The organism is Arthrobacter sp. CC3 (assembly GCF_039907775.1).
Lineage (GTDB): Bacteria > Actinomycetota > Actinomycetes > Actinomycetales > Micrococcaceae > Arthrobacter.
Map to the genome: position 1 here is coordinate 1 of NZ_JARCCY010000025.1, position 57,671 is coordinate 57,671.

At 62.7% G+C, this 57,671-nt stretch carries 48 protein-coding genes and 3 pseudogenes (1 of these 51 running past the window's edge); 29 read left to right on the forward strand and 22 right to left on the reverse strand.

Annotation, left to right across the window (positions count from 1 at the left end; all coding sequences use genetic code 11):
* Positions 1–426 precede the first annotated feature (426 nt).
* Positions 427–3,132: an AMP-binding protein gene (locus tag PV761_RS15205; protein ID WP_347897947.1), complete on the forward strand. Its 2,706-nt coding sequence runs from the start codon at positions 427–429 to the stop codon at positions 3,130–3,132.
* Positions 3,133–3,461: 329 nt separating this feature from the next.
* Here the strand turns inward: PV761_RS15205 and PV761_RS15210 are convergent, their stop codons facing one another.
* Entirely contained in the window at positions 3,462–3,875 is a 414-nt protein-coding gene (locus tag PV761_RS15210; protein WP_347897949.1) for a four-helix bundle copper-binding protein, read from the reverse strand.
* A 575-nt stretch (positions 3,876–4,450) separates the two neighbouring features.
* Between PV761_RS15210 and PV761_RS15215 the strand changes: the two genes are divergently transcribed.
* From PV761_RS15215 to PV761_RS15225, 3 genes are all read left to right on the forward strand, one after another.
* Complete coding sequence (locus PV761_RS15215; RefSeq protein WP_347897951.1) at positions 4,451–4,852, forward strand: hypothetical protein; 402 nt, start codon at positions 4,451–4,453, stop codon at positions 4,850–4,852.
* Between the two features lie 2 nt (positions 4,853–4,854).
* Positions 4,855–5,208 (forward strand): transposase, encoded by a 354-nt coding sequence (locus PV761_RS15220; protein ID WP_347897953.1) that lies wholly within the window; start codon positions 4,855–4,857, stop codon positions 5,206–5,208.
* Positions 5,209–5,482: 274 nt separating this feature from the next.
* Positions 5,483–6,094, forward strand: a complete 612-nt coding sequence (locus PV761_RS15225) for an IS3 family transposase (protein WP_347897955.1) — start codon at positions 5,483–5,485, stop codon at positions 6,092–6,094.
* An 881-nt stretch (positions 6,095–6,975) separates the two neighbouring features.
* Here PV761_RS15225 and PV761_RS15230 read toward each other — a convergent pair.
* The 5 genes from PV761_RS15230 to PV761_RS15250 all read right to left on the reverse strand — a co-directional run bounded on the left by PV761_RS15230 (position 6,976) and on the right by PV761_RS15250 (position 12,345).
* Positions 6,976–7,281: a helix-turn-helix domain-containing protein gene (locus tag PV761_RS15230; RefSeq protein WP_320538102.1), complete on the reverse strand. Its 306-nt coding sequence runs from the start codon at positions 7,279–7,281 to the stop codon at positions 6,976–6,978.
* Positions 7,281–7,634 (reverse strand): type II toxin-antitoxin system RelE/ParE family toxin, encoded by a 354-nt coding sequence (locus tag PV761_RS15235; RefSeq protein WP_347897957.1) that lies wholly within the window; start codon positions 7,632–7,634, stop codon positions 7,281–7,283. The genes PV761_RS15230 and PV761_RS15235 overlap by 1 nt, the downstream gene beginning before the upstream one ends.
* A gap of 178 nt (positions 7,635–7,812) precedes the next feature.
* Complete coding sequence (locus PV761_RS15240) at positions 7,813–8,013, reverse strand: hypothetical protein (RefSeq protein ID WP_347898050.1); 201 nt, start codon at positions 8,011–8,013, stop codon at positions 7,813–7,815.
* Positions 8,014–8,156: 143 nt separating this feature from the next.
* Positions 8,157–10,577: a DEAD/DEAH box helicase family protein gene (locus PV761_RS15245; protein WP_347897959.1), complete on the reverse strand. Its 2,421-nt coding sequence runs from the start codon at positions 10,575–10,577 to the stop codon at positions 8,157–8,159.
* A 1,003-nt stretch (positions 10,578–11,580) separates the two neighbouring features.
* A complete protein-coding gene (locus PV761_RS15250) occupies positions 11,581–12,345 on the reverse strand; it encodes an IclR family transcriptional regulator (RefSeq protein ID WP_347897961.1) in 765 nt (254 codons plus the stop codon).
* A gap of 174 nt (positions 12,346–12,519) precedes the next feature.
* Between PV761_RS15250 and PV761_RS15255 the strand changes: the two genes are divergently transcribed.
* Together PV761_RS15255 and PV761_RS15260 are read left to right on the forward strand one after the other, a co-directional pair.
* Entirely contained in the window at positions 12,520–13,797 is a 1,278-nt protein-coding gene (locus tag PV761_RS15255; protein ID WP_347897963.1) for a lyase family protein, read from the forward strand.
* A 14-nt stretch (positions 13,798–13,811) separates the two neighbouring features.
* Positions 13,812–15,149 (forward strand): annotated as a pseudogene (locus PV761_RS15260) (MFS transporter).
* A 332-nt stretch (positions 15,150–15,481) separates the two neighbouring features.
* Here the strand turns inward: PV761_RS15260 and PV761_RS15265 are convergent.
* From PV761_RS15265 to PV761_RS15310, 10 genes and pseudogenes are all read right to left on the reverse strand, one after another.
* The gene (locus PV761_RS15265) at positions 15,482–15,742 is read right to left on the reverse strand and encodes a hypothetical protein (protein WP_347897965.1); all 261 of its coding nucleotides are present in this window, start codon (positions 15,740–15,742) and stop codon (positions 15,482–15,484) included.
* 232 nt (positions 15,743–15,974) lie between these two features.
* A complete protein-coding gene (locus tag PV761_RS15270; RefSeq protein ID WP_347897967.1) occupies positions 15,975–16,856 on the reverse strand; it encodes a bifunctional 5,10-methylenetetrahydrofolate dehydrogenase/5,10-methenyltetrahydrofolate cyclohydrolase in 882 nt (293 codons plus the stop codon).
* Positions 16,853–17,479, reverse strand: a complete 627-nt coding sequence (locus tag PV761_RS15275; RefSeq protein WP_347897969.1) for a cyclodeaminase/cyclohydrolase family protein — start codon at positions 17,477–17,479, stop codon at positions 16,853–16,855. The genes PV761_RS15270 and PV761_RS15275 overlap by 4 nt, the downstream gene beginning before the upstream one ends.
* Positions 17,480–17,608: 129 nt before the next feature.
* Positions 17,609–17,929, reverse strand: a pseudogene (locus tag PV761_RS15280) (glycine cleavage T C-terminal barrel domain-containing protein); the annotation flags it as partial.
* 313 nt (positions 17,930–18,242) lie between these two features.
* Positions 18,243–19,823: an amino acid permease gene (locus PV761_RS15285; protein WP_347897971.1), complete on the reverse strand. Its 1,581-nt coding sequence runs from the start codon at positions 19,821–19,823 to the stop codon at positions 18,243–18,245.
* A gap of 25 nt (positions 19,824–19,848) precedes the next feature.
* Positions 19,849–21,117 (reverse strand): D-arabinono-1,4-lactone oxidase, encoded by a 1,269-nt coding sequence (locus PV761_RS15290; RefSeq protein ID WP_347897972.1) that lies wholly within the window; start codon positions 21,115–21,117, stop codon positions 19,849–19,851.
* A gap of 70 nt (positions 21,118–21,187) precedes the next feature.
* A complete protein-coding gene (locus PV761_RS15295) occupies positions 21,188–22,690 on the reverse strand; it encodes an aminobutyraldehyde dehydrogenase (RefSeq protein WP_347897973.1) in 1,503 nt (500 codons plus the stop codon).
* A 311-nt stretch (positions 22,691–23,001) separates the two neighbouring features.
* The gene (locus PV761_RS15300) at positions 23,002–23,718 is read right to left on the reverse strand and encodes a cache domain-containing protein (RefSeq protein WP_347897974.1); all 717 of its coding nucleotides are present in this window, start codon (positions 23,716–23,718) and stop codon (positions 23,002–23,004) included.
* The gene (locus PV761_RS15305; protein WP_347897975.1) at positions 23,715–24,506 is read right to left on the reverse strand and encodes an FCD domain-containing protein; all 792 of its coding nucleotides are present in this window, start codon (positions 24,504–24,506) and stop codon (positions 23,715–23,717) included. Before PV761_RS15305 ends, PV761_RS15300 begins: the two co-directional genes overlap by 4 nt.
* Positions 24,507–26,944: 2,438 nt before the next feature.
* Complete coding sequence (locus PV761_RS15310; RefSeq protein ID WP_347897977.1) at positions 26,945–28,030, reverse strand: LacI family DNA-binding transcriptional regulator; 1,086 nt, start codon at positions 28,028–28,030, stop codon at positions 26,945–26,947.
* 210 nt (positions 28,031–28,240) lie between these two features.
* Here PV761_RS15310 and PV761_RS15315 point away from each other — a divergent pair, with 210 nt between their 5' ends.
* The 15 genes and pseudogenes from PV761_RS15315 (at position 28,241) to PV761_RS15385 (ending at position 44,024) form a co-directional block, all read left to right on the forward strand.
* The gene (locus tag PV761_RS15315; RefSeq protein WP_347897979.1) at positions 28,241–28,726 is read left to right on the forward strand and encodes a hypothetical protein; all 486 of its coding nucleotides are present in this window, start codon (positions 28,241–28,243) and stop codon (positions 28,724–28,726) included.
* A gap of 50 nt (positions 28,727–28,776) precedes the next feature.
* A complete protein-coding gene (locus PV761_RS15320) occupies positions 28,777–29,937 on the forward strand; it encodes a substrate-binding domain-containing protein (protein WP_347897981.1) in 1,161 nt (386 codons plus the stop codon).
* Positions 29,938–29,991: 54 nt separating this feature from the next.
* Positions 29,992–31,500, forward strand: coding sequence for a sugar ABC transporter ATP-binding protein (locus PV761_RS15325; RefSeq protein ID WP_347897983.1), 1,509 nt, complete (start codon positions 29,992–29,994; stop codon positions 31,498–31,500).
* 3 nt (positions 31,501–31,503) lie between these two features.
* Positions 31,504–32,490, forward strand: coding sequence for an ABC transporter permease (locus PV761_RS15330; protein ID WP_028272328.1), 987 nt, complete (start codon positions 31,504–31,506; stop codon positions 32,488–32,490).
* 78 nt (positions 32,491–32,568) lie between these two features.
* Entirely contained in the window at positions 32,569–33,387 is an 819-nt protein-coding gene (locus PV761_RS15335) for a sugar phosphate isomerase/epimerase (protein WP_347897985.1), read from the forward strand.
* Between the two features lie 40 nt (positions 33,388–33,427).
* The gene (locus tag PV761_RS15340) at positions 33,428–34,618 is read left to right on the forward strand and encodes a Gfo/Idh/MocA family oxidoreductase (RefSeq protein ID WP_347897987.1); all 1,191 of its coding nucleotides are present in this window, start codon (positions 33,428–33,430) and stop codon (positions 34,616–34,618) included.
* Positions 34,619–34,829: 211 nt separating this feature from the next.
* Positions 34,830–36,008 (forward strand): Gfo/Idh/MocA family oxidoreductase, encoded by a 1,179-nt coding sequence (locus PV761_RS15345; RefSeq protein WP_347897989.1) that lies wholly within the window; start codon positions 34,830–34,832, stop codon positions 36,006–36,008.
* Position 36,009: 1 nt separating this feature from the next.
* Positions 36,010–36,283 (forward strand): annotated as a pseudogene (locus PV761_RS15350) (sugar phosphate isomerase/epimerase); the annotation flags it as partial.
* Between the two features lie 249 nt (positions 36,284–36,532).
* On the forward strand, positions 36,533–37,885 hold the full coding sequence (locus tag PV761_RS15355; protein ID WP_347897991.1) for an extracellular solute-binding protein: 1,353 nt from the start codon (positions 36,533–36,535) through the stop codon (positions 37,883–37,885).
* Positions 37,886–37,924: 39 nt separating this feature from the next.
* Positions 37,925–38,905, forward strand: a complete 981-nt coding sequence (locus PV761_RS15360) for a sugar ABC transporter permease (protein WP_347897993.1) — start codon at positions 37,925–37,927, stop codon at positions 38,903–38,905.
* Complete coding sequence (locus PV761_RS15365; protein WP_347897995.1) at positions 38,905–39,765, forward strand: carbohydrate ABC transporter permease; 861 nt, start codon at positions 38,905–38,907, stop codon at positions 39,763–39,765. Before PV761_RS15360 ends, PV761_RS15365 begins: the two co-directional genes overlap by 1 nt.
* Entirely contained in the window at positions 39,766–40,815 is a 1,050-nt protein-coding gene (locus PV761_RS15370) for a zinc-binding dehydrogenase (protein ID WP_347897997.1), read from the forward strand.
* A gap of 31 nt (positions 40,816–40,846) precedes the next feature.
* On the forward strand, positions 40,847–41,707 hold the full coding sequence (locus PV761_RS15375; RefSeq protein WP_347897999.1) for a TIM barrel protein: 861 nt from the start codon (positions 40,847–40,849) through the stop codon (positions 41,705–41,707).
* Between the two features lie 214 nt (positions 41,708–41,921).
* On the forward strand, positions 41,922–42,917 hold the full coding sequence (locus PV761_RS15380) for a sugar phosphate isomerase/epimerase family protein (protein WP_347898001.1): 996 nt from the start codon (positions 41,922–41,924) through the stop codon (positions 42,915–42,917).
* Between the two features lie 72 nt (positions 42,918–42,989).
* Complete coding sequence (locus PV761_RS15385) at positions 42,990–44,024, forward strand: Gfo/Idh/MocA family oxidoreductase (protein ID WP_347898003.1); 1,035 nt, start codon at positions 42,990–42,992, stop codon at positions 44,022–44,024.
* A gap of 497 nt (positions 44,025–44,521) precedes the next feature.
* On the opposite strand, the gene PV761_RS15390 is transcribed toward PV761_RS15385, so the two are convergent.
* The 6 genes from PV761_RS15390 to PV761_RS15415 form a co-directional block, all read right to left on the reverse strand.
* Positions 44,522–45,400 (reverse strand): SMP-30/gluconolactonase/LRE family protein, encoded by an 879-nt coding sequence (locus tag PV761_RS15390; RefSeq protein ID WP_347898005.1) that lies wholly within the window; start codon positions 45,398–45,400, stop codon positions 44,522–44,524.
* Entirely contained in the window at positions 45,400–46,311 is a 912-nt protein-coding gene (locus tag PV761_RS15395; protein WP_347898007.1) for a sugar kinase, read from the reverse strand. Before PV761_RS15395 ends, PV761_RS15390 begins: the two co-directional genes overlap by 1 nt.
* Before the next feature lie 26 nt (positions 46,312–46,337).
* Positions 46,338–46,961, reverse strand: a complete 624-nt coding sequence (locus PV761_RS15400; protein ID WP_347898009.1) for a bifunctional 4-hydroxy-2-oxoglutarate aldolase/2-dehydro-3-deoxy-phosphogluconate aldolase — start codon at positions 46,959–46,961, stop codon at positions 46,338–46,340.
* Positions 46,962–47,062: 101 nt separating this feature from the next.
* Positions 47,063–48,187 (reverse strand): mandelate racemase/muconate lactonizing enzyme family protein, encoded by a 1,125-nt coding sequence (locus PV761_RS15405; protein WP_347898011.1) that lies wholly within the window; start codon positions 48,185–48,187, stop codon positions 47,063–47,065.
* A gap of 129 nt (positions 48,188–48,316) precedes the next feature.
* The gene (locus PV761_RS15410) at positions 48,317–48,847 is read right to left on the reverse strand and encodes a type 1 glutamine amidotransferase domain-containing protein (protein ID WP_056343424.1); all 531 of its coding nucleotides are present in this window, start codon (positions 48,845–48,847) and stop codon (positions 48,317–48,319) included.
* 40 nt (positions 48,848–48,887) lie between these two features.
* On the reverse strand, positions 48,888–49,592 hold the full coding sequence (locus PV761_RS15415; RefSeq protein WP_347898013.1) for an isochorismatase family cysteine hydrolase: 705 nt from the start codon (positions 49,590–49,592) through the stop codon (positions 48,888–48,890).
* 406 nt (positions 49,593–49,998) lie between these two features.
* Here PV761_RS15415 and PV761_RS15420 point away from each other — a divergent pair, with 406 nt between their 5' ends.
* From PV761_RS15420 to PV761_RS15455, 8 genes are all read left to right on the forward strand, one after another.
* Complete coding sequence (locus PV761_RS15420; RefSeq protein ID WP_347898015.1) at positions 49,999–50,703, forward strand: isochorismatase family cysteine hydrolase; 705 nt, start codon at positions 49,999–50,001, stop codon at positions 50,701–50,703.
* A gap of 34 nt (positions 50,704–50,737) precedes the next feature.
* Positions 50,738–51,262, forward strand: coding sequence for a type 1 glutamine amidotransferase domain-containing protein (locus tag PV761_RS15425; protein ID WP_056343416.1), 525 nt, complete (start codon positions 50,738–50,740; stop codon positions 51,260–51,262).
* A 122-nt stretch (positions 51,263–51,384) separates the two neighbouring features.
* The gene (locus PV761_RS15430) at positions 51,385–53,055 is read left to right on the forward strand and encodes a GMC family oxidoreductase (protein ID WP_347898018.1); all 1,671 of its coding nucleotides are present in this window, start codon (positions 51,385–51,387) and stop codon (positions 53,053–53,055) included.
* 30 nt (positions 53,056–53,085) lie between these two features.
* Complete coding sequence (locus PV761_RS15435; RefSeq protein ID WP_347898020.1) at positions 53,086–53,805, forward strand: gluconate 2-dehydrogenase subunit 3 family protein; 720 nt, start codon at positions 53,086–53,088, stop codon at positions 53,803–53,805.
* Between the two features lie 148 nt (positions 53,806–53,953).
* The gene (locus PV761_RS15440) at positions 53,954–54,676 is read left to right on the forward strand and encodes a FadR/GntR family transcriptional regulator (protein ID WP_347898022.1); all 723 of its coding nucleotides are present in this window, start codon (positions 53,954–53,956) and stop codon (positions 54,674–54,676) included.
* A gap of 232 nt (positions 54,677–54,908) precedes the next feature.
* On the forward strand, positions 54,909–56,537 hold the full coding sequence (locus PV761_RS15445) for a sugar ABC transporter ATP-binding protein (protein ID WP_347898024.1): 1,629 nt from the start codon (positions 54,909–54,911) through the stop codon (positions 56,535–56,537).
* Positions 56,534–57,646 carry an ABC transporter permease gene (locus tag PV761_RS15450; RefSeq protein WP_347898026.1) on the forward strand — a complete coding sequence of 371 codons (1,113 nt, stop codon included), beginning with the start codon at positions 56,534–56,536 and terminating at the stop codon, positions 57,644–57,646. Before PV761_RS15445 ends, PV761_RS15450 begins: the two co-directional genes overlap by 4 nt.
* Positions 57,646–57,671, forward strand: the 5' end (the start) of a protein-coding gene (locus PV761_RS15455) for an ABC transporter permease (RefSeq protein ID WP_347898028.1). 994 nt of this gene lie beyond the right edge of the window; only the first 26 of its 1,020 coding nucleotides appear in the window; the start codon lies at positions 57,646–57,648; the stop codon falls past the right edge of the window. Before PV761_RS15450 ends, PV761_RS15455 begins: the two co-directional genes overlap by 1 nt.

The window sequence follows — 57,671 nt, forward strand, 5'->3', positions numbered from 1 at the left end:
TACCCACGAAACGAAATTAACAGGTCAGGCCAGCGATTAAAAGACCCCTTCACCGAAACCTAACAAAGTACTACTAGGCGAAGGGGTCCTTTTGCAGCCGGGCTGCTTCATGCCATTGTGTTCCCAGCGAGGCTCCTCATAGCTGGCGACCGTTCCCTGGCAAAGCGGCGGACCCAACCCGTGGATTCTTGGCGTCACCGGGCTGGTGTCGTATCTCTCCAGCATCGACCGCGCAGCAGGTGGACCGCTCCGTGAGGCTCGCCCCGCCGTCCCGGCCAGGGGGATGTTCTTCGCTGCGATCGTTCACAGACCGAGGCGCCTCTAGCGAACCGGAAGTGCGGCCCTGATGACTGCATGATACGTCACACAAGCGTTTCCTAATTATTCCACTTGAAGTTAGGCAAGCCTTCCCTCTATGGTGGCGCAGTGACTCTCCCCCTTGAAATCACGGGGGTTACCTTTGCCGCGGGGCTTGCCCGCCATGGTGACCGACCCGCCATCCTCACAGGTTCCCGGGCCGTCAGCTACAGTGAACTGGCCGGACGGGTGCAGGATTTCGCGCACCGCCTGGGCACCTTCCGGCGGCTGGTCGTGCTCGCCGCCGACAACAGCATCGACACCCTGGTGGCCTACCTGGCCGCGCTCTCCGGCGGTCATCCGTTACTCCTGGCCCCGGCGGACAACCCGGCCGCCCTCGCCTCGCTCGTGGCCGCCTACGATCCCGATGTCATCATCCGCTCTGCGCCCGGCGCGAACGGGACCGGTGCGCTGCAGCTGGAGGCGATCCGGCCCGCGACCATCCACGAGCTGCACCCGGACCTCGCCTTGCTGATCAGCACGTCCGGCTCCACGGGATCACCCAAGCTGGTGCGGCTCTCGCACAGCAACCTTCAGTCCAACGCCGAGTCCATTGCCGAGTACCTGGGCATCACCCCCGATGACCGGGCCATGACCACCCTGCCCATGTACTACTGCTACGGGCTCTCGGTCATCAACAGCCATCTGCTCCGCGGTGCGGCGTTGGTGCTGACCGGCCTGTCCGTGGTGGATGAGTGCTTCTGGCAGCTGTTCCAGAACCGCGGCGCCACGTCCTTTGCGGCCGTGCCCTACACCTTCGAATTGCTCGACCGTGCGGGCTTCGCTAGCCGGGACCTGCCCACCCTGCGCTACATCACGCAAGCGGGCGGACGCCTGGCGCCGGAGGCCGTTACCCGCTACGCACGGCTGGGCCGCAGCAAGGGCTGGGACCTGTTCGTCATGTACGGGCAGACCGAGGCCACGGCCCGGATGGCCTACCTGCCACCGCACCTGGCCGAGGAGAACCCCGGAACCATCGGCATCCCGGTTCCCGGAGGAGAGTTTCGGATCGACCCTGTCCCCGGCCCGGATGAACCTGGAGGCCCGATTGACCCCGGACCAGGGCCCGGCGAGCTTGTCTACAGTGGGCCCAACGTGATGCTCGGCTACGCCCAGGAGCCCGCGGACCTGGCCCTGGGCCGGACCGTCCGGGAGCTCCGCACAGGTGACCTCGCCCGGCAGCACGCCAACGGATTGTTCGAGGTGGTGGGCAGGCGCAGCCGCTTCGTTAAAATCGTGGGCCTGCGGATCGACCTCGGCCAGGTGGAAAAGGTCCTCGCCAGCCAGGGCATCAGTGCAGCCTGCACCGGGACGGACTCCCAGCTCGTGGCTGCCGTCGAAGGAACCCACGACGGGCGGATGCTCGCCAAAATGCTCGCGCAGGAGCTGGGCCTGCCGCGCCCTGCTGTCACAGTTCACGCCGTCGCCGAACTGCCCCGCCTGGCGACCGGCAAGACCGACTATCCCGCCGTCCTTACCCTCGCCGCTGCGTCTCCCGGAAGCACGAAGTTGCTTGCAGCCCTCATTCCGGGGTCAAGCACCGGTGTGGGCGGCACCGGGGTAGCCGGCACCGCCGTCGCGGACGGGAGCGGAACTGCCGGCGACGGCAGGGACCCTGCCGCGGGCGGCCCGCCCGAGGACGTAAAGCGGATTTTCGCCGACGCCCTGGAGCGTGAGGACATCGGCGACGACGATACGTTCGTCTCGCTGGGCGGCGACTCACTGTCATACGTGGCGGCGTCGCTCCGTCTGGAGCGGGCCTTGGGCCATCTGCCGGCCAACTGGCACGTGACCCCCATCAAAGACCTTACGCCGCGCCGGCCAAGACAGCCCAAACGCAGGCTCAGGCGGATCATCGCGCCGCTCGAGACCAGCATCGTGCTGCGGGCGGTCGCGATCCTGACCATCATCAGCACCCACATCGACCTGATCCGCTGGCCCGGCACGGCCCACGTCCTGATGGTGGTGGCGGGATACAACTTCGCGCGCTTCCAACTGGGCGGCGAGCGTCTTCCCCGCCTCCGGCGCCAACTCCGCAGCCTGGCCAGGGTGGTGCTGCCCACGGTGGCGTTCATCGGCGCGGTGATGCTGCTGTCCGGCGACAAGTTCCACTACACCACCGCCAACCTTTTTCTGCTAAACACGATGATCGGGCCCGCGGGATGGACTGACGCCTGGCACTTCTGGTTCATCGAGGTGCTGGTGTACGTCCTGGTGGGCGTGATCGCGCTGTTGTCCATCCCGTGGGCGCACCGCGCGGAGAAACGCTTGCCGCTGGCGTTTCCCCTCGCACTCGTGGGCCTCGGGCTGCTGTTCCGCTACAACCTGGTGCCGTTGGACATCCTGAACACGCGCCCCGTGCTGTGGCTCTTCGCCCTGGGCTGGGCGATTGCCCGGACCCGGACGTGGTCACAGCGCCTGGCGCTTTCGATACTGGCGGCGCTGACCCTGCCAGGCTACTTCGAGGACCCCTGGCGCGAAGCAACCATCCTGGCGGGCATCCTTATCGTCACGTGGATTCCGGCCATCCCGTTGCCCCGTGTGCTTCACCGTGCCGTGGGAGTGGTCGCCAGCGCCTCGCTGTACATCTACGTGACCCACTGGGTGGTGTTCCCGGACTTCAAGGAGGGCCAACCGGAACTGGCCCTGGTGCTGTCCGTGGCCGCAGGCATCGCGTATTGGGCCATCGCGGTGCGGATCATGGGTGCCGCAGAGCGCGGCCAGTCACGGCTGTGGAGGCGCTGGAAGGCGCGACGGCAAGCACTTCCGGCGTAGAGGGCCCACCGTACCCGCACGCCGTGGAGTACAACGGCAGCACGCCGTCTTCCAGTGTTGCACCGACAGGGTTGCACCCACCTGCCCGATCCGCCATGGTCCGGGGGCACCATACACGCCGAGCCGGGTCTGACCCGACAAGCGGCACGGGAGGCGGCGTTGGAGCACCGCCAAACCCCACGGGCACCACGGAGTCCAGCAACTGCCCGGAGGACAATGCGAGGGCCAGGACACTGGGGAACCGCTAAGGCAGGGGGACGACCGGGCCTGACGCCGGATCCGGATGGCAAGGGCGCCTGTCCCTGCAGTCCGGACCCGTTCCGCATGCTTCAGCCGAGCGAGGCCAACAGTTCCGCGCACGCCTTCTCGCAACGGCGGCACGCTTCGGCGCATACCCGGCAATGCTCGTGCATGCCTGCGTGCCGTTCGCACTCGTCCGCGCAGGCCCTGCAAACGGTCTGACACGCTTCGAGGACGGCCTTGGTGATGTTCGCGTCGTAGCCGGTGTGGCGGGAGAGGATGTTCCCGGTCGTGATGCAGATGTCGGCGCAGTCAAGGTTGGTCCGGATGCACTTGGCCAGTTCCGCGACCATGTCTTCGCTGAGACAGGCGTCCGCGCAGGCCGTGCAGGTCTGGGCGCATTCGAAGCAGGTGTCGATGCATTCGGCCAGCTTGTGCTGATCGATGTTGCCGAGGTCCTTCGGGTAGGTATCGAGCATGGTGTGTACGCTTGCGTGGGTCACTTTTGCCGCCTTTCGATCAGTTCGACTTCGAGTTCTCCGCAGCCCCGGCCTTCGGGGTCAAGTGCTGCGTCGGTCCGCCACAAGGGCGACGTGCCGCAGGCCAAGGTACCCGGGTCCGCGGAACCGGCAACCAGCGGCGGGCGACGTGACACCGCCACCGCCCGGAGGCCGCCAGACGGAATCGGGGAACCCGCGCATAAGCGGATCCCCGGCTCTTCCGGGTCGGACACCTCCGGGCCAGCATAGCCAAGGCCTTCAGCGACCGCTAGGTGCTCCCGGAACGGAACATTAAGTGAATCCAGCAGAGGAAGGCAGGCGCGGTTCGACGTCCAGGTCGTCCAGGGCGCGAACCGTTCGTCCACGCCAGCGCCGGACTTCTCCTGCTCCTCCCGTGAGCCGGGCAGCCGTGGAGCGAGTAAAGTGGGGGGACGTTTTGTGTGGAAGGTGGACCTGAGCAGATGCCGAGTCATCAGGGGCCGTTGAGGAGCAGGTTCCGGGTGTGGACCCGATCATTGCGCCCGGCAGGAGGGCGTCCAGTCTCTCTGGCGGGAATCGTCGTCCTTTGCCTGCCTCCCTTGATCCTCGGCGCGCTGGTGGCCGGCATGATACTGGCCGGGCCTCGTCCGGCCTCCACCGGCCCCAATGCCGGAATCAGCGAACCTGCCACCGGCTCCCCAGTACCGTCTGCTGAGGTAGACCGGGTCCACAACGCCCTGCACGACCTCGCCTCGCAGTGTCAGGCCGGAATCGACGAAACGACCCGGCAAAAGCTGGACCAGGACGTCGGGATTATGGTCGAGTTCTCCCGCCGCCACCAGGACGCGCGTTTCCTCATCGACGACGAAACCGGAGGACCCGTGGGACTGCTGCTGGTCGCCAGGAACGCCCTGGAGCGCTGTGCGCCGGGGTCCGCAGCAAAGGCAGATTCCGCGCTTCCTCCCGAGTTCCGCCGAACTGCCGCCTCCCCTCCAGGCTAGGGATGACCGGAGCGGATTCCTGCGCCGAAGCTTACAAGGCCTTCCCCGAGCGCCAGCACGCTCGACGACGTTTCCAATACCCATATTCCGATGAGTTCAAGGCCGATGCCGTTGCCCTCGTGATTTCCTCCGGCCGTCCCGTGGCCACCGCCGCCGCGGACCTTGGTGTCTCGCTGACGGCCTTGAAACGGTGGGTGAGGCTTGCCCGCGAGGGCGGAGGGAACGGTGACGGGAAACCGGAGGAGCCTGTGGATCCGGCGAAATACGAGGCCATGGAAGCCCGGATGCGGGAACTCGAAAGGGACAATGATTTCCTGAAAAAAGTTTCGGCGTTCTTCGCCAAAGAACAACGGTAGAGGACTTCTACCGGGTTGTTCAGGAGAAGAACGCCGACTTTCCCGTGGCCTGGATGTGCCGGCAGCTGGGTGTGCCGCGGGCCTCGTACTACCGCTGGCTGGACGCACGGGAAACGCCCACCGCGCTCCGCCGCCGAGAGCTGACGGAACAGGTGAAGACCGTCTTCGATTCCTCCGACGGGATCTTCGGCCACCGCATGGTCCACACCAAACTGGCCGTCGCCGGCGTCAACGTGTCCGTCGGCACGGTCGCGGCCATCATGGCCGAGAACGGGTGGGCTGCGAAGGGGATGCGCGCCTTCAAGCGCACCACCATCCCTTCGGATCCGGACAAGGTCTTCGAGGACCTCATCGGGCGGGACTTCACGGCCGCACCCCCGGCATTCGCCTGGTCGGAGACATCACGTACCTGCGCACCAACGAGGACTGGCTGTACCTGGCCACCGTCATCGACCTGTGCACGCGCATGGTCATCGGCTGGGCCATGGCAGATCACATGCGGGCCTCGCTGGTTACCGGGGCGCTGGCGATGGCCAGGGACCGCGGGCATCTGGCCCCCGGCGCGATCTTCCATTCCGACCGAGGCACCCAGTACACCTCCAGGGAGATGAGTGCCTGGTGCGCCGGTAACGATGTCCGGCAGTCGATGGGCGCTACGGGTGTGTGCTGGGACAATGCCGTGGCCGAATCGCTGTTCTCGTCCCTGAAGAACGAGTTCTACCACCACCACAGCTTCGCTACCCGGCAGGACGCCAGACGGGCGACCATGCGCTACATCGAGGTGTTCTACAACCGGTGGCGGCCACACAGCAACAACGGCCTGCCGCCAGCGACAGCGATGGCCAACTTCAAGACCAAAACCCAGCGGCTTCCCGCTGCTGCCTGACCGAAAAGAAACCAACCACCTGTCTCACATCCTTGACACACCTCAACGATAGCCGCGCGTCCAACTTTGGACAGGTCGCACGGTTCAACCAAACCAGGACGCCCCGGAAGAAGAGTCCGTATCCCACACACCTGCACCCTGCCGACGGATCGTACGTCGGCCACAGGTACGGCATGAGAGGTGCCGTTGAACCCGGACTGGCCGCAAAGTCATGTCGCCTGCAACAGAAACGTGCATGAAATGGTGAAGGCAGAACCAGTAGGAAGGGACCAAAATGCAGGTCGAAAAGCCGCCCGTGCACAAAAGTGTGCACAATGTGCACACCCCCTTTGACCGGACAAACACGCGACGAGCGCACCCTGCCTGCCTCGCAGCAAACAGCCGTCCGATGAAGATCCTCGAAGAAAATTCGGCTTCGTCATGTCGTCACCACAACTTCTGACCATGAATAAGTGACGGCCAACAACTGGAAGCTGAACAGCCAGATAGGACGGCACATACCCCTAGATTCCAGCAGGCGGGAGACCCACCCGGCCAGGACCCTGACCCCGCCACCCACACAACCGAACAGGCGACCGCGGCGCCGGGCACAGACCGCGGACAGCGTCAGAGGGACCCGCGGAGGGTTAATGTCCACACATTAAAGCAAAAACCCTTCTGACGAGGGGTTATGCGTGCCCGAGGTGGGACTCGAACCGGACTCCGGCCCTTGCAAACACTGGGAACTCCCGTAAACATGCTGAATCCGGCCCGATCCGGCCAATATACGACCCAGTCCGACCCCCAGGGTGTGCACATTGTGCACACCCCTTTTTTCCCACCTTTTAGACCTCGCTGTCCGGGGAGACGGCTGCCGTCGCGGATCGCTCCGAGTCGCTTCGTCAGGCGATCTGGATTCGTTCGTCGCCGAGTTCAACCTCGACACGAAGCCGGCCGCCGAGCGCCTCGACGTATTTCCGCAAAGTATCGACCTGGGCACGATCAATGTCACCGTGCTCGATGCGGGAAACCCTGTTCTGGCTGACATGAAGGCGCCCAGCCAGCTCGACCTGCGTCAGTTCAGAGGCCTCGCGGAGCTCCCGAAGCCGGTAGGCCCGGACCTCATCGACCATGCGCTTCTTGTGGGCATTCACAGCTGCCCGGTCCACCGGACGCTTTGCCAGTAGTTCCTCCATGGACTTCGCCACTATGCCCCTCCTTTCAGAATCCTCAGATGATCATCGAACAGGTCATCAGCAACCGGAATGTTCGTCTTGTACCACTTGCTCCAGTTGCCCGCCTTGTTTCCCGCGACAAGCAGGATCGCCCGCCGCTCCGGATCAAAGGCAAACAGGATTCGCAGTTCCGACCGCCCGCTCGACCCCGGCCGCAGCTCCTTCATATTCTTATGCCGTGAACGAACCACCGTGTCGACCAATGGACGACCAAGTTGAGGTCCGCGCTCGGCGAGAAGCTCTAACGCAGCAATAATCTGCTCATACGAGTCTTGGTCAAGACCTAACAACCATGGCTCAACTAATCCCACGTCAACATTCCACATCGAGTCCATAATACAACTCAGGTGTTCTACAACTCAAGTGCTATATTGCGGCCGCCACTTGTTTGTTGGACGTGCAGTAGGGACGAGCCGTCACACCCATGACGGTAGTGGCCAGGCAGTGCGTCGCAGAGAAGAAGATCTGGCAAGGCGACGATGTCGTCGTATTCGAAGCGAGAACTCAGGCATCCTCCAGGCGCTTCAGCAGCCCGGCGTCGTGGCGCATTACGAAGTCCAGGCCCGCGCTGATTTCCTGCCTGTGCCGGTGAACTTGGACGTCCGAACCGGCAACTTGGCCAAGAAGCGCCGACCTGGAGGTGTGCGCCTTGGCAGTAGGCTCATCCGGACGGCAGCCACCGTCGTCTGAAACACGCAGGTTCATGTCCACGTTCGATGATACTAAGCGGTATCAGGTAGTTCACTGGCGTGAGACGTATCCGGCTGCCCGACGGTGACCTCTCGAGAATACGGTTCCGAGGAGTTGTGGCAACGCAGACACCGCCGCCTACGGTCCTGGGGACGATGTTATCTGCTTTTGAGCTTGCGCGGATCAGGGAACCCGAGCGAGACGTAGCCCGGAGCCCGCTTGTTCAGGGACGCGGCCAGTACGGGTGTTGATTCGTCGTAGTAGTCGTGAACTGTCGCCACAGTTTTCCCTGGGTACGGCCGGATTACCCGGCCGACGTACTGGACCAATCTGCCTTTGAACGACACCGGCGCTGCAAGGAACAGGGTATCCAGTTTGGGGCAGTCAAAGCCTTCTCCAATGTATGAGCCGGTGCCCAAGACCAGCAGAGGCTGCGAATCATGGGTGGTGGCAAGAAGGTCGACGGCGGCCTGTCGCTCCTTGGCTTTCATCGCTCCAGTGAAAGCCACTGGCTTCAGACCAGCCGCCTCGAACCGGGACCTCAGGGACTCAAGATGCGCTTTCCACGTAGTCAGTACAAGGATTCGGGAGTTCTGTTCGTAAGCTTCAATGACATCGTCGTAAATTTGCTGTAGGCGTTCCTCATTGGTGATCAAGTCCTTGTAGATGGCAGAGATCCCGCCCGGTTCGCTGGGGTCTGCGGCGCCGTCGTACGCGTATGAGGTCCGGTGCAGTTCCAAAGTCAGCGTCGGTTCGGCAATCTCATGTGCGTGCGTTGGCAGCTGCTGTGGAACAGCTGGGGAAATCGTGTGTGAGATTTGGCCGAGCTGGTGGTAGATCAGCGAGTCCAACTCGTCCCGTCGGTACGGTGTGGCCGTCAGCCCCAGCCAGTACCGGGCCTGGATCTGGTTCATGACGTGGGTGAACGCTGCCGCCGGGACGTGGTGACATTCGTCCACGATGACGAAACCGTAGCCGGCGGTCAGCTCGGCAACATTTTCCCGCCGTGCCAGCGTGGGCAACAGCGCGACATCGACCCGACCCGTCGTCTTGGCACGGCCACCTCCGATTTGGCCGCACTTCTCGTCCAAGAATTCACGGATGCGGCTGCGCCATTGCTCCGCCAAGGCTTTGCGATCAACCAGAATGAGCGTTGCGACGCCACGTAGTGCCATCGCAGCACACGCCATAACGGTCTTGCCTGTGCCGGGCGGGGCCACCAGGACTCCGCGCTCGGCGGAAGTGGCGGCGTCCACGGCGTCTTGTTGTTCCGCGCGCAGGCGGGCCGAGCACTCGAAGCTGTGAGCAGCGCCTCCCGACCGTTGATCATCGATGCGCAGCGAGCTGCCACTCGATTCGACAAGTTGCTGTAATAAGGGCAACAACCCACGCGGCAGGATCAGGTCGCCATCAAGGGTTTCGTCGTAGTTGCGCAGGTATCGGGGAATATTCCAGGTGGATCGCCTCTGGCGTTGGCGTTCATAGAACTCAGGGTTGGGCATGGATGCGGCATGCTTAACGGCCGAGATCATGGCTGGTCCAAGGTCTGCTGCCTTGAGAGTCAGGCGCGATGCGAATGTTGCATGGACGATCAGTGCCGGGCGTGGAACGATCTTCGACGATAGCGGCAGTTCTAGCCGGCGAACCTCTTGTCCCAGCCTAACTCCAGGCAATCTTCGGATATGCATACGAACCTCCCCGTCCGAGAGCCGATCCAGGCTGGAAAGGTACGCCCATTGGTCCTCGTATGGTTCGAGGGTCGTAGTGTCGAGGAACAACGTGGTGCCGTGCTGGCGGCGCTTGCCGTTTAGCGGCGCCGCTATCAGGTTACCCATACCTTTGCCCGAGTGAACGTCCTGGGCGGGGAAAAGCCTGTCATAACTGGCCAGGCTCATGCTGCCACGCAATGCCATTGCTTCGTGGATGAGACCCGTGCCAAGCTGGCGTGCTGCGGATGCCGGCAGAGCTGTGCTGAAGAAGATCCATACATGGGCGCCACGTCCGGATTGGGACACTTCCAGTGCTGCGGGGATACCCCGAAAGCGAGCCGCCTTGACGTACGCCAGGGCATCGAGCATTGCGGCGCCCCCGTCAAAGTCCGCGGCGACCCACCAGCAGGTGTCCTGTTCAGTCAAGGGATAGAGGCCAATATGCTGCGCCCCGCGCAAATGGTCGGCAACGACTACCGGAGTAAGCGGCAGGAACCTGGCACCTGCAATGTTCGCGCTCTTGCGCCAGCCACCGGCGACTGCAGGAACCCAGCCGGAGCGACCGTCCCGCGAGTTTTCCCACCGGACTGCGTACACGTCATTGCGTGCCCTGAACAGGTCTTGGAACAGACGGACTTTCGCTTCCGGAGACGATTCCATGGTGACCGGACCGTGGTGCAACACCGCAGGAATTACAGCCTGGGCCAGGTATGGTGCCTTTGATTCCGATTCCGTGAGTTCCACGAGTTTACGCAGCCTGGCATTGTCGAGGCGCAATTCGTCGAGCTCACGTCTCAGCGCCCTGTCTGCCGCATTGGAAAGGCCAGGCAATGCAGTTTGACCAGCAGTTTCAGGAGTGTCTTCAGTCACGGTTCCATTGTGGTCGGAAGAGGCCACGACGCCGAAACCAGAGAAGCGTCATCAGACTGCTGGTAGTGCCGATTGGACAGCACGTCATCAAACTTGAGACGAGTCATGTGGCAGCGGCCTGACCCCGCCATGAAGAGGCATACTACCGGCCACTCCAAGGATTGCGAGGCACCAGGCCAGGCAGACGTTTACCAGCGAAAAGCCCCCCAAGGGGCCATAACAGAATATTTGTCCGTCCACACTCAGAGGCTTACAGCCTCTGAGTGTGGAAACACTGTGCCCGAGGTGGGACTCGAACCGGACTCCGGCCCTTGCAAACACTGGGAAGTCCCGGAAACATCACCAATCCGACCCGATCCGACCCCAGTACGGTCCAGTCCGAAGCCCAAAGTGTGCACAATGTGCACACACCAAATCGGCCGTCTGGTCCAGCCCTCAACGCCAACCGCGCTCCCCCGCTGAGGGAACGCGGTTTGTCTTTGCGCAGGCACGAATGGGACAACGGACGGGTTCGTGCCGTCCCACGTTGACCGATGCCTCCCGCGAGGGACCGAGCACCCAATGACCGGGAGAACCATCCAACAGTGAAGGTCCTCACGTGGCTATACCTCCTTCACCCATCTCATGAGCTACTGCACAAACATCCGCCTGACTAATCCAAAGACGGCTACGCAGCCATGCGCTTGGCACCAAGACCCGCGGCAGCTGATTCCGAGGCCGGCTGCAGTCGGGATAAGTTCCCACGAATAGGCGGCGTCCTCCCTGTTGATATGTAAACCAACGACAACGCGATGACACGCTTAGCCGAAGACGTAACCCAGGCCCCAGCCCACCCGTCGAAACGTCCATTATCGGCGTTAAAAGTACGGGAGTAGAAGCATCTGCGAAAACCCTAGCCCGACGGAGAACCGGACGTTTCTGTAGTCCACGTCGGGGACTACAGCTGGATGCAGTACTCCATTTGGAACGACGAACAATGTCGATGTTGGCAGGTCGATCATAGCTAGTTGCGCCGCGACTTAAGGTTCTGGGTGATAGCTCTTGAGGCGCTGATGAGTAGCTGTCCGATGGCGTCGGTGCGGGTGATAATCCGTGAGGTTGGTGCCGATACGTTGAGGACACCCGCGATGTGTCCCAGCCGATCGCGAACGGGAGTTGCCACTGATGTCAGCCCGATTTCGACCTCCTCCGATGCCACGGAGTATCCTCTGGCGCGCTCGAGGTCGATTCTTTGCAGCAGCGTGGCGAGATCTTTGGGCGCCCCGGGAGCCGACGTAGGAATGGAGAGATCGTCGACGGTTAGTGTTTCGATCAGTTCAGCATCAAAGTCAAACATCAGGGCACGCCCTGAGGCCGTGCAGTGCATGGGTGAACGCCGACCTACCCAGCCGCCAGCCTGCAGCGACTGCTGGGATTCTTCACGCAGGACGGTCAGGGACCGCTTGCCTTCCTGCACCGAGAGCAACGCGACCTCCCCCGTCTTTGCCACGAGAGCCTGCAGGGCCGGCCGCGTGGCCTGAACCAAAGGGTAGTTGCCGGCTCCGGTGGACAGAATGCGCAGGTTCCATCCCAGCCGGTAAGTTCGCCGATCGGCGTCCTGCTCCACGAGCCCGCTGCGCGCCAGCGCCTTCAGCATCCGGGAAACCTGGCTGCGCTCCCGTCCCACAGCCCTGGCAAGTTCGCCAACGGAGTGTTCTCCCCCGGCCTGCCCGGGATTCTCAAAGGCCAACAGCAATGCCGCAACGCGCTCAGCGGTACTTTCACTCAAACTATGCGCCTCCACATTTGTTGTCACCACAGCAACAGCTTATTGCCATAAGTATGGCTCACAGCTAGCGAATGGGGATAAACAGTTGCTGCAAGAGCAACAAACTTTGGAGGGCGAATGTTTACCCCTTACGTTTCATTGCATTGTGGTACAAATCACTTGAGAGGTTTAGAAATGACAGTCCTACAGACAGAGACGTCCAACGGCCAAGCCCTTTTCGGTAAGCAGTCAAGACTTGCGGTGGAGAACTTCGGCACCGCCGGCCGCAGGATCACCGACGTGCCCGCCTTTGTGCGGAACTACGCGTTCGTCAAGGCCGCCGCGGCCCGGTCCAACGCCAAACTCGGCGTCCTGACGACCGACATCGCGGAGGCTATCGATGGGGCGTGCGCTGAAATAGCGTCCGGGCTGCACGCCACCCAGTTCCCGACCGCCCTGGTCCTTGGCGGAGGCGGGACCACAACGAACATGAACTTCAACGAGGTCATCGCCGCGCGGGCCTCGCAGCTCTCTGGCTCCCGCGTACACCCCAACGATCACGTCAACGCGTCCCAGTCGACCAACGACACCTACCCCACGGCCATGGCACTGACCATCCTCGAACTTTCCGATGGCCCGCTCCGGGCGTTGACCGCCCTCGCCGACACTCTGGAGGACAAAGCGGCTGAGTACGACACCACCCAGCGGCTGGGACGCACCTGCCTGCAAGACGCCGTCGTCCTCTCCGTGGGCCAGACACACCGGTCCCACGCCACGGCGATCCGCCGGGTCACGGAAGGGCTGCGGACCGCCACGGCCGAACTGGTCTCCATTCCCATCGGAGCCACAGTACTGGGAACCGGCATCGGGGCACCAGACGGCTACCGCGAGCTTTGCGTGCAGGACCTCAGCCAAGCCACCGGCCGGGAGCTGACCGGATCACAAGACCTCGTGGATTCACTCTCCCATCTTGATCCCTACGCCGCCATTGCCTCGGCAGGTGCCCGGGCTGCCATCACCATGGCCAAAATCGCTGCGGATCTGCGGTTCCTTTCCTCAGGACCCACGGGAGGAATCAGTGAGGTCACGCTGCCGGCAGTCCAGGCCGGGTCCTCGATCATGCCCGGCAAGATCAACCCCGTCATCCCGGAGTTCGTGATGCAGCTCAGCTACCGCATCCGGGGAGCCGCACACACCGTCGAATGCGCCGTGGCCGCCGGGGAACTGGAACTGAACATCATGGAACCGGTCATCGTCGATTCGCTGCTGAACATCTTCGACGACCTGACCACCAGTGCTGACACCTTCGCGGCCAAGTGCATAGCCGGACTGACCTGGGACGGCCGCCGCCTCGAAGAAAATCTGGCCTCCGGGTTCGACAAGTGGGTCACCATGGCCGCCGAGCAAGGCTACGACGCCACCACCATGGAAGTTGCCAAAGCCCGATCCACCGGAATGGGGACAGCCCGATGAGCGCCGCAACCACCATGATCAAGTACGAGGACATCCCCCTCAACAAGTTCCACGTCCGCGTCGCCATTGCCGGCTCCGGCGGCCAGTTCAGCGACGGATTTGTCCTGGGCATCGTCGGCATCGTTCTGGCTTCAGCCAAAGACGATCTTCACCTGACACCCCTGTGGATCGGACTCCTGGGAGCGGCCACCCTCACCGGGCTGTTCCTCGGCGCCGTGATCACCGGACCAATAGCGGACCGGATCGGGCGCAGCCCCATCTTCCGCTTCGACATGCTCCTTATCGCGTGCCTCTCGGTCTCACAGTTCTTCATCACCGAAGCATGGCAACTCCTGGCCATCCGCCTGGCCATCGGCCTCATACTGGGCGCGGACTACGTGGTCAGCAAGACGCTTGTCACCGAACACGCACCACGGCACTTCCGGGGCAGACTACTCAGCATGTTGGCCGTCGCATGGGCCGCCGGATACGCCTTCGCCTACCTTGCCGGGTTCCTGCTGTCCGGTCTCGGCGAGGAGCCGTGGCGGTTCATGCTGATCGCCAGCGCCATCCCCGAACTCATTGTCTTCGCCTTCCGCGTCGGCATCCCCGAGTCCCCGCTCTGGCTCCTGCTCAAAGGCAGAACAAAGGAGGCCGCCGCCATCGTTGCCCGCATCGCCGGACCAAACGTGGAAATGCCGTCCGTACCCGCCTCCGCTGCCCGGAAGCAATCCCGCTACCGGGAACTGTTCACCAGCAAATACCGCCGCCGCACCATCGTCGGAGTGGTCTTCTACGTCTGCCAGGTCATCCCTTAATTCGCGTTGGGCACCTTCGCACCGCAGATCATGGCCGCCCTCGGAGTCACTAACAGCCTCGCGGCCGGGGCCACCTACAACGTGTTCCTGCTGACTGGCGCCATCGTCGGAATGATCATCGTCGACCGCCTCTCCCGCCGACTGTTCCTTGTCGGAAGCTTCTTCATCGGGGCCGCGCTCTTGGCGGCGCTCGTGACTCTCTCCCCCTCAAGCACACTCCTGGCAGTGATCCTGTTTGCCACCTTCGCCCTCGTCCTGGCGGCTGCCGCAAACCTGGAATTCATCTACCCACCCGAGCTGTTCCCCACAGAGATTCGAGCCTCCGGACTGGGAATTGTCACCGCCGGCAGCCGCATGGGATCTGCGGCCAGCACTTTCCTGCTGCCTTTGGTACTCGCCGGGCTCGGCATCAACGTGGCGCTCTTCTCCTGCGTGGCAGTCCTGCTCGTCGGGGGAACCGTGTGCTGGCTGTGGGCACCGGAAACACGAGGGGAATCACTTGTCACCCTCGACCGGTCGGTAAGCACCAAGGAGCCCCTGGAGCAGGTGCGCTGACCGATGGAAGTCCTTGAATGAAAGACCCATCCCTCTGATTTCCTAACGGCCACCGGCCCCAGACGGCGAAGGACCATCCCAATTTGGTCCTTCGCCGTCTCGCTTGGCCTTTTGCTGCGCGACCCAACCTGTCGCCGTGCGGGTGCCCTCGGAAAAGACGCCGGTCTAGTTGCCCGTCTTCTGTCCAGAACAGTGAGGGGTGCTATCCGCTACCGGGGTATATGTCGCGCGTCTCTTCACGGGAGGGCTCCAACGCTGAGATTTTTGGGGGCGGATCGCCCGCCCGCCCGCCGGTGCGTGGCCTGCTGTGCGCATGGCGGGCATCATCGCAGTTAGGGTCCGGTTTTGGTCAGTTTGTAGTTCAGGGCCGTGTTGCCTCGAGGCACCCAGACCTCATAGAGCACGCTTCGTTCATAAAGCCTGCGGTAGCCGATGTTGTCCCGTAACCAGACGATTGACCCGTCTTCGGTTACGCCGTCGATCGTTCCTCGGACGACTGTTTGTCCTCCGAGGACAATTTCCGCTTCGGCCTCGTCGAGTGACGCCCAGTCGTCGACGAGCCTGAAGTCAGTGCCTTGTTTGCTGTTTGTCATCGCTTGGGTTCTTTCGGTTCTGGAGTCGGGCTTCCTTGGGCGGACGCGGTGCAAAGGTCCCGTATGGCGGCGCCGATACGGCTGATTCGATGTGAATGTGAGGCGTTCCGTGACGCGAAAGCGGTGCTTCGACGGAGCTACCTCCCCAGGTTTTCAGGCCATCGAAGCACCATTTACGCGACACGGAACGGTTGGGCAGGGAGGCCCGGACGGGCCGGGACTCCCTGCCCGGTTACACCTTGACCGGAATCTTTGAGGCCAGTGTCAGCGATTGAGCCCCTGCGGCTTCAACGGTGTGTAGCAGCAGTAGCGCCGTCGTGACGGTTCCGACGCCGCCCGGAACAGGCGTTAATGCTGCCGCCACGCTGCTGACGCTGGATTCGTTCACGTCCCCGACAAGGGACCCGCCGGGAAGGACATTGGTGCCGACGTCGATCACTACGGACTTTTCCGAAACGTGGCGGCTTGTCAGCAGTCCTGGGCTGCCAGCCGCAACAACAACGATGTCGGCGGACCGTGTGTACTTTTCGAGTGGTCCTGATTTGGAGTGGCAGATGGTGACGGTCGCATCCCTTTCGAGGAGCAGTAGGGACAGCGGTTTGCCTACTACCGCGGAGCACCCAATGACGGTGACGCTCTGTCCTGCAATCGGAATCTGGAAGTGGTCCAATAGTTCCACGACGGCCCGTGCAGTGGCCGGTGCGAAGGCCTGCCGCCCTACGGCAAGGCGGCCCAGGCTGAGGGGGTTGGCGCCGTCGATGTCCTTCTCCGGGGCGATGAGGCCAACAAGGCTGTCGGCACGGACACCCGTTGGAAGGGGGGTCTGGAGGATGATTCCGTGCACGGATGGCGCTGCGCTGAGGTCCCTCAGGACCGAGGCAAGGACCTGTTCCGTCGCGTCAGGTCCGAGGTCGACGATTCTGCAGCAGATGCCTGCGCTGTCCGCCACGCGGCCAATGGATCGAACGTACCAGTGGGTGGACTCGTCGTCGGTGGCCACGACGACGGCCAGTGTGGGGCGCTGACCTTCATGATCGAGGATGTGTGCAGCCGCCTGGGTTCGTTGCTGGATTTGTCGGGCCAGCGTTTTCCCGGAAAGCGTGGCGGCGGTCATGTGAGGATCCTCTCGCGGACGCGCTGGTTCAGAGAGTCTGCTGCGAAGACTGCCGTCTCTTCCAACCCGTTGGTTTGTTCTGCAAGGCGAGCCCGGAGGGCGCCGTCTTTGATGGCTACAAGGTTGATGTCGATGTTGACCCTGGCTGTGGTAGCTGCGGCCCGTGCGGAGTCGGCGGCCGCGGCCACGTCACTGATGACGTTGGTGTTGGCAATGTCAAAGAGTTCACCAGCAAGAGCCACTACGATCCCGGCAACACTAATGAGCCGGGTAGGAACGTGGGCGGCTTCCACCAAGGCGGCGTCGATGGCTGCATTTTTCGCAGCTTTGAGTTCGGCAGTGTCCGTGGGGAGCTTGTAGGAGTCGATGACGCTTTGAAAGGCTTGCTCGTCGTAGTCGTCCAGGCTCAATGCGTCGACGACGAGTTCGTCTGCAACCCGCGTGATCCTTTCCACGGTGGCAGCGTGTTGTTCGTACTTTGCACCGCTCGTGTATCGCGCGACCATGGCGACGAGTGCGGCACCCTGTGCTGCGTGGAAGGCTGCGGCTGCGCCGCCGCCGGGGGTGGGTTGGCGTGAGGCAAGCCTGGCGAGATAGACCCTAATTGCTTCTGAGCCAATCATCTGTCCTCCTGGTTTGGGGTTTAGCGCCGCGTTAGTGCGGGCTGTGCTTAGGTAATGCCGCGGCCCGGACTCGGTTGCGAGAAAGAGTCCGGACCGCGTGTCTGGTGTCGCCCGTGGTAGCGGACGGTGTTAGCCGCGGAGCCTGCTCATGCTGGGGTCATAGAGCGGATCCTCCTGGATGGTCGCGGGGATGCGGCGGCCGAAGTATTCGATTTCCACGGAGTCGCCGATGGAGATTTCGCTGGGGAGGTATGCGTAGGCGATCGGTTGGTTCACGGTGTAGCCGTAGGCTGCGCTCGTGACGTAACCGACGGCTTTGTCCTTGTAGAAGACCGGTTCTTTGCCCAGCACGAGGCTGCGGCCGTCGTTTACCGTCAGGCAGCGCAAGCGCCGTGCGGAACCTTCCTCGGTCCGGCCGAGAAGTGCGGCTTTGCCGACGAAGTTTTCCTTGGCCATCTGGTTGGGGAGTCTGTCGCCACGAGGGACATGCCTCTCCTCCTGGGCGATATATTAAGCCACTTCAACTTGATATATCACTAGATGATGTGGGGTTCCCGGGGATTTTTGTGCGGGGCCTAGCCGGGCTGTTCAGGCGGGAGGGGCCGGGTGTGAGTGATGCATGCCGCAGGGAATGGGGTGTGTGGTGGTGCAGATCACCGCCGCGTTGGTGTGTCCCATGGTTCCGGGGCCGGGGGTCAGCGCAGGAACGGGTGATGCGGTGCCGGGTATGTTGGCCCGGCACCGCATCGTTGTGAGAGGTTGGTTACCGGCTGTGCTGGATGGCCCTGGTCTGGTCTTCCTCCTCCGCGTCGGCGAAGCCGTGGAGCGCTGCGGAGTGTTCTGCCAGGACTCCGGTCCGGTGGCGGATCCTGAGCCGGTAGAGCAGGAGCCCTGTGACGATGACGAATCCGACGAAGATCACCCCACCCCACTGCAGGTACCACTCAAAAGGTGGTACGGAGTTGTAGATTTCCTGCCGGGGCCAGATGAGGTTGACGGTCATGGCCGCACCCCAGAGGACGGCGATGAGGTTGACGATGAAGCCCCATTTGCCCAGGCTGAAGCCGACTTCCGTGCCGTCATCCGCCAGCGGCCACTTCTTGAGCAGCCTGTTCCGCAGCATCGGAACGGTCACCAGGAGGTAGGACATGTAGATCAGCACGATGCCGATGCTGGAGAGGATCGTGAAAATCGCCGGCTGGGAAATATTGACGATCAGCGGAATGATCGCCAGAACGCCGGTGGTGATGGACGCAGCCGTGGGTGTCTTCCGGACCGGGTGGACTTTGGACAGCTGTCGGCTGAAAGGCAGGTTGTTGTCCCTGGCCATCGCGAACATCATGCGGATCGCGGCAGCCTGGATGGCCAGAGTGCAGACGGTGATAGCCACGACGATGCAAATCAGGAAGGCCTTGCCGAACGGTCCGCCCAGGACCGAGAGCACAATGTACTGAAGCCCGCCGTCCGCAGCGCCCAGCTTGGGATCTGACAGGTCAGGTGCTGCCAAGATGCCGAAGAAGAGCAAGCCCCCACCAAGGACGAAGGAAGCCGTCACCGCCCGGATGATGGCCTTCGGTGCCGTGCGCTTCGGGTCTTTCGTCTCCTCACCCAGGGAGCTCGCCGTGTCGAAGCCGTACATGACGTAGCCGGAGGCCATGGAAGCGATCAGGAATGCCCCGAAGAATCCGAGGGGCATTCCTTGCCCGAAGTCCTTGACATCAAAAAGGACTTCCGGCCCGTGCACGATATGCACGATCAGCGCGATCACCAGAAGCACCGCGGCGATGAGTTCGACAAACACACCGGTGCTGTTGATCCTCGCCGTCAGCTTCACCCCGAAAGCGTTCACGAGGGTCGTAAAGGTGATGAGAATCGTGGCCAGCAGCACCCCGTTGACGGCGAAGTCGTAGGGTCCGGTGCCGTCGCCAATGATCTGGAAGCCGTCCCAGATCTGCGGCAGCGTGATCTGCAGCGCCAGGGCCACCGCCCCAACGGTGACAATGGAGGAGATCAGCAGGAGCCATCCCGCCATCCACGAGGACGTCGCGGAGGACAGTCGTTTGGCCCAGTTGTAAACGGACCCGGCGACGGGGTAGCGTCCTGCCAGCTCGGCGAAGCACAACGCGACCATGAGTTGGCCGACGAAGACCATGGGCCATGACCATGCGTAGGCAGGTCCGGCGGTGGCGAAGCCGAAGTAGAAGAGCTGGAAGACGCCCGTGAGGATGGAAATATAGCTGACACCTGCTGCGAAGCTGGCGAACTTCCCGATGCTGCGATCGAGCGTCTGGGTGTACCCGAATTCATCAAGTCCGCTCGTGTCGTGGTGTTTTACGTCTGACATGTGGGTTCCTTTGGGGGGATGGGCGTTAGCCGACGAGTGCGCGGGTGTGGTCGTTGAGGAAGACGCCGTTGGGGTCGAATTCTTTACGCACCTGGACGAACGTGTCGTATTCAGGGAAGTGCCGCTGCATGCGTTCGCGGGTCATGAAGTGGATCTTGCCCCAATGCGGGCGGGCGTCGAAGTCTTCCAGCAGCGCATCGAGGTCGCGCAGGTAGGGCCAGTAATTGGTGCCGGGAGCGCCGGAGACGGACAGGACCGTAGTATCGCGCTTGTAGAACGGTGAGATGTAGCCCTCATCGCCCTTCACCCAGCGGACTTCGAGCGGGTATTTCTGATCCTTGTGGGTGGTGTTCAGGAGGTTCTGCACGGCTTTGACCGCTTCCAGGCCCTGTTCGGCCGGGACGTAGTACTCGAGTTCGTGGAACGGGATCATATATCCGCCGGCGTAGATTTCATAGGCACGGTCCTTGCGGGCGCCTTCCACGCTGGAGAGCTCCGTGGCCTCGTTCAGGTTCGCCGCACGGTACTTCTTCGTGTAGGTGCGGTTGACCATCGACTCGCCCGTGGGTGTGGGCAGTTCGTAGAGTTCGGCCGAGCCTTCTTCCTGACACCAGATGAAGGAATAGTGGCGGTTGTTGCGGATGTTCTCCTCCCAGTCCCGCTCCACTTCGTCCCACATCGGGTACGTGATTTCCTCGACGATGTGGTACGCCGGGGAGGCCTGCAGTTCGACCTCGAGGAAGATACCGAGCGTGCCCAGGGCAACCTGTGCCGCTTTGAGTTCGCGCAGCTGGTTCTCGCCGACTTCGACGATTTCGCCGTGGCCGTTGACGATTTTCGCCCAGCGCAGGGCCGAGGAGAAGCTGCCCAGTTCGATGCCTGAGCCGTGCGTTCCTGTGGAGATCGCGCCGGCAATGGCCTGCTTGTCGATGTCGCCTTGGTTGGACAGGGACAGGCCCTTGTCCCAGAGGGGCGCTCCGACGTCGCTGATGCGGGTTCCGCCGTACATGCGGACGCGGCTGGTATCGGTGTCGGTTCCGGTCAGGCCAGCGAGGCCTTCGAGGTCCATGAGGATGCCGCCGGTTTGAACCAGCGGGGTGAAGGAGTGTCCTGCGCCGACGGCGCGGACGGGCAGGCCTTCCTTGATGGCGAAGCGGACCGTGTCCAGGACCTCCTGTTCGGTCTTCGGGCGGACCGTGAACGCCGGGGTACAGGACTGGTTGCCGCCCCAGTTTGTCCACGGGGTTTCGGTGTCGTGCGTGACAGGCGGGAGGGGGTACAGCTGTTTAGGCATGGTGATACTTTCCTTAGGTTGTCCGGGCGGCGGCTGTGCCGCCGCGGGGTCGTGTGGTTGGAGGTGCCGTTTAGCGGGCGTGGTTGATCATGACGTGCTTGGTGCGGGAGAAATCTTCGAGCGCGTAGATGGACAGGTCGCGGCCGTAGCCGGATCCCTTGAATCCTCCCCAGGGCACCTCGTTGGCAAGGACCAGGTGCGAGTTGACCCAGACGGTGCCAAAGTGCAGCTTCCGGGGTAGGTCGATGCTGCGGGCGGAGTCCCGGGTCCAGACGGAGGCGGCCAGGCCGTACGGGGTTTCGTTGGAACGCTTAATGGCTTCGTCTTCGTCGCTGAACGTCTCGATGGTGACCACCGGTCCGAAGATTTCATTCTGGCTGGCCTCTGCACCGGCCGGAACGTTGGTCAGGACCGTCGGGGCGATGAAGAAGCCGGGGCCCTCCAGCGGGGCGCCGCCGATGGCGGCGGTGATGCCTTCCTTTTGTGCACGCTCAAGGTAGCCGGCGACGCGGTGGTAGTGGGCTTCGGAGACCAGTGGCCCGATCTCGACGTCGTCCCCGGCGGTCGGGTCCCCGATGATGAAGGTGCTGACCTGTTCGACGATGAGCTGGGTAAGCTGGTCTGCGACGGATTCGTGGACCAGGACGCGGCAGGCTGCCCCGCATTCCTGTCCGGAGTTGTAGAACGCGGCGGTCCGCAGGGACTCAGCCACGGCGCTCAGGTTCGCGTCGGGGAAGACCACGACAGGTGCCTTGCCACCGAGCTCCAGGTGGACGCGCTTGACCGTGTTGCCCGCCGTGGCCGCGACGGCCTTGCCGCTTCCCACGCTGCCTGTCAGGGCAACCAGATCGATGTCCGGGTTCGAGGCCAGCCGCTCCCCCACGACCGGGCCGAGACCGGTCACGATGTTCAGGACACCAGCCGGGAGAAGGTCTGCGATGATTTCGGCGAGCTTCAGGGTGGTCAGCGGGGTCTGTTCGGAGGGCTTTAACACCAGGGCGTTGCCGGCGGCGAGGATCGGGGCGATCTTCCAGGCGGCCATCAGGAGCGGGTAGTTCCACGGGGTGATCACGCCGACGACGCCGGCGGGTTCGCGCAGGATCACCGAGGTGTGGTCCGTCGCGTAGTCCCCGGCAGCCAGGGAGGTCAGGGCCCGCCCCGCCCCTGCCATAAACCGGAACGTGTCCACGGATCCGGAAACATCGTCCCGGGAGGTGGCTAGGGGCTTGCCTGTGTTGAGGGATTCAAGCCGGGCAAGGATATCGGCGTTTTCTTCAATGCGGGAGGCGATGTTCAGCAGCAGATCCGACCGCTCTGCCGGCGTGGTCGCTCCCCAGTCCGTCTGTGCCTGGCGGGCAGCCGCGACGGCAAGGTCGACATCGGCCGCGGTCCCCTCCAACACACAGCAGATCACCGTTCCGCTGGAGGGATTCACGATGTCTGTCCCTGCAGCGTCGGTGCGTGTCGTGAAGGCCCCGTCGATGAAGTGCTGCAGCGGCGGAAGCTCCTCCTTCGCAACGAGTTCTGCCTCGTTACCGCGGCGGACGGGGGTGGTCGTAGTCGTGGCGTTCATGATGTTTAAGCTCCAATGCACTACTGCTGGATGGGATGGATCACGGCCCTGTGTGGGCACTGTCACACTTAAAAGATAATAAAGTACATCTTAAATTCAATAGCTAGCGCAAAGTTTTTTTGTTCGTGACGTTTCGATGACAGGCAGGTCACCGGAAATCAGCCGGAAGATGTCCTGACTTTGGGGGTGTCAACGGGGCGCGGGGTTAGAGCTGTCCGTCTATGGTCCGGACAGCGCACAGCGGCATTTTGGGCATGCCCGGGCCCGGCGAGGCCCCGCAATGTCGCCTGGCATTCCAGGCGGCGGAGGTACTACTGGTTGGTGACGAGCAGGTTCCAGGGAAGGACGTCGTACTTTTCCGGAGCCACCGGTACGGTGTCCGTGGCCGCATCGACGTCCGCGCGTGTACCAATCAACAGCCGGGGAGAGTTCGAGGCGATGATTCGGCCGTTCCGGCCCACCAAGACCACTGATGGTTCCGGGGTCCGGATGGCACGCAGGAAAATCGCTTCCAACGCGGAGAGGGAAAGGTCGCAACCCAGTACGTGGGTTCCGTGGCCAGTCCGTGCCGGCACGGTCAGAGTCACGGTATTGACGTCGATGCCGCCCATGTCGATGTAGGGCCCGACGGCGACTGGATGACCGGCAGCAGCGGGTACTTTGAACCAGTCCCGGGTTGCGTAGTCGTAATACCGGATGGAGCCCGGATTCAAGTCATGTCCGATGAACTTCGGCCGGCCTGTTGGTTGCATGCGCCACCATTCGAGCCAGTATTCGGCATCCCTGAGGGAGCCGGGCTGGTAGGCGATACCTCCGCCTTCGATCAGGGGGCTGCTCCTGACAAGCAAGTCTTCGAATAGCGGCTGAAGAAAGGAAAAATCGGTGCTTTCGGGAACAGCGGGCATGTGTTCACTCGCGGCTATAAGTTCCGAGGCGACAGCCTGGAGGTCCTCAAAAACCCGTTCGATGCTGGACGAAACCGCTTGGGCGGTACGTCGTAGTGTCTCTGTGAGAGAGTCCGTGGTCATGCATCCTCCTGGGACAGCATGAGCATCTGAAGGTGCTGTTTGATGATCCGCTCCATTTCGGTGCTGCTGTGAAGCTCGGCAGCGGCAGCCGCTGCGGGCGCATCATGCTCGGCAATGCACTTCAGAATATGGTTGTGTTCCCTGGTCGCTTCAGCCACCGAGGACTCGCTTTCCTGCCCGATCCACAGGAAGCTCGATAGTTCCGCCTGGATTTGTAGCATGGCCGCCGTGAGTCGGCTGGACTGCGCAGCAACTCCGACCGTGACATGGAACCGCGTGTCGGCGCGACGTCTCTCCTGCGCAGTGGCGCTGGCATCGAACCTGGCGGCCAGTCCTTCCAGATACTCGATATCCTGTTCATCAGCCCGCTGGGCTGCCAACTTCGCCGAGGCAGCAGCCACCGCCGCGCAGTGGTCGCCGAGATCTCTCAAGTCCTCGGTACTGGTAAGGCGCAGCTTCTGCCGAATATCCTCAGCAGAGGGCTCTTTGGGACTCCGAACAAAACTCCCCCCGGAGCGACCCCGGCTTGTGGTAATCACGCCCTTCATACGAAGCGTGTTCAACGCCTGCCGCAGCGTGATCGAAGAAATGCCAAGCTCCGTTGAGAAGACAGACTCCCGCGGCAGCCTCTCACCTTCGCCCACGATCCCCATGGCAATGGCTGTTTCCAGCATGTACGTAACCTGCTCAGCACGGCCGAGACCCTCGGGCTCACTGCCTCTAAGCAGCAACAGGAGCCGTATAGCTGAGGGCGATACAGTCACATCTTCGCCGGTACCTGACTTCACACATGCAGGATACCCGACAAAAAATTTAGAGTTAAGTTTATTGCCCGGCTAGTCTCAAATAACGTCTCCCCCGCTTGGCGGCCAGCGTCCACCGTTCCGATCGCCGCCGGCTGATAGTCGCCAATCTGCGACAAAGCATTCAGTAGCCGGCAGAGGCGAACACCAGCCACGTTGCCGGACCGACGCGGGCCCGTCTTCTGGTACACCGAAACCGCGCAACGGTGGAGGCCTGCCAGGTCTCTCACGACGCCGAGCCGAATTGCCTGCGGCATGATCAGGATCACGTTGCGTCATGCCGCCCCGCTCTCCCCTCCATGAACCAGCAGGAGCAACTTCGCGTCATTCTGATCCCCATCATCGCTGGGCGGGCCCTCCACGCAACCAGGGCGCCATGCGCCGCTCACGATCCAAAGTTTCGTTCCGCGCTCCTCCGTCGCTAATTTCCTCACGAAACTTTGAACCGCTCCCGGTTCCCCAAGTTGCACTCCGGACCCTCAAACCCAGCGGTGACTCCGCTATCAGAACGCCGCCGAAATCTGACAGACACATCCGGTGCCCGGCAGCGACCAGCTGCGTCGTCCACAACGCCAGTTCCGCCAGCATGCTCCACGCCGTGATCACCCAAACGGCCTTCGGTGACCCGCCCGTCTCTGAGGGGCGCGGAAGCCGCCACGTCTACCGCAAGTCTGCGCGGGACGCCTTTCTTAGCGCGAACGGCACTGACCCTAGCCGCGACCAACTTTGGACCGGCCTTACGGATCATCCAAACCAGAACCGTCGCCGGAAGAAGAGTCCGGATCCCACACACCTCCGCTCTGTGGACGGGTGGACGCCACAGCCGCAGATACTCCCAAACACGTTCCCGCTGAACCCGGGACGTGCAACGACACCGACGATCCAGGCCGCAAAGTCATGTCGCAGGAAACAGAGAACTTCATGAAGTAGTGAAAGCAGAACCAGGAGGGTGGGGATCAAAATGCAGGTCGAAAGCCGCCCGTGCACAAACGTGTGCACAATGTGCACACCCCCTTTGGCCGGACAAAGGCTCGACGAGCGCATATGCCTGGCTCGAAGAAAGCAGCAATCCGAGGGCGATCCTCGAAGAAAATTCCGCTTGGTCATGTCGTCACCACAATTACTGACCATGAACGAGTGAGGCCAACACCTGGCCCCCGGAACAGCAAGATAGGACAGCACATACCCTAGATGCCAGCAGGCGGAGGGCCACCAGCCAGGACCTGGCCCCGCCACCCACACAACCGAACAGGCCACCGCGGCGCCAGGCACAGACCGCGGACAGAGTCAGAGGGAACCGCGGAGGGTAAATGTCCACACATTAAAGCAAAAACCCCTCTGACGAGGGGTCATGCTGTGCCCAAGGTGGGACTCGAACCGGGTTCCAGCCCTTGAAAACCCGCCACTCCCCCGAAAACCTCCGCGGTCCGGGCCAGTCCGGTACCAGTACGAACCGATCCGAAGCCCATGGTGTGCACAATGTGCACACCCTCTTTTGCCCCCTTCGCTGCCCCATTCAGCCGACTCCCGCGCCCGGATGGGCGCGGGAGTTCACTAACTCCCTAATCCAGCACCGCTCCCCACGTTGTCCTCTCGCCCTCCGCCTGGCGGAGGGCGAGAGGACAACGACATCCCAGGATGGCGACCGCGCAACGGCAAAAAGAGATGAGCCGGCTGACGCCATGACTACGAAAGGTCCACGATCGGCACTGGAAACTACTCCCCAAAGCCGGGACTCAGGAAGTCAGGCCGTCTGCTGGGGGACTATCCGACAGAAGCGCTTGGTCGCGTTCACGTTTCCCATAACCGGCCAGGACCAGGGTGCACATGGTTCCGGTACGGGGATTCCGTCAGTTCGGCTGGCCCCGGTTCGATGTGGCGCGGTGGTATCAGCCTTGTCCCAGCTTCTTGCGATTACCACTGTTGGGACAATTGAGGTTGCTGCAGCGCGAGGGTGTGAGGGGCCGCAGCTCATTGGCCTGTGGCTCGCCGTGGTTCAACCGGGCCAATACGATCGCGGATCCGCGCGCGGCAGAAACGAGAATGAACTACACGGCTACTGTCCAGCGCCGATACGGGCCTGGATCCGAAAGTCAGGATGGCGCCCACCCTGCCGTCGATTCCGCGTGAGCGTATAGGTACTTTTGGCTTCCAGGCATCCCCCTTATGGCCTGCGATTAAAGTACCTCGCTGTCACTGGCTACCTAGTGCCGGGCACACCGCAACCGGCATCAGGCTGCCGCAGCTGCGCACTGGTCGTCAATGCGTGCAGGCAGCGTCTGCACAATCTTTGCTGAGCATCAGCTCTTGTCGAGTTTCAAGGCTGTAGCAATCGCTTCAGGCGGGGCAGAGGCTGCTCATGGGCCGAGTAGCCCTGATCGACGAGCCACAGCCATGCCGTCCACACTTTGTTTGGAGACATTTCATGTGTCTGTTGGTGAAGTGCTGTGGCTGGTGGCGCGGGTCGAGCTGTTGCGTACTACGAGCGTCGGCGTAATCGGTGTGCGGTCCACGTCCCGGCCTTCCATGGCGCCGAGAAGCACCTCCGTGCTCATGAGTGCCAGTGCCGTGAAGTCCTGGCGCACAGTGGTCAGGGGAGGTAGGAAATAGTCTGACCCTTCGATGTCGTCGAATCCGACGACACTTACATCGTCCGGGACGCGTACGCCATTTTCGGCGAAAGCGCGAATAAGCCCGAGGGCGGTATGGTCGCTGGCTGCGAAGATCGCCTGAGGGATCCTTCCCTCCCGGACGAGCTGGAGGCCGGTCTCGTAAGCCCATTTGGGGCTCCAGTCGCCCTCGATGCACAGTCCTGGTGCAAGTCCGGCATCACGAAGCGCGGCCTCCCAGCCGCGCTTGCGTACGCGTCCGTCGAACCAGTCCATAGAGCCGGCGAAGTGGGCGATATCGGTGTGGCCCAGGTCTATGAGGTGCTGCGTGGCCAGCCTCGCTCCGAGCTCCTGATTTTCTGAGTATGTGAAGACGTTTGGAGTTGATGATGCGCCGGCCGCAATCATCTCCACTGGTACACGGCATGAGGCATTCCAGACAGCTGCTGCCATGTCGACGAGAGGTGCGATGACTATGATCCCCCCGACGCCGGTATCGTCCAGGGTGTCGAGGGCGGCTTGCACAGACTCTTCATAGGGTTTTTCGACACTGATGACGGTTGTGGCGTAGCCCTTCTTACGCGCAATGTTTTCAAGGGCCATGAGTGTCCCGACAGGGCCGAATCGTGGCGAGCCGTCCGAGAGTATGCCGATGGAAGTTGACCGGCTGGTGACCAGCGCGGTCGCGGCCCGATTCCGCCGGTACCCGATGTCTTTAACGATCTGCAGAACCCGCTCGCGAGTTGAAGCGCTGACGTCCGGTGCGTTGTTGAGGACTCGCGAGACAGTCCCGAACGAGACGCCGGCGATTTGCGCCACATCGTTGATAGTCGGCTTCCGCCGCAAGGAAGCGTCTGGAAGCCCCTCTTTCGCCTCGCGGGGGATCGCTGTTGCTCTCACTTGCTCTCCTGTCCTGCACTGGCCGGGCCGGGTCCGCGGTCGTTCCGTGCGTCCTTAATCTTACGTCGCCGGACGCTTACTGAACCTCAAACCGGCCCGTGGCGTGATGCTTGACACAAACCTCCGTAAACGTTTACGATTTGGAGCGTAAACGTTCACGGTACCGTCGTAAACGTTCACGGAGGCGAACTTCAACGAAGAGGGAACGGCATGAGCAACACCATCGTCGATGCACTTTTACTCGATCCCAGCGTTGGCATTCGAAATATTGACCCCGCCCAGTGGGCCAATTTGGAAATGCTCGTGACGGACGCAGCACGTGATGATCTCGCAGCTGCTGTCCGCACCTTCGTACCCGCAGGCTCGTCGGCTGTCGTCGGCGTCTTTGATGACAATCTCCTTTGGGCGAGCCTGGTGGTCTCTGTCGACCAATCAGGCGCGCCGACGTCACTCTCAACCATTGACGGCTCGGTCACCGAGACAGCCGGCGCTGAAATGACCAAGGCGGCAGGCGAGGCGGTTCGGTGGGTTCAATCCCATCACGGACCGTGCTCCCTGGGCCTTTTCGTCGACAAAGCGCAGGCGGAGGCGATCCTGACGGCGTCAGACAAGGCCGCTGCTATCCGCACGGCCGCCGCCGCCAGCGGGCTCGTCCTGTCGCCGGTTCCCCCTGCCCTCGCCATAGCCCTGGCCTGATCCGCCACCACCTTCCGACCTATCCATCCACTCACAAGCACTGGAGAACAATGATGATCCGCAGGCTTCCCATCGTGGCTTTGGCCGCAGCCCTGTCACTTTCCGTCGCTTCCTGCAGCAGTTCGACAACGGGAACCTCAAACGCTCCCGATGCAGGAGTATCCGAGAAGGCCCAGCAGGCCCTTGACAAGATCAAGGGACAGGTCCTGAGCAAGGGCCCCAACGGCGAGACGCCCTCTCCGTCATCCGTTGCAGATCTGACACCCGCCGAGATCGAGAAGGTCAAGGCACTCAACGCCAAGGCGGCAATCGTCATGCACTACGGCGGCAACGACTGGGCGACCGCCCAAACCAACGGGCTAAAGAGCGAATTCGAAAAACTCGGTATCAAGGTCATCGCCACAACCGATGCGAACTTCAAGCCGGACAAGCAGGTTTCGGATCTCGAGACTGTCATGACGCAGGACCCCGACGTCATCGTCTCCATCCCCACGGACCCCGTGGCAACGGCCTCCGCCTACAAGAAAGTCGCGGCCGCCGGCACCAAGCTCGTCTTCATGGACAACATTCCCCAGGGGCTGACTGCCGGCAAGGACTACGTCTCCGTTGTCTCTGCCGACAATTACGGCAACGGTGTCGTTTCCGCCCACCAAATGGCCAAGGCCATCGGTGGCAAGGGGAAGATCGGACTTGTCTTCCACCAGGCCGACTTCTTCGTGACCAAGCAGCGCTACCAGGGATTCAAGGAAACGATCACCAAGGAGTACCCCGAGATCAAGATCGTCGAGGAGAAGGGCATCGCCGGGCCGGACTTCGCCGGGGACGCCCAGGCCGCTGCGAACGCCATGCTGAGCAAGTATGCCGACCTGTCGGGCATCTGGGCGGTCTGGGACGTCCCCGCAGAAGGTGTCATGGCCGCAGCCCGTGCTGCAGGCCGACAGGATTTGAAGATCGCCACGGAGGACCTTGGCAAGAACGTCGCTATCGCCTTGGCCAAAGACCAACTCATCGTCGGCCTCGGGGCCCAGGTTCCGTTCGACCAAGGCGTTACGGAAGCCAGGCTGGCCGCAGGAGCGCTCATCGGGAAAGCAGCGCCGGCATATGTGGCGCTGAGTGCACTCCCCGTTGACCATTCCAACGTCCTCGAAGCCTGGAAGCAGGTTTACCACGAGGACGCTCCGAAGGACATTCAAGAGTCCTACAAAAAGTAGCCAGACCCGACGGCGGGGGCACCCACCCTCCCCCACTGTCCCGAAAGGGCAACAATGAACACCGCAGACAATGTCGTCGAGATGCGCTCGATTTCCAAGGGCTTCAACGGCGTTTCAGTCCTGAAGGATGTCAGCTTCGACGTCCGGAAGGGCGAGGTCCACGCCCTCGCAGGAGGCAACGGGGCCGGGAAGTCCACCCTTATGAAAATCCTCCAAGGCGTCTATCAGGCAGACGCCGGCGAGATCCTCATTGGAGGAAAACCGGTCGCCATCAACTCGATTCAGGACGCGAAGTCCGCCGGCATCGGGATGGTCTTCCAGGAATTCAGCCTCGTGCCGAGCCTGACTGTCGCTCAGAACATCTTCCTTGCCGCTGAGCCGCTCGGGGCGGGCGGCCTCATCGACGACCGCGCCTCGGAGCGGCGGGCCAAGGAGGTCTTCGCCGAGATGGAGGTAACCGTCGACCCCCGTGCCGAAGTCTCCCGGCTCGGCACGGCCTACTGGCAGTTGACCGAGATCGCCAAGGCACTCTCGCAAAACGCCCAGGTGCTCATCATGGACGAACCCACCGCCAGCCTTGCCCGGCACGAGTCCGAAGCGCTCTTCGAACTGATAGACCGTCTCAAGCAGCGCGGCATTTCAATTATCTACATCTCCCACCGCATGGACGAGGTGTACCGGCTGGCCGACCGGATCACCATCCTGCGCGACGGCCGCCGACTCCTTACCGAGCCGCTGACCGATGTGACACCCGAACAGATCGTGGAAGGCATCGTCGGCAAAAAGATCGAGGGCCAGCTTGCCTACCGCGAGCGGGACCACGTGGTCCACGAGGGAGCACCCCTGCTGGAGGTCCGCGGGCTGAACGCCGGGCCGCGGGTAAGGGACATCTCCTTCTCGCTCCGACCCGGTGAGATCCTGGGCCTGGCCGGTCTAATGGGTAGCGGTCGCACCGAACTGGCCCGCGCACTCTTCGGCATCGACCGCCGAGACAGCGGCGAGATCCTCATCCGGGGGGAGAAAATCAACCTGAGCTCCCCGCAGCAGGCCATCGATGCCGGTGTCGCCCTCATCCCCGAGGACCGCCGGGCCCAAGGCCTCGTCCTGGACCACTCCGTCCGAGACAACCTGCTGCTGCCTTTGCTTGGCCAGATCAGGCGGGGACCCCTTCTGGACTCCGCCAAGGGCAAGGAACTGTCGTCGTCCCTCATCAAAAAGTTCGCGGTCAAGGTCGCCCATCCCCACCGCCCCGTGCGCCTGCTTTCGGGCGGCAACCAACAGAAGGTGGTCATCGCCAAGTGGCTGGGCACCGATCCAGACATCCTGATCCTGGACGAACCGACCGCCGGCGTCGATATCGGTACTAAGAGCGAAATCCTGGACATGATCCGCGATCTCGCCAGCGCCGGCAAAGCCGTCATCGTCATCTCCTCCGAGTACCCCGAACTACTCGCAGTCAGTGACCGCGTCCTCGTCCTCAAGGACGGCTCCGTCATCCGTGACATCCCCCGCAGCGAGATCGCTGACGAGGAATATCTTCAACTTGCAGTCCAGGGAGTCTGAACAGTGAGCAACGCAAACACCATCACCCCCCGCGACACCGCGGCACCCCGCAATTTCGGCACCATGCTAAAAGAGCTCGACTGGCGGCGCTACGTCATCTACATCGGTTTCGTCGTCGTCTTCATTTTCTTCGCCATTCTGCTGCGTGACCAGGGCTTCCTGTCCCCACAGAACCTGCTCAATATCTTCCGGCAGACGGCCACGATCACCGTTATCGCCGTGGGGATGACTTACGTCATCTCCTGCGCAGAAATCGACCTGAGCGTTGGATCGGTGGCCGGACTGTCCAGCGTCTGCACGGCAATGGCGTTGTCCCAGTGGGGCCTGGTTCCCGGCATCCTCGCCGGCCTCGCCGTCGGACTCGTGGTCGGGTCCATCAACGGTGCACTGGTCAGTCTCCTTGGCATCCCCTCTTTCCTGGTGACACTCGGCATGCTGGGTATCGCTGCCGGAGTCGCCCAGTGGATCACGGCCTCGGCCCCCCAGCCGATCCTGAATGACACCTTCAACATGCTGTTCGGATCCGGTGACTTCGGTCCAGTACCGGGCCTGGTCGTCTGGAGCGCAATCTTCGTTGCCATCGGCGCCGTGGTGCTGAACCGCACAAAGTTCGGCCGACAGGTCCTCGCCACCGGCGGTAACCGCAACGCCGCGGAGTTCACCGGCATCAACACCAAACGCATCAAATTCCAGGTGCTCCTCATCTCGGGCACGGTCGCGAGCGTTGCCGGCATGCTGTACGCCGGCCGCCTTCAGTCCGGCCGCTTCCAGTGGGGATCGGGCGATGAGCTCTCCGCCATCGCCGCGGTCATCCTCGGCGGGACAAGCCTCTTCGGCGGATTCGGCTCCATCATCGGCACTCTTTTCGGCGCCCTCCTAATTGGCCTGATCAACAACGGACTGATCCTGGCCGGTCTCGACAGCAGCCAGCAGCAGGTGGTCCGCGGCGCCATCATCATCCTGGCCGTCGCCCTCGCCCGGAAGAAATAGCCGTGGCCAGCACAATTGCCAGCGCCACCGGCCCCGTAACCAACCCGTCTTCTCTTGACTTATCTGAAAGGCCTCAGCATGAAACTCGGATACTCCACCATCACCTGGGGTGGCGTCGTAGGCCACCCGGTAGGGGTGACCAGCATTAAAGACCTCTTCTACATGACCCACGGTCCGATGGACAGGGCGATCAAGGACATCGCAGCCGCCGGCTACGAGGGCGTGGAGATGTTCGACGGCAACCTCGCCGAATACGCCGACAAGCCCGAGCAACTCCGCAGCATCCTCGACGAGGCCGGCGTCACCCTCGCCAGCGTCTACACCGGCGGAAACTTCATCTACGCTGACATCCTGCCCGACGAGCTGCACCGCATCCAGCGCGCCGCCGAGCTCGCTGCGACCTTCGGGGCCGAGCGCCTCGTCGTAGGAGGCGGCGCCCGGCGCGCCACCGGCACCACGGACGAGGACTACCGCCGGCTCGGGGAGTCCCTGGACAGGGTCACCGACATCGCCGAGTCCGCCGGTCTCTCCGCCAGCTACCATCCCCACCTCACGACGATCGTCGAGAACCCCGACGAGCTGGACCGGCTGATGGGCCTGACCCGCATCGGCTTCTGCCCGGACACCGCCCATCTTGCCGCCGGCGGCGGCGACCCGGCCGCCCTCATCCGCAAATACCCGGACCGCATACGCCACGTCCACCTCAAGGACTTGCGGAAGGATCCCTTCGCCTTCCTGCCCCTGGGGCAGGGAGAACTCGACTTCCCGGACATCGTCCAAGCCATCAGTGAGAGCGGCTACGACAGCTGGCTGATGGTCGAACTCGACGAGTACGACGGCGACCCGCGCTCTGCCGCCGAGATCAGCCGCCGATACCTCGAAGAACTCCTCCCCTAACACCCCTCCCCCACACGCATTTCAGAAAAGGAACACCATCGTGAAAAACCTCAACGTCGGCCTCATCGGAGGCGGCTTCATGGGCAAGGCCCACTCCCTGGCCTACTCCGCCATGCCCATGTTCTTCTGGCCCGCCCCGGCCCTGCCCGTCCGCCACACCATCGCTGAAGCCACCGACGAACTCGCGGCAGAGGCCGCCCGCCGCTTCGGCTTCGAACACTCCACCGCCGACTGGCGCCGGATCATCGACGACCCGGCCATCGACGTCGTCGACATCGCCACCCCCAACCACCTGCACGCCGAGATCGCCATCGCCGCCGCGCAGGCCGGCAAGCACATCATCTGCGAAAAGCCCCTCGCCCGCACCGGCGAAGAGTCCAAGGCCATGTACGACGCGGTCAAGGACGCCGACATCGTCCACATGGTCGCCTTCAACTACCGCCGCACCCCCGCCGTCGCCCTGGCCAAGAAATACATCGAAGAAGGCGCCATCGGGCAAATCCTCAACTTCCGCGGCACATACCTCCAGGACTGGTCCGCGAACCCCAACTCCCCCCTTTCCTGGCGCTTCCAGAAGAACATCGCCGGCTCCGGAGCCCTCGGCGACATCGCCACCCATGTCGTGGACATGGCCCGCTACCTTGTAGGCGAGTTCTCCTCCGTGAACTCAGTCCTCTCGACCTGGATCCCCGAACGCCCGCTACAGACCGGAGGCTCCGACGCATTGGGGAACATCCGGGGCGGCGAAGGGCCCCGCGGAGAGGTCGACGTCGACGACGAGGTCATGACCATGGTCCGCTTCGCCAACGGCGCCATCGGCTCCATCGAGGCGACCCGCAACGCCTACGGCCGCAACAACTTCATCACCTTCGAAATACACGGCACCGAAGGCAGCATCGCCTTCAACTACGAACGCCGCGACGAACTCCAGGTCTGCTTCGCTTCCGACCAGAACGACCGGCGCGGGTTCCGGACCGTCTATACCGGACCGTCCCACCCCTACGGGGACGGCCTCTGGCCCATCCCGGCCCTGGGCATCGGCTACGGCGAAACCAAAATCATCGAAGCACACGACTTCTTCAAAGCCATCGCCGAAGGCGGCAGCGTGAGCCCGAACTTCGCCGACGGTTATCAGACGGCGCTCATCGACGACGCGATCATGGCCTCTGCCGACAAGGGCGTCTGGGTCGACGTGCCAATGGTCGCCGATCTCGCCACAACCGCGAAGTAAGCACCGGGGGAGGGGTGCGGGCCGCCCGTCCTCCTCCCGTTACCCCAGGGACCAGCCCCTCCCCCATCCTGCGCTGCCTCATGGCCGCCGAACGCTCATTCGGAGGAGGCCTGGCAACGGGCCAATTCCCTTAGTCCTGTCGCCGTGAACTGTGGCCAGTGCAAGCTCACCAACGACCAAGCCCATCACTATTCCAGAAAGAACAAAAATCATGTCCTACCGGACCAATCCGAGCAAACCCCTGGGCGTGGCGGGGATCGGTTACGCGTTCATGGGCAAGGCCCACTCGAACGCCTGGCGGAACGTCGCCAGCTTCTTCAACGTCCCGGCCTTCGAGCAGAAAGTCCTCGTGGGCCGGGACGCCGGACAGGTAGCCGAAGCCGCAAAAAAGTATGGCTGGACCGAATCCGCGACAGACTGGCGCGCGGTGATCGCCAGGGACGACATCCACATCGTGGACATCTGCGCTCCAGGCTGGATGCACGCCGAAATCGCCATCGCCGCGCTCGACGCGGGCAAGCACGTCCTTGTCGAAAAACCCCTCGCCAACACAATCGCCGAAGCCGAGGCCATGACGGCTGCCGCAGCAGCAGCCCGTGCATGCGGGGTGCAGTCCATGGTCGGGTTCAACTACCGCCGTGTGCCCGCCCTTGCCCTGGCCCGGGAACTGATCGCGGAGGGCCGGCTCGGCACCGTCCGGCACGTCCGGGCATCGTATCTTCAGGACTGGCTCGCCGATGACCAGGCTCCCATGACCTGGCGGCTGCGGAAGGAAACCGCCGGCTCCGGCGCACTGGGGGACATCGCCTCCCATGCCATCGACCAGGTCCAGCACCTCACCGGTCAAGCTGTGACTGAGGTGACCGGCACGTTGAGGACGTTCGTCGCAGAGCGGCCCGGCCCCAACGGTCCGGAAGAAGTGACGGTCGACGATGCCGCATGGGCCACCCTAGGGATGACGGGTAACATCAGCGCCTCGGTAGAGGCCTCCCGCGTGGCCACAGGGCAGAAAAACAGTCTTCGGCTCGAGGTCTATGGCTCACTCGGGTCATTGACATTCGACCTCGAAAACCTCAACGAACTAAACTTCCTCGACGCCACCACCCCGGTGTGGGAGCAGGGGTTCCGGCGGATCCTGGTCAACGAACCCGAACACCCCTACCTTGAAGCTTGGTGGCCGCAGGGGCACATCATCGGCTGGGAACACACCTTCACCCACCAGATCCGCGACTTCCTGGTGGCCATCGACACCGGCGCCGCTCCGTCGCCATCGTTCGAAGAAGGGCTGCAGGTGCAACGCATCCTTGCCGCCGTCGAGAAATCAGCCAATAACAAGAGCACGCTCACCGCCGTTGAACATAAGTCGTTAGCCACCGTTAAAGAAGCCTGACATGCCACGCCCCTATCCCCTGTTCACCGGCCAGTGGGCCGACCTGCCACGTCGAGGAAGTGGCCCGGCTCGCCACCGGATGGGGCCATGACGGCCCGGAAATCGCCGCGTCCGGGGACCACCTGGACGCCTGGCGCTGGGACGAACCCGGCTACATCGAGTCCAAGCTCGCCGTGCTGGAGAAGCACAACCTGAAGGTCTGGGCCATCTCCGACCATCTCGAGAGCTACGCCGTCTGCGATGACCCCATTGGCTTCCGCCAAGAAGTCGGCACGTAGGTCTGGGGCGACGGGAACCCCGAGGGCGTCCGCCAGCGCCTGCGGGCTGCCCGGCTTACCGCCGCTGTCCAACGCTCCGCCTGGGAGGGCGGCATGCAAGACGTTCCCCGAAGTACCCGGAATTGACCGGGCGTAAGTCCTCTTTATAAACCCTTAAGGAAAGGCAATAGGATGATCCAATCTCTCGATCGCGTCAAGCGATCTCGCATCGTAGCGGGCTTGGGAGCCGCGCTCACAGTAACCCTCTTGGCAACCGCATGCACGGGTGGGTCATCAGCACCCAATACCGCGGCTGCCAAACCGGCAGAGCTGCGGATGCTCTACACCACCGATGAAGCCAACAGCGCCGCCGTCGCGTCGCTGGTGCCGCAGTTCAAGGAAAAGTTCGGCATCGATCTGAAGATCGACAACCAGCCGTACGACGCGCTGCAGCAGAAGGTCTTCTCCGAGTTCGCTTCCAGCAGCAGCTACTACGACATCGTCGTCGTCGACACCCCATGGGCGCCGGCCCTGGTACAGAACCTCGAACCCCTGAGCCAGTACCTCGAGAACGGGGCCCTGAACCCTGACGGGCCGCAGTCCAACGTGGGCGACTTCATCCCCAAGGTGTTCTACGACACGGCCGTCTACAACGCCGATTCCCCGATCAAACGCTACCCGGATCCAACGGCCAAGCCCGACGCATCCGCGATAAAGAACGCCGGATTCGACGTGTACGGGATGCCGATCCAGTCGAACGTGGCCGTCATGGCCTACCGCAGCGACCTGTTCAACGACCCGGTCCAGAAGGCGAACTTCAAGGCCAAGTACGGCAAGGACCTCGCGGTCCCGAAGACCTGGGACGACTATGCCCAGGTGGCGGAGTTCTTCACCCAGCCTGACAAGAAGCTCTACGGCACCACGGTCATGGCAGGCGTCGGCGACTGGGCCACCGATGACTTCAAGACCCTGCTCGCCTCCTTCGGCGGAGACGGGACCCTGGCCGACCAGAACGGCAAGCCCACGTTCGACACCCCCGAAGGAACCCAGGCACTGGCCTACTACGCCAAGCTGGCGCAAAGCGGACATGTCCCCCCGGGCAGCACGTCAGCGGACTGGGGTACAACTGCCGAATCGTTCGGCAGCGGGCTGACCGCCATGACGATCAATTACCACGACCTCAAGCTCGGTGACAACGTCAAGGGCGGCACGATCGGCTACGCCCCGGTGCCCAGCGCGAAGGCCGCCGGACCCCACTTCGGGACTTGGATGCTGAGCGTCAACAAGAATTCCAAGAACAAGGAATGGGCTTACCAGGGAATCAGCTGGCTGACCGCCGCCGAGCAGCAAACGACGATGACCGCCAAGTCCCTGCACCCCAGCCGGACCTCCGTCTTTGCCGGCATCAAGAGCGATAACCCCCTCACACCCTTCTACGACACCCTCGGAAAATCCCTCGCAGAAGGCGTGGGCCGTGCACGGTTGACCAACTACACCGAAGTCAGTCACGAGGTGGCCGTCGCGGTGAACAACGCCGCAACAGGCGCTTCCTCGCCATCGGACGCCCTCAAGTCCGCGTCAGAGAAGGTCTCGGCCCTCCTTAAATCGGCCGGCTACTAACCCATCGGACCGCTCAAGGTCGCCCAAGGAGTATCGATTATGAAAGCAACCGCCGCACCATTGGATGCGACCTTGACGGTTGACGCTTCCCGCCGCGCGGCCGGCCGTGCCACGGCCGGCCCGCACGGCAGGAAGCAGCTGACGTGGAAAAAACGTTCGACCCCGTGGATCTACATGGCCCCGGCCATGTTTGTCCTGCTACTGATGACCGTGGCCCCGGCCATTTTTATCTTCTACTCGGCCTTCCGCAACGACAAGATCCTTGGGGGCGTGGGCAAATTCGTCGGACTGGATAACTTCATCACGGCGGTCACCAACGCCTCGGTCCAGCACGCATTCCTGATCACATTCGGCTTCGTTGCGGTCGCGGTGATCCTGGAGATGATCCTGGGCTTCGCCCTGGCACTCCCGCTCGCGGCCCAGACCCGCGCCAACAAAGTCGGGGCCGCGCTCATGCTGCTGCCGTTCGCCGTAACCCCCGCGGTCGCGGCCATGGTGTTCAAGCAGCTGCTGAACCCCAACTACGGGTGGGTAGGCTACTACCTCGGCGTCTTCGGATTTCCCAAAGGCATCGACCTGCTCGGTGATCCGACATCGGCATGGATCGTCCTGGTCATTCTCGACATGTGGCAGTGGACCCCGTTCGTCGCCCTGATCCTGATGGCCGGCCTTCAGTCCCTGCCGGGGGAACCCCGAGAAGCAGCGATGGTTGACGGAGCGACCCCATGGCAGATGTTCCGGCACATCACCTTCCCGGCCATGGTTCCGTTCATTGCCATCGCGGCCGTGCTGCGGACCATCCAGGCCTTCAAGACCTTCGATTCCTTCAAGATCCTGACCGGCGGCGGTCCCGGTGAGTCCACCGAAATCATCAACCTGGGCATATTCCGCGTCGGCCTTCAAAGCTTCAACGTCGGTCTCGCCTGCGCCCTGGGCGTGGTCTTCCTGATCATCCTCTCGCTCCTTATCCCCTTCATGCTGCGGATCATCGGCCGCCGGTCAGACCCTGAGGAAATGTAATGACAACGACATCATCAACCAGCCGCGGCGGTGCCGTGGCACGCGTCATCGTCGGACGTACCTTTCTGTGGGCATGGCTCCTGGTCGGCCTCGTGCCGCTGCTGTTCATGTTCATCACCTCCATCAAACCGGCCGGGATCGCCAACCAGATCCCTCCAGCCTGGATCTTCCAGCCCACTCTGGATAACTACGCCTCCGTACTCTCAGCCGGCGGCGGTAAATCCGAAAGCTTCGGTCAGCTGCTCACCAACAGTGCAATCGTCAGTCTCGGTGCGACCGCGCTGGCCATCGTCGTGGGGGTCCCGGCCGCATATGCCCTGACCATGAGGGATTTCCGGGCCCGCAAGGGGCTCTCATCCTGGATCCTGTCGACCTACATGTTCCCGCCCATCGTCGCCGTCATCCCGGTCTTCGTCTTCGCCGGCAAGCTCGGGCTCATGGATACGTACCCGGCCCTGATCATCCCGTACGCTGCCTTCAACCTGCCCATCGTGGTGTGGATCCTGCGCAGTTCGATCCTGCAGCTGCCCTATGAGATCCAGGAAGCCGCAATGGTCGACGGGGCCTCAACATGGGAGGTCCTCCGCCGGATCATCTGGCCCCTGCTCGTGCCGTCCGTCGCGACGGCCGCCGTACTGACCATCGTCCTGTCCTGGAACGAATTCCTGTTCGCCCTGTCCCTGACCCGCAGCGGGGCCAAGACCGCTCCGGTGGGCCTGCAGCAGTTCACCGGCATGTACGGCACGGACTGGGGCAATATCACCGCGGCCGCGACCCTGATCGTCGCGCCCATCCTGGTCCTCATGGTCGTGCTGCGCCGCCAGATGGTCGCCGGGCTCACCTTCGGTGCAGTCAAGTAAATGAGTATTGGAGAAGAAAAGATGAAAGCAGTCATCCTCCCCGGTGACAAAAGAGTCACCGTCGTGGAACGCGACATCCCGGAGCCGGGACCGCATGAGGTGCTGGTGCGGACCCGTGCCTCCGCGATCTGCCGCAGCGACATGAGCATCTACTACGGGACCCCGATCGTCGGCGGCGAAGGTGCCGGCCACGGCTCGGTGATACCCGGGCACGAGGCAGCCGGCGAAGTCGTCAAGGTCGGTAACGCCGTGACCCACGTCAAGGAAGGCGACCGTGTCGCCGGCTACCTCGCCGTGGGTTGCGGATTCTGCGAGTACTGCCTCAGCGGCTACATGATGCTGTGTGACCAGTGGAAATGCTTTGGGTTCGACGTCCACGGCGGTGACGCCGAGTACTTTGTCCTGCCCGAACGCAACTGTCTTCAGCTCCCCGACGAACTCAGCTTCCGCGCCGGGGCGGTGATGACCGACATGGTCGGCAGCCAGTACCACGTGCAGAAGCAGCTCGGCGTGGCCGGCGGAAAAACAGTCGCCGTTTTCGGCATGGGGCCAATGGGATCCGCCGCGGTACTCATCGGCAAGGCCTTCGGCGCCCGCGTCATCGCCGTCGACGTCATCGACCACCGGCTCGAACAGGCCAGCTCGCTCGGCGCGGACGCCGTCATCAACAGCACGACAGCCGACGCCGTCCAACAGATCCGGGACCTCACCCAGGGCCGCGGAGCGGACGTCTGCATCGATTGTTCCGGCAACCCCGCCGGGCAGAACTCGGCCCTGGACGCCGCCGCCAAGCTAGGCGCAGTCGCGTTCGTCGGTGAGTCGCGGGCCACGCAGATCAACCCCAGCGACCAGATGCTCAGAAAACTGCTCACCGTCGTCGGCGGCTGGTACTTCCCCATCAGCGACTGGGAAGAAATCGTCCGTCTCGTCATCGGCCAGAAAATCCCGGTCGAAAAGCTCATCAGCCACGACTTTTCCATCGATCAGGCCGAGGAAGCCTTCCGCGCCTTCGACCAGCGCGAAACCGAAAAAGCCGTCTTCGTCTGGTAAACCCCGTCAGACCCTACCAAGGAGAGAACCCATGTTCAGATATGCCGCCGAGCTTGTCCCCTACCACGACCACGGCTTCGAAGACTCGATCCGCGACCTTGCCGACATCGGCTTCAAGGAAGTCAACCTCTGGTCCTCCGCCGCGCCGCTGGCCCACCACGTCAACCCTGGAGATGACCCCGGCAAAATTCTCGGAGTGCTGGACAAATACGGGGTCAAACCCTGCGGCCTCACCGTCTACGGAAAGACCCAGGAAGAGATCCTGGAACGCGTCGATTTCGCCGCGGACCTCGGAATCGACACCCTCATCTTCGACTGCGAAGCCAACTACCCCGACTTCGTCTCCACCTTCCTGCCGCCCATCGTCGAAGCAGGAGCGCGCCGCGGAGTCCGGATCGCGGTCGAAAACCATCTCACCGTGCCGTTCGCCGCCGATTTCGAATCCGGTGCCAACGAAGACCAGCGCTGGGACGAAGGCGTGGACACCCTCGCCCAGATGAAACGGCTCATCCGCGACATCGACGACCCCTACCTCGGCGTCTGCATCGCTCCCCCGCACCTGTGGGTGATGCAGGACACCATCAGCGAAGCGATCACGTTCCTCGCCGAACGCAAGCGGCTCTTCTACTACTACATCTGGGACATCGACCGGGCCTACCGCCACGGCACAGACGGGCTGAACTTCGGTCCCGCCGACCAGCAACTCCCGCGCCCTGACGGAACGCTTGACCATTCCGTAATGCTGGGAACGCTGCGCAGGGTCGGGTATGAAGGCGTGGCCAGCCTCAAATGCCACGGAACGCAGGGATGGAGCTTCGAAAAAATCGGCGAACACCTTCGCACGTCCGACGCCTACGTCAGGGACTGCATGAAAAAGGCCCAAGCCCTCTGAACGGGCCCAGCACATGGTCCGGGGTCTGCAGCGGCAATGGCGGGTATTTTCCTGGCCGTACCCCGATCTGCAGTTTCCGGACCTCAAGAAGGGAAATCCGACATGGCAGCAAGCGCTGCCATGTCCGACTGACAACCGTTGAGCCGGACGGGCCGACCCGAAACCGGCGGTCCGCCCCAAGCCGGACAATCCTGTAAAGCCAAGGAGAAGAAGAATGCCCCGCCCGTACACCCTGTTCACCGGCCAGTGGGCCGACCTGCCGTTCGAGGAAGTTGCCCGCCTGGCCTCCGGCTGGGGCTATGACGGCCTGGAAATCGCCGTCTCCGGGGACCATCTCGATGCCTGGCGCTGGGACGAACCCGGCTACGTCGAATCCAAGCTCGCCGTCCTGGAGAAGTACAACCTGAAGGTCTGGGCCATCTCCAACCACCTCAAGGGCCAGGCCGTCTGCGATGACCCCATCGACTTCCGCCACGAGGCCATCGTCGGAGCCAAGGTCTGGGGCGACGGGGACCCCGAGGGCGTCCGCCAGCGCGCCGCCGAGGAAATGAAACACACCGCCCGGCTCGCGCGAGCGTTGGGCGTGGACACCGTGGTCGGGTTCACCGGGTCCTCTATCTGGCAGTACGTGGCGATGTTCCCGCCCGTCCCGGAGAAAGTCATCGAGGCCGGCTACCAGGACTTCGCGGATCGCTGGAACCCCATCCTGGACGTCTTCGACGAATGCGGGGTCCGCTTCGCCCACGAAGTCCACCCCTCCGAAATCGCCTACGACTACTGGACCACCGTCCGGACCCTCGAGGCGATCGGGCACCGCGAAGCCTTCGGCCTGAACTGGGACCCGTCCCACTTCATGTGGCAGGGCATCGACCCGGTCTCCTTCATCTGGGACTTCAAGGACCGGATCTACCACGTGGACTGCAAGGACACCAAGCTCCGCCCCACCGGCCGGAACACCGTCATGGGCTCGCACCTGCCCTGGGGCGACCCGCGCCGCGGCTGGGACTTCGTCTCCGCCGGACGCGGCGACGTGCCCTGGGAATCCTCCTTCCGCGCCCTCACCGCGATCGGCTACGACGGTCCCATCTCCGTCGAATGGGAAGACGCCGGCATGGACCGCCTCCACGGCGCCCCCGAGGCCCTCGCTGCCCTCAAAAAGTTCGACTTCCCCGCCTCCAACACCTCCTTCGACGCCGCCTTCAAGCAGTAGCTCACCGGCCGGGACGCGCTGTGACAGACGGCGGGGCGAAGGCGACATCAGAAACCAGAAAGGACCCCACAGATGGATCCAGAAGAAGCACCGCTGCGTATCGGCATCCTGGGAGCGTCCCGCGTTAGCCCGACATCCATCATTGAATCTGCCAGGCTGACAGGTGCCCGGCTGGTGGCCGTCGCAGCCCGAGACCGGGACCGGGCACAGGACTTTGCCGACCGATACGGCGTGGAACGGGCACTCGGCTCCTACGAAGATCTTGTCAACGACCCGGAGATCGAAGCGGTCTACAACCCGCTGGCCAACTCGCTGCACGCACGATGGAACCTGGCAGCCATCGCCGCAGGAAAACACGTCCTGTCAGAGAAACCCTTCGCCGCAAACGCGGCAGAGGCCAGAGATGTGCGTGACGCAGGCAAACGCACGGGCGTCAAGGTCGTCGACGGCTTCCACTATCTCTACCACCCCGTCACAAAGAGACTCCACGAACTGGTCGCCTCCGGGGAACTCGGCGAACTCCAGCGCGTGGAAACCATGGTGATGATTCCGCCCCCGCCACCCGAAGACCCCCGGTGGTCACTGCCACTGGCGGGCGGAGCACTCATGGACCTGGGCTGCTACAGCCTCCACGCCATCCGGGCCATGGCCCCGCTGGCAGGCGGGAGTCCAACCCTCATCAACGCCCGGGGAGCCGAACGGACCGGCCTGCCCGGAGTAGACGAATGGGTTGACGCTGACCTGGTCTATCCCTCCGGAATCACCGCAACCGCACGATGCAATATGAACGGGACCCGAGCCGAAATGACCTACCGCGCCATCGGAAGCAAGGGACAAGCCACCGTGGCAAATTTCATCCTCCCTCATACCGATGACAGCCTCGAGGTAAAAACGACCGACGGCCAACGGATCGAACACCCGGGCACCAGATCCTCCTACACCTATCAACTGGACGCCTTCACCGCCCTGATCCGGCACGGAACCCCCATGCCCACAGACAGCGATGACGCCGTCCAAACCATGGAATTAATCGACCAATGCTACAAAGCCATCGGAATGGAACCCCGCGCCAGCACCCGAAACGAGGCAAACACCCACGAACGCTAAGAGAATCTCTTAAGAGTCCGCAACTATCACCCAATTGACGTCGTAAACGGGAGACGGAATGACGAGCGATTACGTCACCATAAATCGGGATCGAACGGCTCGTCCGTACCGCTCACCTCGGATACCCACGCCGAACGCGGCTTCGCGTTCGGACATGGCGGGCGCTGGCACGAAAAGATTGCGGATCCTGGACTCGCTCCTCCAGCACTCCTGGAACCGCGGTTCAGGTAGGCTCGGCTCCCGTGCGCCAACCACTCGTGATGGCAATCCGCCAATGTTGGAGGAAGTCTCCCTCGCCCTTGGCAGTGCTCGCCGGTACGCGTGATTACGTAATGCTAGGTTTCCGTAAGATCCGCTATCGGCGCTTCAAAAAGCCCAGAATCATGGGGAAGAAGCGCCGTTCGGCGTCAGATCCACCACGGAGATTGCTTCAGGCCCCGTAGGAGTCACCATCCGCGGACTGAGCCCGTCCACCTCGGGCAGTGTGCCTGTTCAGGTCAGCCAAGAAACGGATGCGGCGGCAAACCTGTGCTGCCTGTGTCCAGCACAAACAATGAACCGGCAAGCGGTTCGGATGCCAGCTGATCCCTCGTCAGGCCGTTGCGGGCGGACGTGACATATAGCTTGTTCATGTTCGTTCCCCCGAACGCTACGCTCGTCGGACGTGAGACGGGCAACTCCACTACTTCCAGAAGGTCTCCCCGCGGGCTGTATCTTCGGATGCAGCCGCCGTCCCACATTGCCACCCAGAGGGTGCCGTCGGTGTCTACCGCCATTCCGTCCGGAGTCGCGATTTCGTCGGGAAGCTCAGCCAGGGTTCGGCCCCTCGAGAGTCCGCCGGAATAGAAGTCGAAGTCATAGGCATCGATTCGCCGTGTGGACGAATCGATATGGTACAACGTCTTTCCGTCCGGGCTCCAGTCCAAGCCGTTGGAGATCGAGACTCCGTCGAGGATCCTCGTGCTTTCCAGACCGGTTCCGATCCGGTACAAGGCGCCCTTGCCCGGGGACAGGTCCGTGGCCATGGTGCCCACCCACAAGCGGCCCGCGGGATCGCAGGCGCCGTCGTTCATGCGGTTTCCGGTGCGCTCCAGTTCGACGGGGATCGCCAGTGTGAAGTTTCCGCTGTCCTCGTCCACGAATCCGATCCCGTCGCGGACCGCGCACACCAGGCCGCCGGCCTCCCGGACCGCGGCCATGCCCACTGGCTGGCCGACGTTGATGCTTCTGTCCCGGCCCGTGCGCGGATTGAAGCGGTGAATGTCGCCGGCGAAGATATCCACCCAGAGAAGTTCATTGCGTTCCTCGTCCCACCAAGGCCCCTCCCCCAGATCAGCCGGAGTGCGGAGGGCCAGGTCGACCTGCCTGGTGCGCATCAGCACCCCGGCCCGTTCAGGGCTGGTGCCGGCATTGCTTGGGAGGGAATGACAGCACCGGGCCAACGGATGACTTCGGCCGCCAGGGCGTGACCGCATTTCGCCGCCGCTACCGGAGTTGAGCCGGCGAAACGCGCTGCAAGGTATCCGGCATTGAAGGAGTCACCAGCTCCGGTGGTATCGAGAACCTCGGCCACGACGCGGGCCGGGATGGTCTCGTGGAGGTCCCCGCGTCGGACCAGGCAGCCCTCCGAACCGTTCTTGACGACGATTTCGTCGACGCCCCACGCGGCCAGCCGTTCCACGCAGGCTCCCGTGTCGCTGTCGCCAAAGAGTAAGCGTTCGTCGTCAAATGTCGGGAAGGCTATGTCGGTCCGTCGCAGCGTCTGTTCGATGGCCTGCCTCGCTGCTTCGGCGCTGTCCCAGCCAGCCGGCCGGTAATTGGTGTCGAACACCACCGTTCCGCCCCTCCTGCGGGCGACGTCCAAAACTTTCCACAGCCTGCGGCGGGCGGCATCGGTGAGTATCTGCAGTGAAACCGCAGAGAGATAGATGACGTCGTAGTAGCTGAGAGTTTCATCCACGTCGAGTGACTGGTCAGGACCAAACAGATCCCGGGCCGGGGATGTGGAGCGGTGGTATATGAAGCTGCGCTCTCCGGCTTCATCGGTCCTGATGAGATAGAGTCCCGGTGACTTCCCGGGGACCTTTTCCACCAGCGATGTTCCGATGCCTTCGGCCTTCATCCGTGCCAGCATGTCCAGGCTGTACCGGTCATCACCAACCCTGGAAATGTAGTCGGTCTGGAGCATGTCCCCGCCTAATCTGGCAAGGTAGCTTGCGGTGTTCATGGTGTCGCCCGCGAAACCGATGGACAAAGTCGATTCGTCTGAGTGGGTGAGTTCAATCATGCACTCACCGATAGCTGCAATGCGGATCATCGTCCGGTCCCGGGACCGGAAGCCAAGAGGGTGGAAATGGCGTCCATGCCATCATCTGAGTAGAGATCGCTGCCCACGCCGACGGCGAAGGCGCCCGCCTCGAGCCATTGTGCGGCCTCGGAAGCGGGGATTCCGCCCGTGGGGATAATCCGTGCGCCAGGCAGGACGGCCAGCATTGACCGGAGGTAAGCTATCCCGCCGACGTGAGCAGGAAAAATCTTCGCCACCCCCCTGGATGTGGCCGCCGCCAGCTCCCCCGGGGTGAAGCCGCCTTCGATAAACAGTATGTCGCGCTCAGCCGCCAGCGAGCGGACCGCCGGAACAGGATAGGGGCTGACGAGGAATCCGGCACCGGCTTCGATGGCTCGTTCAGCGTCGGCACGGTTGACGACAGTTCCGGCGCCGACGAGGGCGTCCGGGGCTTCGGTGCGCAGCCGGATCAAGGCGTCCTGCCAGCCCTCGGTGGTAGTGGTCAGCTCAATGGCTCCGATGCCCAGGGCGAGGAGGCGAAGAGCCATCTGGTAGGACTCTTCAGAGGTCTTTGTTCTCAGCACCGGCAGTATTCTGGCCGCACGAATCCGTTCGGCAGCGCGTTCTGTTGAAGATGAAGGTTCCATCATTGCCTTTCATTAGAAACGAGGGCGCGGAAGATTCGGGGTGCGCATCCGGGATGGCCGGACGCGCACCCCGAAAGGCCCGGCGCGGGCGCCGGTTTCGCGCCCTAGACGGTGAGCGCGAAGCCGTCGTAGACCCCTGCGCTCAGTTCCACGCCCAGACCCGGGCTGTCCTGGGCCTCGACGAATCCGTCCTTGACTTCCAGCGGGCTCGTGAGCATGCCGTCCCAGCCGGGGCCGCCGTATGCGTCAAACTCGATCATCGGGGCGTTCTCGCAGGCCAGGATCATGTGCAGGCCGGCGGCCAGCGCGATGCCGGTGCCGGAGGAGCACGCGATGTGAGGGACACATGTGATATTCCAGGCGCTTGCCATGTCGGCCACACGTTTTGCCTCGGTGATTCCGCCGACGCTGGTGCAGTCCGGCTGGAGGTAGTCGAAGGTGCGCCTGCTCAGCAGATCGATGTATTCATAGCGGGTGAGCAGTGATTCTCCCCCGGCCAGGGGGATGTTGATCCTGTCCGCCAGCCAGGTGTTGTCGTCCACGTACTGGCTCAGGCTGCGGGAGAGGATTGGCTCTTCGAGCCATGTAAGGCCGAACGGTTCCAGTTCGCGCGCAAGATCGTAGGCTCCTCTGCGGTCATAGGACATGTTGGCGTCCACCATGATGTCGGGTCCCGTTCCTATCGCGTCGCGGACTGAACCCAGCAGCTCAACAGCCTGGTTGATGTCTCCGGTGACGCGAAGCTTCATGGCGGTGAACCCGTTGTCGACAGCAGCCTTGACCTCCGGCACGATTTCGGCCGTGGGTTTCAGTGCAGGGGCGAAGTAGGCTCGGACTTTCGATTTGGATGCCCCCAGAAGACGGTAGACGGGCTGGTTGCTAATCTTTCCGAGCAGGTCCCAGAGGGCAATGTCGATACCGCTGAGTGCGTAGGTTTCTATGCCCCGCCGGCCCCACATGTGGGTGGCGTTGAGCATTTCCTGCCAGATCCCTCCAATGTTGCGGGGATCTTTGCCCAAGAGCATCGGGCCTAGCTGCTGGTTGATGATGGGGCCGACGGTCGGGAAGTACACGGCTGAGAAGCCGGCCTCTCCGATGCCTTCGAGGCCTTCGTCGGTGGTGATTTTTACGACGATGCCCCCCTTGACTTTGACAGCCATGGCACCCCACCGGAGTTCCTCATCCAGAGGAACGCCCAAAGGTGTTGCTGTGACGCTTGTGATCTTCATAGTGCGGTCCTTCGGTGTCGGGCGCCGGCCGGCGCCGTGGGCTTCGCAGGCGCGGCGCCTCTCCGGCCTGGCCTGTCGTGGCGGCCCTCCGGATGGAGGGGACCGTGGAGGGCCGCCCACTGCAATCAGTTAGTTGGTACGCTCGAGGTAAGAGACCAGGGCTGCACCGAACGCGGGCAAGTCCACCGGTGTGCGCGAAGTGATGACGTTGCCGTCTTCCACGACGGCCTCATCCACCCAGACACCGCCGGCGTTTTCGACGTCGTCACGGATAGGGGCGTAGCCTGTCGCGCGCCGTCCGTCCTTCAACGCCCCGGCTGAGGCAAGAATCCAGCCGCCGTGGCAGATGGCGGCCACGAGCTTTCCCGACTCGTGGGCGTCGCGGACGAGCCCCACCATTTCAGGGTGCAGCCGCATGTTGTCGGGGGCAAAACCTCCGGGAACGACGACGGCGTCGAAATCCGCTGCGCTGACCTCGGACGCTGCGGCGTCGGCATCCATCGGGTAATGCTCTTTGGAGTCATAGCTCTTCTTGGTTCCGCTGCCGATCACGGAAACCTGAGCGCCGGCTTCCTCCAGGCGGAGTTTGGGGTACCAGCCTTCGAGGATCTGGTATTCGTCTTCGATAAGAAGCGCGACGCGCTTTCCGGAAAGTGACATTTGTTGCTCCTCCTGTGGGACGGTTGCCCCGCTGTTGGTTCTAGGCGTTGATGAGGTCCAGGAATTCGATGCTGGTTCGCACGTCGCCGTGGTGGGCCTGGATGTTGCGCAGCGTCTCCCAGTGCTGGCCGTAGCCCAGCGGAGTGTCGGTGCCGGTTGCCGGAACGGCGGCGGTTGTGTCGGCCAAGACTACGATCTTGTAGTCCTGGTTGGCGCCGTCGATTGCCGTGGTGATCTGGCAGCAGGCCGTCGACAACCCGGCAATGACCAGGGTGTCGGCGCCGGCCCGACGCATGTATTCGTTCAGCGGAGTGCCATAGAACGACGAAAAGCGGTGCTTGCGCATGACCGGCTCGTCATCGGCAGGGACCAGTTCGGCCACCAGCTCATCGCCGCCATTACCCCAGGACCCCGGAAAGTTCTCCAGCTGGCCTTCCAGACCCCACTTTGTGTCCGCGTAGCCGGCGTCCTTGCCATCGCCGCGCAGGCCCCACAGCGACCAGACCACCGGGATGCCCTTGGCCCGGCAGGCTTCCAGCACGTTGAGGACCGGTTGAATGGTGTCTTTGCCCTCGGGGGCGCCGCCGATGCTGGGAATGTACATGGCACCCCCGGGCTCTGCGCAGGCCTTCTGCATGTCCAGGACCAGCAGCATCGTCTTCTTGGGGTCGATCGTCGGGGCGAGCCAGTGGGCGCGGTCGATGTGCTTGTCGATGTTTTCGTAGGTGTAATCGAGCGAAGACATTATTTTCCTCCTAGTTTCTTTGCACGGCTCCGTCGCCGGTGCATCGTGGGGGCGGGCCGCAGGACCTGATCCGGCGGCGCCTCTCCGGATCCTCGTTCTGAGGAGCGGTGATTGCCAGACACTTGGCCAAGCCAAGGAAAGCAGGTGATCAGGTGGTCTGAAGACTTCCATGATTCCCAAACGGTGTCAAGGCCTTGCCGGAGATCCCGCCGGGACCGGCCCGGATGCCCTGCCGCCCGGCGCAGCGTTTCCGCCGCTGACCGCCGGGGGCTCCCAGGGTGAGGCCGGTAGTTGTAGTGTCAATTCAGTTTCCGATAACCCTTGACCCGTCCGACCCCCTGTGGAATAGTTCAGTTGACCGGGTCATCAGACAACCGGCCACCGACCCTGAAAGAAAGGGACATCGTTGTCCTCTCTTGATTTCACCTACGCGAACATTGATTCAGTCATCGACCGCACGCACTTCGTCGCTCCGTCCATCGACCCGGAAAAGACTGTGTTGCTCGTCCTGGACATGCAGAAAGCCTGCGTGACCCCAGGGGGTGCAATGTATATTCCCAGTGTGGGCGGAGCTCCCGAAGGCAAGGACACGGTGCAGCCCACTCTGAATCTCATCGAGGCGGCACGGTCCAAAGGCATCCCGGTGGTGTGGTCGCTTTGGGGACTGCACGCCGACGGCTGGGACGCCGGTGTCGCACGAACCAAGTGGGGATTGCAGGAGAGCCTGACGGAGTTCCCGGGTTGCTGGGGCAACGGCGGCGACGAGCTGGACGATGCCCTCAAACCGCTTCCGGGCGAACCCGTCATCCGGAAGCACCGCTTTTCGTCGTTCTACGGCACCCCGCTGAACGAATTCATACGCGGCCACGGTGCGGATACCTTGATCATCGCGGGGGTTTCGACGGGCAATTGCCAGATGGCCACGGCCATTGACGGAGCAAACCAGGACTACAAGATCATTACCGTGGCGGACACCACCGCCGCTATCCCCGCCGCGAACGAGGACCAGCCGCTGGGCTATGGCCAGCATTGGGAGGCGTTGCGCAACATCCAGGCAAACCATGGTGACGTGCGCCTCAGCACCGAAGTCCTCGGCCTCATAGGCGCCTGAACCCAGACCAGACACTCTCCAGGAAAGGACAGCCATGAGCCTGTCAGGAACCCACATCGCTTTGCTGATCGAAGACGAATACCAGATTCTCGAAGGCTGGTACCCCAAACTCCGCCTTGAGGAAGCCGGCGCCCGAGTTTCGGTTATCGGCAGCGGCACCAAGAAGAGCTATAGCAGCAAGGAAGGCTACCCGATGGATGCCGACGCTGCCGCCGGCGAGGTCTCGGCGGCAGACTTCGACGCCGTTGTGGTCCCGGGCGGATTCGCCCCGGACAACATGCGCCTTCACCCGGAGATGATCGGCCTCGTCCGCGACATCTACGAAAGCGGCAAGCTGGTCACAGCGATCTGCCACGGCGGCTGGGTCCTGGTCTCCGCCGGCGCCCTGAAAGGACGCCGGGCCACCGGATACTCCCCCATCCGCGACGACGTCACGAATGCCGGCGGCATCTGGGTCGACGAAGCTGTGGTGCAGGACGGCAACGTCATCACCTCCCGGACACCCGCAGACCTGCCCGACTTCACCCGGGCCATCATCGCCTACCTGGAAAAACCCTAACCGCACACAAACCTGCGGGTTGCCGAACCGGCAACCCGCACCGGATCCTCGCAAGAGGTCTGGTCACATGATAACTAATCGACTGCGGCCTGATACTTCGGCCACCATGGAGAGGAACAACCATGTCAATCACAAGGAAGCCCGAGCCGGTTGACGCCATTGTCGTTGGCCTGGGTGCCAACGGCGGCACCGCGGCCAAAGTGCTCAGCGAGGCCGGACTCAAAACCGTCGGTTTCGACCGCGGCCCGTGGCTCCGGGCACACGAGCACTATTCCGGCGACGAGCTCAAATTCGTGAACCGCGACTACATGTGGCCGGACCCCAAGATGTTCCCCCGGACCATCCGCTACGACGAGACCGCCGAGGCCGAGCGGTTTCCGTTTTCGCCGACCCCGCAGATGGTCGGCGGCGGCACCAACCACTGGGCCGGATGGGTGCCGCGTCCGCGCGAATCGGACTTCATGATGCGCTCCCTGCACGGGGACGTCGACGGTGCCAGCCTCGCCGACTGGCCGTTCCGCTACGAACACCTGGAGCCGTACCTCACTAAAGTCGAATGGGCCTTCGGAATATCCGGCATCGCCGGCGCCGACAAATACGAGCCCTACCGCAGCAAGGGCTACCCCAGCCCGCCACTGCGCCCCACCCGCTACGGGAAGCGGTTCTACGACGCGTGCAACAAGATGGGCATCAATGCCTTCCCGATTCCGCACGCCATGGTGACCAACAACCACAACGGCCGTGAGCCGTTCAACCAGACCAGCTTCTGGAACCAGTATGGCGACCCCAGCGGTGCCCGCTCCAACATCCTGACCACCTTCATCCCGGATGCGTTGGCCACCGGCAACTTCGAGGTCCGCGCCGAGAGCTTCGTCCGTGAGGTTAAGCTCGGCAAGGACGGCAAGGCCACCGGTGTGATCTACATCGATGCCGAGGGCAACGAAGTCGAGCAGGATGCCAAGGTGGTGGTCCTTGCCCTGGGCGCGATCGAGTCTTCCCGCCTGATGATGCTCTCCAAGTCCTCACAGTTTCCCGACGGGTTGGCCAACGGCAGCGGACTTCTGGGGAAGAATGCGACCTTCCACGAGTACCTTTTCGCCGTCGGTCTCTTCGACAAAGACATCGACGAACCACTGAACGGCTGGACAGGGAACTACATCAGCGGCGGATCTCTGGAGTTCTACGAAACGGACGAGAACCGCGGCCACATTGGCGGCTGCATCATTTCCGCCTCCCAGACCTGCCACCCGGTCAACTGGGTCTTCCCCGGCCGGCCCAGCTGGGGAGACGCACTGAAGGATGCGGACAGGAACTACTTCAATTACGCCATGAAGATCGGACTGATCCTCCACGATCTTCCGGTGGAATCGAACCGTGTGGATCTGGACCCCACCGTCAAGGACGCGTTCGGGCTTCCGGTTGCCCGGATCACTCACCGGCCGCACAGCAACGACGTGGCGATGGGCAAATGGCAGGTGGACAAGAACATGGAGATTCTCGAAGCGGCCGGCGCGCGCAAGACGGTCCCCGTCTATCTGGACAAGATGACCGGCAACACCTGCCACCAGCACGGAACGGCCCGCATGGGGACAGACCCCGCCAAGAGCGTCCTGAATGAATGGGGCCAGGCACATGAAGTGGAAAACCTGTTCGTCGTCGACGGTTCCGGTTTCCCCACCGCCACGGGTGTGAACCCGACCCTGACCATGATGGCCAACGCGTGGCGGTGCAGCGACTACATCGCTGACGTCTACTCAAAAGGCCGCAAAGAACGCCTCGTCATCGCCAACTGACAACGGCAGGAAAAGCAGAAGGAGCACATCATGACACTGAAAGCTGACTGGCCGGTCATCAACGGCCCCGTCGATCCGGACTCGGAGGAGCGGCTGTTCTTTACCGAGCATGAATGGGAGACCGTTGAGGCCGCCGCCGCCCGCATCATCCCCACCGACCAGGATCCGGGCGCCCGCGAAGCCAGGGTCGTTGTTTTCATCGATCGCTACCTCTCAGGCATTGACTACGTCTATGCCGCGGCCGATGGCAGCGGCTTCCTGAAAATGAGCGGACGCTACGCCGACGCATGGCGCGCCCGGATGGCCGACATGCAGAGGACCTACCGCGAAGGCCTGCGCAATCTGGACGACGTGTCCGTTCTGGAACACGGCGGACTCTTCAAGGAACTGTCCGAGGAGGACCAGGACCGGGTCCTGGAAGTCATCTCCGGCGCACCCAAACCGGGCAAAGTCACATTGGGAACCAAAGAGGCGGTGACCACCTTCCTCCAAGGGTCCTTCGACGAAGGGCTGGAGTTCTTTCCGGCACTGTGCCTCCACACCAAACAGGGGTTCTACGGGGATCCCGTCTACGGCGGGAACAAGGAGCAGATGGGCTGGAAATTCATCGGGTTCCCCGGACCGAAATCCCTGAAAGACACCATGGACGGGACATACACCACGCACGAATACTTCATGGAAGGCGACTTCGACTGGGAAGACCTCATACCCCATCTGAAGGTTTCAACGTTCCGCGAGCCCGAAGCCTGAGCCTGCACGTCCAGGTCCCGCGCCCGGAGTCCCGCATGCAAACCGGGACTTCCGGGCGCGGTACACCGCACCATCCAGGGTGGCGTACCTGATCCATAATGGCTAGTGTTCATATCACCGGACCACGCAGTCAGAATAGAGGAAATCCATGAGTTCCACACGAACCATCGAGCGTGTACAGCGACTCAAGCTGGCGGACTCGGTGGCCGAACAGCTCGAGCGCCTGATCTTGGAAGGCCAGTACAGCATCGGGGACAAGCTGCCGACCGAGCGGGCCCTCGCCGAAGAGTTCGGCGTGGGCCGCAGCTCCATGCGCGAGGCTCTCCGGACGGTCGAATCCAGCGGCCTGCTCCGGACCGACCATGGCGTGGGTGTGTTCGTGGTCAGCAACACCAAGAAGGTGTTCGGTCCCGCCGACATGTACCTCGATGAGGACTACACCGTGCCGGATCTGTTCGAAGTCCGGCTGGCCCTGGAGCGTGAGGCTGCAGGACTGGCCGCCAAACGCATCACCGAAGAGGAATCCAGCCGTCTGCGGGACATTCTGCAACGGGCCGGGAACCCGGCTATTTCAGACGACGAGTTCATCCGCCTCGACGGCGAACTCCACCGCGGCATTTCCGGCGCCAGCCGGAACCCGCTGCTGCTGCACCTTTCGGAGAGCATTGCACCGCTGTTCGATACATACTCCCACCGCGTCATCCGCCTGCCGGGCCGCCGCGCCGCTGCCCACACCGGCCACACTCTGATCGTCGAGGCGGTCACCGCCGGCCGTGTACGCGACGCGCGCACCGCCGTGGTGAACCATCTGCGGGAAGTCGAGCGCGACATCATCGAATTCCTCAATGAGAAAGAACCCGCGAAACACTAGGCAGAACCCGCACCTACTCTCCATGGCAGCACCCTGGCCTGTTGCGGGCCAGGGTGCTGCCGACTGCCTTCCGCCGGTCGGCAGACAGCACCGGAAAAACACCATTGACAGAAATTTTCCGGCATGAAAGAGTTCAGACCACCTGATCATCTCTTCACCGGATCTCCTGTATTCAGCAGGAAGTGATACCTGGTCCGGAACCCACAAACATGACCAATCCAAAGGAGCCCTAATGTCTCACGATGTTGTGCAGGCAGAGGTCACGAGCCCGCCGGACGGACTTCCGGTGCTGATCGAAGCACGCGGGGTCGGCAAGCGCTACCCGGGAGTCGTCGCCCTCGACGGCGTCGACATCAAACTCAGAGCCGGCGAGATTCACGCCCTGCTCGGCGAAAACGGGGCAGGAAAATCGACCCTCATCGGTCTGCTGTCCGGCATCAGCACCCCCGATAGCGGCGAGCTGTTCGTTGACGGAGTGAAGCAGCACTTCAACTCGGCCAAGCAAGCCCAGGCACTGGGAATTAGCACCATTTACCAGGAACAAACACTCGCCCCGGACCTGACAGTCGTCCAGAACGTGTACTTTGGCCGTGAACTGCGGCGGGGGCTGCTGCTCGATGAAGGCGCAATGCGGCGGCGGGTTGAAAGCCTGTGCGGGGAATTCGGTCTGACCGCGGCTGATCTTGACAGTCCGGTTGGCGCACTCGGCGCGCTGAAGCAGCACGTCGTGCAGATCCTGAAGGCGCTGGCGTTCGACGCCCGCGTGGTGATCCTTGACGAACCCACTTCGGGGCTGGAGGAAAGCGAACGCCAGCTGCTGTTCGAGCACATGGCACGGCTGCGCGACCGCGGTGTGGCGCTTCTGTGGGTCACCCACCGGTTGGACGAACTGTTCGGCCTCGCGGATGTGATCACGGTTCTGAGGGACAGCCGCCTGGTCGCCTCGGTCAACCCTGCGGAACATTCACCGGATTCACTGGTCCGGCTGATGGTCGGCCGCAAACGCACTGAAGGCGAACACTTGAGAGTGCACGACCGGAGCGAACGCATCCAATCCAACAGCCGAGACGAGTTCCTCCGGCTGGAGCACGTCAGCAGGTACCCGTTGCTGCGCGACATTTCGCTGAGCATAAGACGCGGAGAAATACTGGGTCTGGCGGGCATCGCGGGCGCTGGCCGCACCGAACTTGGCCGAATCATTCTGGGGGCCGACCGGGCGGACTCCGGGTCGGTGTTCCTCCACGGCAAGGAAGTCACCATCCGCAGTCCCCGGCACGCCACACGGATGGGGATCTCCATGGTCCCGGAAGAACGCAAGACGCAATCGATCCTCGGCACGATGTCGATCGCCAAGAACATTTCAATCACGGATCTCGGCAAGGTCAGCCGCAACAACATCGTGCTGGACCGCGGCCGGGAGAACCGTCTGGCCAAGGAAGCCATCCGGGACCTGGGCATCAAGTCCAGCAGCGAACAGCAGAAAATCGTCAATCTAAGCGGCGGAAATCAGCAGAAGGCAATCGTGGCCCGGTGCCTCTTCTCGGGACCGTCGCTGATGATATTCGATGAGCCGACACAAGGCGTTGACGTCGCCGCGAAGACTGATATTTACCGCCTCATTTACGACTTCGTCGACCAAGGCGGGGCCGCGGTCGTCATTTCTTCGGAACTGCCTGAACTCCTCAACCTCAGCGACAGGATCGCGGTAATGCGCGAAGGGCGCCTGGTGGGCGAGCTGGCGGGTGCGGACAGACCCGGTTGCCTCGGGTCAGAAAGCGAAATTGCGGAAACCATCATGGCCATGGCGGCCCGCGAAACCGGCCACGCTGCAGCCGCAGACACCAAGGAAGAATTGGCATGAGCGCCCGTGAGCGGCTGGTCCGTATTGCCTCGATTGACGGGTTGCCGATCGCAGCCGCACTGGTTGCCGCCGCGGTGTTCTTCACCGCGGCCTCCCCGTTCTTCTTTACCGGAGAAAATATCCGGAACCTGTTGATTCAATCAGTGTTTGTCATTCTTCTGGCGGCCGGCATGACCTACGTGCTGATCGTGGGGGGCATTGACCTTTCGGTGGGTTCCACGACCGGTCTCAGCGCCGCGATGACGCTCATGACAATCATGAACGGTGCACCCTGGCCCATCGGCGTCCTGGCCGGAATCGGCACGGGGGTTGTGGTTGGGGTAATCAACGGATTTTTCATTGCAATCCTGCAGATCAACGCCTTCATCGTGACACTGGCGACTCTGAGTATCGGCGCCGGGGCACTGCAGGTTATCACCTCCGGGACGCAGTTGACCGGTGTGGATTCCGAAACCTTTCTGGCCCTGACCCAAGGCAGCATCCTCGGAATTCCTACCGGGCTGGTGATCACCCTGGTGATCATCGCCATCCTCGAATGGGTCCTGTTGGCCACACCGTACGGCCGAAGCCTGTTCGCAGTCGGCACGAACCCGCAGGCAGCATTCCTCGCCGGCACAAGCATCCGCAGAGCCAACTTCAGCGTGTATCTGTTGTCGGGCGTGATCGCCGGTGCCGCCGGTGTCCTGCTGGCTTCGCATTTGAACTCGGTCCAGCCCGGCCTGGGTCAGGGATACGAACTCAGTGCCATAGCCGCTGCAGTCCTGGGCGGGATTGCGCTCTCTGGGGGCCGCGGGAGTGTCTGGCGCAGCCTGATTGGCGCCCTCTTCCTCGCCACGCTAAGCCAAGGGCTTCAACTGGTGGGTGTGGATCCCTTGTGGTTCAACATCGTCACTGGCGCCAGCATCGTTATCGCCGTCGCGTTTGACCGCGCCACACAACACTTCATCGCCGGACAGCTGAGATCCCTGGCACGGAAACAGAATCACGATATCAGCGGAGGCGGCCTTGAGGCCGAAGCCCGGCGGCCCCCAGCCGCGGCAGCCCCGATCGAAGCCCAGCCTGCCGGGGCCGGCAACCACGAAATCACTTCCGGAGCAAGGAATCTCTGATGAGTACCAGTTCAGTCATTGGCAT

Coding starts and splice junctions, on each gene's coding strand:
- PV761_RS15365 (WP_347897995.1), top strand. CDS start 38,905: ATGACAACGACATCATCAACCAGCCGCGGCGGTGCCGTGGCACGCGTC.
- PV761_RS15265 (WP_347897965.1), bottom strand. CDS start 15,742: ATGACAAACAGCAAACAAGGCACTGACTTCAGGCTCGTCGACGACTGG.
- PV761_RS15395 (WP_347898007.1), bottom strand. CDS start 46,311: ATGATTGAACTCACCCACTCAGACGAATCGACTTTGTCCATCGGTTTC.
- PV761_RS15430 (WP_347898018.1), top strand. CDS start 51,385: ATGTCAATCACAAGGAAGCCCGAGCCGGTTGACGCCATTGTCGTTGGC.
- PV761_RS15235 (WP_347897957.1), bottom strand. CDS start 7,634: ATGTGGAATGTTGACGTGGGATTAGTTGAGCCATGGTTGTTAGGTCTT.
- PV761_RS15410 (WP_056343424.1), bottom strand. CDS start 48,847: ATGTCACTTTCCGGAAAGCGCGTCGCGCTTCTTATCGAAGACGAATAC.
- PV761_RS15335 (WP_347897985.1), top strand. CDS start 32,569: ATGAAACTCGGATACTCCACCATCACCTGGGGTGGCGTCGTAGGCCAC.
- PV761_RS15275 (WP_347897969.1), bottom strand. CDS start 17,479: ATGATTGGCTCAGAAGCAATTAGGGTCTATCTCGCCAGGCTTGCCTCA.
- PV761_RS15445 (WP_347898024.1), top strand. CDS start 54,909: ATGTCTCACGATGTTGTGCAGGCAGAGGTCACGAGCCCGCCGGACGGA.
- PV761_RS15360 (WP_347897993.1), top strand. CDS start 37,925: ATGAAAGCAACCGCCGCACCATTGGATGCGACCTTGACGGTTGACGCT.
- PV761_RS15450 (WP_347898026.1), top strand. CDS start 56,534: ATGAGCGCCCGTGAGCGGCTGGTCCGTATTGCCTCGATTGACGGGTTG.
- PV761_RS15400 (WP_347898009.1), bottom strand. CDS start 46,961: ATGATGGAACCTTCATCTTCAACAGAACGCGCTGCCGAACGGATTCGT.
- PV761_RS15320 (WP_347897981.1), top strand. CDS start 28,777: ATGATGATCCGCAGGCTTCCCATCGTGGCTTTGGCCGCAGCCCTGTCA.
- PV761_RS15255 (WP_347897963.1), top strand. CDS start 12,520: ATGACAGTCCTACAGACAGAGACGTCCAACGGCCAAGCCCTTTTCGGT.
- PV761_RS15375 (WP_347897999.1), top strand. CDS start 40,847: ATGTTCAGATATGCCGCCGAGCTTGTCCCCTACCACGACCACGGCTTC.
- PV761_RS15270 (WP_347897967.1), bottom strand. CDS start 16,856: ATGACCGCCGCCACGCTTTCCGGGAAAACGCTGGCCCGACAAATCCAG.
- PV761_RS15440 (WP_347898022.1), top strand. CDS start 53,954: ATGAGTTCCACACGAACCATCGAGCGTGTACAGCGACTCAAGCTGGCG.
- PV761_RS15295 (WP_347897973.1), bottom strand. CDS start 22,690: ATGAACGCCACGACTACGACCACCCCCGTCCGCCGCGGTAACGAGGCA.
- PV761_RS15300 (WP_347897974.1), bottom strand. CDS start 23,718: ATGACCACGGACTCTCTCACAGAGACACTACGACGTACCGCCCAAGCG.
- PV761_RS15285 (WP_347897971.1), bottom strand. CDS start 19,823: ATGTCAGACGTAAAACACCACGACACGAGCGGACTTGATGAATTCGGG.
- PV761_RS15370 (WP_347897997.1), top strand. CDS start 39,766: ATGAGTATTGGAGAAGAAAAGATGAAAGCAGTCATCCTCCCCGGTGAC.
- PV761_RS15425 (WP_056343416.1), top strand. CDS start 50,738: ATGAGCCTGTCAGGAACCCACATCGCTTTGCTGATCGAAGACGAATAC.
- PV761_RS15405 (WP_347898011.1), bottom strand. CDS start 48,187: ATGAAGATCACAAGCGTCACAGCAACACCTTTGGGCGTTCCTCTGGAT.
- PV761_RS15380 (WP_347898001.1), top strand. CDS start 41,922: ATGCCCCGCCCGTACACCCTGTTCACCGGCCAGTGGGCCGACCTGCCG.
- PV761_RS15325 (WP_347897983.1), top strand. CDS start 29,992: ATGAACACCGCAGACAATGTCGTCGAGATGCGCTCGATTTCCAAGGGC.
- PV761_RS15290 (WP_347897972.1), bottom strand. CDS start 21,117: ATGCCTAAACAGCTGTACCCCCTCCCGCCTGTCACGCACGACACCGAA.
- PV761_RS15435 (WP_347898020.1), top strand. CDS start 53,086: ATGACACTGAAAGCTGACTGGCCGGTCATCAACGGCCCCGTCGATCCG.
- PV761_RS15385 (WP_347898003.1), top strand. CDS start 42,990: ATGGATCCAGAAGAAGCACCGCTGCGTATCGGCATCCTGGGAGCGTCC.
- PV761_RS15390 (WP_347898005.1), bottom strand. CDS start 45,400: ATGCGCACCAGGCAGGTCGACCTGGCCCTCCGCACTCCGGCTGATCTG.
- PV761_RS15345 (WP_347897989.1), top strand. CDS start 34,830: ATGTCCTACCGGACCAATCCGAGCAAACCCCTGGGCGTGGCGGGGATC.
- PV761_RS15415 (WP_347898013.1), bottom strand. CDS start 49,592: ATGTCTTCGCTCGATTACACCTACGAAAACATCGACAAGCACATCGAC.
- PV761_RS15240 (WP_347898050.1), bottom strand. CDS start 8,013: ATGAACCTGCGTGTTTCAGACGACGGTGGCTGCCGTCCGGATGAGCCT.
- PV761_RS15220 (WP_347897953.1), top strand. CDS start 4,855: ATGACCGGAGCGGATTCCTGCGCCGAAGCTTACAAGGCCTTCCCCGAG.
- PV761_RS15315 (WP_347897979.1), top strand. CDS start 28,241: ATGAGCAACACCATCGTCGATGCACTTTTACTCGATCCCAGCGTTGGC.